The sequence below is a fragment of the Metabacillus kandeliae genome, from assembly GCF_021166585.1.
Classification (GTDB): domain Bacteria; phylum Bacillota; class Bacilli; order Bacillales; family Bacillaceae; genus Metabacillus_B; species Metabacillus_B kandeliae.
Genome location: NZ_JAJOZE010000005.1, coordinates 114,255 through 171,189, shown reverse-complemented (window position 1 = coordinate 171,189; position 56,935 = coordinate 114,255). Strand labels below are relative to the sequence as shown.

Here is a 56,935-nt window from a genome sequence, read left to right as displayed (position 1 = left end):
TTGCAGGTTTCCGATTTTTATTTGCAGGTTTTGGAATTTTATCTGCTGGTTACTCTTATTTCTTGCGGGTTTATTCTTAAATTTGCAGGTTTGGTTCTTTATCTGCAGCTTAGATAAATTGGGCAGCCACGGCCATTATGTTTAATTGCTCACCTTAAAGAGTAAAGAGATGCAGCATTAATCAATTTGTCGCTTCGGTTCTCCCCATATACTGACCTGTTTTGGGATCAAAATAAATCTCTGCTTCCTTACCCTCAATTAGACCATTTACTGCTAAAAAGATATTTTTTTGATCTCTTATTATTCTATAGTGATAACCATGTGAAAATGGATGCGTTTTAGGAGATGGCTGGAGTCCAAAATTTAATATTGCTAACTTAATTATCTTTGTACTATCTGTTTTAATCCATTCATCTTTAATTGTCAGTTCATCGGAGGCACCTGTTAACTTGTATTTTATAAGCCTTCCTTTCTCTATTACAAATACTAATTGGCTCCTTTTTTTAGTTAAGGAAAATACGCCTTGCCAGTTTGCTTTTTTCCCATCTTGACCACTGACCTGTCCATCATCCACACTGTTTAAAAACATCAGTTCAGGATTGCTATCAAACTCTATAGATTTTTCAAATCCAAGATGATAAGCTTCCTAAAAAGTGATTTCCTTCTCAGGCAATGAACTTTGGTACTTAATAGTATAAATTTTGTTAGTTACTGCCTCTCCTGCATTTCGGTAAGTTTTAGTACTTTTTAAACTCAAAAAAACAAGACTTATTAAAATACATATCAGAAATACGTAAAAATAAATTCTGTATTTTAACACCCACTTTTCCACTTTCCACTACCACATCCTATTTAAGGCATTTTATACATAATCTTATTGCGCCTTATTTAAATACTTAATTAGACATACTCCCTTTTACACCTTCCAAATCACAAAGTTTACTACGAGACAATAATATAGTTGTTTTATAGGAAGATTTTTTATTTAAGCATTCAATTACAGAAAAAAACCGGGTTTCCCCGGTTCCCTCAATCCAAATATTGAATTTTCGTCTCTATGTCAGCCCGTTCTTTTGCTTGTGGAATTTCTTCCGGATATCCGCAGGCAAAAATGCCGATGATGGAGGCATCGTCCTGTACGTTCAGTTTTTCCCGCACAGCGTCTGAAGTGCCAAGAGATGACCAGAATGTGCCAATGCCGTCCTCCCATGCAAGCAGCATGAAGTTCTGCATAAAGCAGGCTGTTGCAACCGCATTCTCTTCCTTGATAATCTCATTGGCCCCGTGGGAGTAAGTTACAGCGAATACGGCCGGCGCTCCCCCGAAATTCGTTTTATGATTAAGGGCTTCTCTTGTTTTTTCACCGATGAAGAGTATATTCCAAGGCTCTGTCATTCTGTGGTTCGGCGCCATTTTTGCCTGTTCAAAATAATGGATCAGCTGCTCTTTTGCTACTTCGTCTGATTTGAATTTTTTTATGATTCTTCGCTCTGTAATGGCTTGATTTAGTTTCATTGCTAACACTCCTTATGTGGTATAATTTGGATAATAAGTAGAGGAGGCTTCCTATGGGAAAAAAAATGGCCGTGATTTTCGTTACCCTGCTGATCCTTTCAGCCGCTGCCTATGCTGTTTCGTATTTTACAGGCACACGGTTTATTGATTATGCATTTCTTGTCGGCATAATGGGCAGTGCTTTAATTTGGTTTTTTTCATCAAAAGGCGGATTTTCTTCAAGCTTCACAGACATGGCTGTCCAGAGCAGCACCGGTTTTAAAATGGAAAAACAACAAGTTGAATTCACACCGAATTTTGCTTTCTTCACAGCTGTTGCTTTTACCATCGGAACGTTTGCGGCCGGCTTCTTTTAATCTGCCGGTCTTTTATTTTGACTAGCCGCAGACTGTTCAAGGTCACAATCAAGGTCGCCCCCATGTCTGCGAAAATAGCGATCCAAAGCGTCAGCCAGCTTGGAATGACAAGCAGGAGAGCAGCTGCCTTTATCCCAATCGAAAAAGCTACATTCTGCTTGATAATAGCGAGCGTCTTTCTGCTCAGCACAATCGCATACGGCAGCTTGCTCAAGTCGTCCCCCATCAATGCCACATCCGCTGTTTCAAGAGCGGTATCTGTTCCGGCCCCGCCCATGGCAATGCCGACAGATGCAGCGGCAAGTGCAGGGGCGTCATTCACACCATCGCCTGCCATCGCTGTTTTCGAAAATATATTCTTCAGCTTTTTCACCTCGGCCAGCTTATCCTCTGGAAGAAGTTCTGCTTTCACATCTGAAACTCCTGCTGCTGCTCCGATAGATTTTGCTGTTTCCACATTGTCGCCTGTCAGCATGACCGTTTTTTTGATGCCGAGCATGTGCAGCTGCTCGACCACGCTCCGACTGTTTTCCCTGATTTCATCAGCCGCCCCGATGATCGCAAGCACTTTTTCCTCTGTGCCAAAGACCATCACCGTGCTGCCTTCCCGCTGCAGCCTGCTGATCTCGTTCAGCGTGCTTCCTTCTAATTTTTGCGAAAGCGTATCTGAAAATAAAGCAGGGCTTCCGATGTAATAGAGCCTACCGTCAATGACTCCTTTTACCCCTCTCCCAGTGATGGAAGAGAAGTCCTGCAGATCGGCAGGCTGGCTTCCCTTTCCGGCTGCTTTCACAATAGCCTGGGCAAGCGGGTGATCTGACCTCGCTTCAAGTGCTGCCATATAGCCAAGAAGAAGAGCTTCCGGAAGGGCCTTATCCAAAAAGATCAGTTCTGTTACAGCAGGCGTGCCCTTTGTCAGTGTACCGGTTTTATCAAAGGCAATCGCCTCGAGTGCCCCCAGTTCCTCCAGGTAGATTCCGCCTTTTATAAGGATGCCGTTTCTAGCAGCATTCCCTATTGCTGTAACAATTGAAATCGGCGTTGAAATAACAAGCGCGCACGGACAGCCGACTACAAGCACAGACAGCCCCTGGTACAGCCAGTCATGAAAAGATCCAGCCCCGAAAAGCGGCGGAAGTATGGCTGTGAAGAACGCAATGACCATAATCGCCGGGGTATAGTACCTCGCAAATTTTTCAATAAACGCCTGTGACGGCGCTTTTTCAGCCTGCGCTTCTTCAACGAGATGAATGATTTTCGCAAGCGTCGTGTCCTCTGCCCTCTTTGTAACCTTGATCTCAAGCAGGCCTTCCCCGTTCAGCGTGCCTGCAAACACCTCACTGCCTTCTCCTTTTTCAGCCGGAATGGATTCTCCGGTAATCGCTGCCTGATTGACGGCCGAGAATCCTTTTTCAACATTTCCGTCCATGGCAATTTTCTGCCCTGGCTTTACAAGGAGGGTGTCCCCGATTTCAATGTCTTCCACCTTCACCGTAAATTCCCTGCCATGACGGCGGATAAGTGCCTCTTTCGGCGCTATGTCCATCAAGGAGGAAATTGATTTTCGGGCTTTATTCATCGAGTAGGACTCCAGTGCTTCGCTGATCGCAAACAGAATCACCACAACAGCGCCTTCGCTCCACTCGCCGATTAACGCAGCCCCGATAATCGCAATCGTCATGAGCGTTCTCATGTCAAAATCAAGCTTAATTAGGTTCTGCAATCCTGTTTTAAAAAGAGAATATCCCCCTATGATCATGGAAAGAACATAGGCAGCGATGGCAGGCAGGCTAGTGTCGCCTGCTGTATGACTGACAAGGAATCCGATCAGCAGGAAAAAAGCAGCCAGGCTGAGGCGGCCGTACTTTTTTAGGTAAGACTCTTTTTCTCTCGGAATCTCTTCTTTTTCAGGAAAGATTTTAATATTTTCAAAAGCACCGGCCTGCTCAATCTGCTGCACCGTTGCCTCCCCGTAAACGGTTATTTTTAAAGCACCGAAATTCACCTTGGCATCAGCCACTGAATCCAGCTGCTGCACATTCTTCTCAAACTTGTTCGCACAGTTTGCGCAGGTAAAACCGGAAACCCGGTACACGTTTTTCTCTGATGCCTCAGACACCTTCCTTCGCCTCCCCGCGGAAGGCAAGCTGAAGCAGCTGCTTGATTCCCTGGTCAGTTAAAGAATAATACACAAGCTTTCCTGCTTTCCGGAAATCGGCAATGCCGAGTGCCTTCAAGTGCCTCAAATGATGAGAGGCTGTTGCTGTTGACGACTCCGCTATTTCCGCTGCATCGCAAACACACAGTTCCTTCTCAACAGACAATGCATACGCTATTTTCAAACGGGTCGGATCAGCCAATGCTTTGAACACGGCTGACACGCTGTCCATATCCGCCCCTGAAAGCTTTTCTTTTACTCTATCAATGGTCTCCTCATGCTTGCAGGAAACCTCGCACACATCCCCTTGCTCCATGCCGCATCCCCCATACATTCAAATGATCGTTTGAGTATAAGTATATGCGGGGGCGGGGATTTGGTCAAAGGGGATTTAGATATAAAAAAGGAGGGCGGTGATGTCCGCCTTCCTTTTACAAGTGTGTATGACGTCCCTCTTCAGGACTCGATTTTATACCGATGATATTGCGCTGTTTGCTTGCCTGAACAGCAGTGAGAATCGCGATGATTAAGCCGCCCAGAGTGTCCGCGATTAAGTCGGTCATCGTATCAGTATTGCCCCCGAATTGCAGCTCAGTTTTCGCAAAGGTGTCCATGCTGAATTCGTATATTTCCCAAAGAACACCGCCAAAAGGCGGAAAAGACAAAATGAATAAAAACAGAAATTTGGCCGGCATCTCCACCCGGATTTTTTCAGGAACGAGATGCAAGTAAAGGGTCATGCCTGTATACGCGAGCAGGACGCCGCTTAATAAATGCAGAAATAAATCCCACCAGCCAAGGCTGTAAAACTTTAAAATGGACCCAAGATACTGTGAGGCAAACAAAAAGGCCAAATAGGAAAGGGTCAGCGGCAGCCTGACCTTCAGCTTGGAAAAATAGGCGATGATCAGCGGAATCAGTCCGCATAAAAAGCTGGCGAAACCGTATACCCCTTTTTGTGTATCCCCTTTTATGAAATAGATGATCGAAACAGCTGCCATGAACGCCAGAAAAATGACGCAGGCGATGGTTGTGTGCTTTCTGGCCATTACCTTCACTCCCCTTTTTAAAAGAAATTTTTGATTCTTGATGATAATGGGGCTATTCTTTTTTTATAAGGTTGTGATTTCGTTTAAATCCAGTCTTAATCATCAGCCAAACAGGCTGTGAGCACTCATTTATGCGCGGGTTTTTGACATTTATGCGCGGGAGCAGCTTTTTATGCTCGGCTTTTTGTTCTCATGTGCAGCTTTATCCGCTTATGCGCGGGATTACCGTGTTATGCGCCCCATCCATTTACCCTCGGATCCCCGTTCTATACACCCACACCGGGATCACCCGCTTATGCTCAGCGCATCCATGCTACCTGTTTTTTTCCTCTATCGCACAGAATCAAACATAGCCCACCTTCCCTCCTTCATATGTATAAGGGAAGGAGGTCATCCGCTTGAGACAAAAATTCCAGGAAGGGCCGTCATTTTTGCGCACGTATTTTCGCACGCTGTTTTATATCATTCTGCTTTTCTCTGCTTCGTTCTTTTCTGTCCTTCATTTTAAGGTGGATGTGAGCGGCATGACAAAAGCGCTTGAGGGCATCGGCAGCAGAGAGGTTTTTACATACTTTTTCAAATCTGAAAATGCTTATTACTTTCCGGAATTTAAAAGCGATGCGTTTTCAGGCGCCAGCCTTTCGAATCTGGCTATTCATCTGGCGACTAATATAAAGCCGACAGATTCAAGATCCTTTCTTGGAAGCGAGCTCCCTGGTTTCAGCCAGTATGATACAGAAATCGCTGTCGCCGGCGAAGGTACAACGCTAAGCAATATACCGAATGAGTCTGCTCCTCCTCTTGAAGCACTGCTGCATGAGAGGAAGGTGGCCGAGGACCAGCTGAAGAAGGACGAATCTGCCGCCGTTAAAGTTGATCCAAAAGCAGTTCCAAAGAATCCGAGTGTTTTCATTTATCATACTCACAGCTGGGAAGCCTTTGTGCCCTATTTGCAAAATGCCAGCCGCGCCACTGCGGCAAGCTCTGATAAGCGTGTAAATGTGATCGGGCTCGGCGAGCGGCTGACGAAAGGGATGCAGGCAAAAGGAATTGGGGTCAAGCATGATACAACCAATATGACTGAAAAGATGCGTAAGGAAAAACTGAATTGGAACAAAGCTTATACAGCTTCAGGAGAAATTGTAGATGCAGCGGCTGCCGGCCAAAAAAGCCTGCAGTATTATATAGACATTCATCGGGATGATGCAAAAGGAAAGGATACTACCAAAACCATTAAGGGCAAAAAATATGCCAAGCTCTATTTTGTGATTGGAAAAGAAAACCCTAAATACCAGGAAAACTTAAGCTTTGCCAAAGAGCTGTTCACTGCTTTGGAGAAAAAACATCCGGGAATTTGCCGGGGAATCTATCTGAAAACAAAGCAGAACGGCAATGGGGTTTACAACCAGGATGTTTCAAACAAAGCCATCCTTGTAGAGGTCGGCGGTGTCGACAACCACTTGGAGGAGCTGAACCGAACGGTCGATGTTTTTTCTGAGGTTTTCGCTGACTACTACTGGAAGCATCAAAATGCGAAGGAAGTGAACGGAAATGGGTAGGTTTTCTTCTTCTTTTAAATGGCTTCTTTTCACGTTCATTTCCATGATGCTCGGGTTTGTGCTGACAGGGTTTTCAGCAATGACGATCGGCTTTTTGATTACAGGGCTGATTTTTACGGCGGGATATTTGGTGAAAGAGGGGCTTGCGGGAGAGGAAGAGGAGTGAGCGGAAGCATGGGGAGCCATGCTCCTTTTTTAATTTGGTACAGCTAAAATCACTGATCTGCCTCTAAAAGGCTCCCTGCACCCAGCCACATGATATTCTGTTTCTTTGTCTGTTTTCTTCTCTTGTAATGAACTGCATTGCACGGTTTCTTTTACCCCGCCGCCGTATGCATCATTTGTATTGTCATAGCTTACAAGAAGGTCTTTTCCGTTGTATTCAAGGTCTGTATAAATAGGATCGCCTTCTATGGTATAGGCGGTGATGCGGATTTTGCTTTTTCGTTTAGTGGATAGGTTCTTCAGAAAATCTTGAAATTTATCCAGATTTTCAACTTTTCTAACCAGCAGAACAACGTCCCCTTTTTTGATAGCTTCGTCAGAACTGTACTTTGTGCTGCATGCCGCTAAGAGAAGCAGACTGCATAGGATAAGGATTGGTTTCATGGTATTCCCCCCTTTTCTTTCACAGACGGATTTTCCCAATAATTGGTTACAAAAAAAAGCTGATGCAGCATCAGCTTTTTTCTCTTACTTTCCTGTTTCTTCAAACTTTTTAATTCGCGCTTCAATTTCATCTCTGACTTTTTCAAATTGCACTTTCTTTTCTTCGTCTGTTCCTTCTGCTTTTGCAGGGTCTTCAAAGCCCCAGTGGTCCCGTTTGACTTTAGCAGGAGTTGTCGGGCATTTGTCGGCCGCATCGCCGCAGAGGGTGACAACTAGGTCAGCTTCATTCAGGATGCTCGGATCAATGATTTCTGATTTTTGGCCGGAAATGTCAACTCCAGCCTCTTTCATTACCTGGACAGCCATCGGATTTAAGCCATGCGCTTCAATGCCCGCACTGTAAACCCTCCAGCCTTCGCCTAGATATTTTTTACCGAAGCCTTCCGCTATCTGGCTCCTGCAGCTGTTTCCCGTGCAAAGAAAATAAAGACTCTTTTTCATTTTAGCCAACTCCTTTTCAGTGAAAAATATGAAGCCATAAATAAAGACCGCTAAGTGTAATCAAGAGGGTTGGAACTGTCAGCACAATGCCTGTTTTAAAATACGTTCCCCATGAAATTTTCACGCCTTTATTGGAAAGAACGTGAAGCCACAATAGTGTCGCAAGTGACCCGATCGGCGTAATTTTCGGACCCAGGTCTGAGCCGATTACGTTCGCATAAATCAATGCATCCTTAATAATGCCCGCTGCGTCCGTCCCTGAAATGGCCAAAGCGCCAATCATGACGGTCGGCAGGTTGTTCATAGCAGAGGACAGGACAGCTGCGACAAACCCTGTACCCATTGTGGCAGCCAAGAGGCCATTATCCGCAAACCGCTGAATGACTGATCCCAGAATGTCCGTCAGCCCCACATTTTTCAGGCCGTACACAACAACATACATGCCGATGGAAAAAAAGACGATCGACCAGGGAGCTCCCTTCAGCACTTCTTTTGTCCTGACAGCAGAGCTTCTTTTTGCCATGAAGAGGAAGAAAATCGCTATTATTCCGGCTATGAATGAGACTGGAACAGAATAAAGCTCCCCGATGACATAGCCGAGCAATAAGACGGCGAGCACAATCCAGGAAAGAGAGAACATCTTTCTATCCTTAATTGCTGCACTCGGTTCCTTCAGTATCTTTACATCATAGTTTTTCGGAATTCGTTTCCGGTAATACCCATATAAAACAAGAAGACTGGCACAAAGAGAAAAAAGATTCGGCACAATCATCACAGCCGCATATTTCAGAAAGCTGATGTTAAAATAATCTGCCGAGACAATGTTGACCAGATTGCTGATCACGAGCGGCAGCGAGGTAGTGTCTGCAATAAAACCGCAGGCCATAATAAATGGCAGAATCAGCTTCTCTTCCACTTTCATGCTTCTGACCATAGAAAGAACAATCGGTGTCAAAATCAATGCTCCTCCGTCATTTGTAAACAGCGCTGTAATGACAGCACCAAGAATTCCGGTGTACAGGAACATCCTGATTCCGCTTCCTTTCGCTGCCCGTGCCATATGAAGGGCTGACCATTCGAAAAAACCGATTTTGTCCAGGATTAATGAAATAATAATAATAGCAATCAACGTTAATGTGGCATTCCATACAATGCCCGTCACTTCAAGCACATTTTGAACGTTCACCGTTCCGGCAAGCAGCGAAAGAACAGCACCGCCGCAGGCAGGCCAGCCGATGGACAGATTTTTCGGCTGCCATATCACAAAAATTAATGTAAGAATAAAAATCAATGAGGCAAGAAAAACAGTCAGCATGTTGAACCCTCCGCTACTCGCATGTGATGCGGAGACCCTGCCGCTCAAGCTCCCGGATCCGCTCATCCTGATGAGGAATATAACATAGCAGGCTTTTGACAAGCGGGAATGCTGCGCTATCTTCGTTCATCGAATAAAAAATCCATTGGCCCTTCCGATTTTCTTTAATAAGGCCGGCATCCTTCAGCTTTCTGACATGCTGGCTGATCGCAGGCTGTGTGGCTTGAAAGACAGCCGTAAATTCACACACGCAGCATTCGTTTTTCTCCAGCATCTTCAGCATTGTAAGCCGTGTTTTATCGCCAAGCAGCTTTAGAATGGCGCTTGCTTGGTCTATTTGTATTTCTGGCATTTGGATCATCCTCTCGTTTTATACTATATAACATTTTGCTTATATAAGTAAATGCTTATATATAAAATAAATAAATCTCCGCCTATTGCAGGCGGAGATCGTCATCGGTTCATCGATTTAAAGCTTTATACCCCTGTTTCTGCCTATTTCAAAAAGCATTTGAAGAAAAAGGCTCTTCTAAAGCTGTTTATGTGCGGGGTCCCGTGGCCCTGGTTATGCCCAGGTTCCCCTCCCTATCGCAGACTTCACCACTCATGACAAATATTTCCGATGCACAGCCTTCCCGTCATACGTAAACAGCACGGCCTTCCCATCCAGCATAGATTCCATATGAACCGGGCGGCCCCATAGCTGGTGGATGTACGGCAGCACTTTTTCAAGGTATTTCATGTCGAGTTCAATGTCTTCGTACCAGTGCTTTAAGTACAATTCGTTGTTTTTCTCATAATCGCCGTCATTGACTGTTATATAGGGGAATCCGCCGTTAACGCGGCTGCTGACGAGCTGGTCGCGGACGCCTTCCCATTCTTTATCAACAATTTTATAGTCGCGGCCCTGCTTTTGGAAAAGGTACATGTCTTCCTTCATCACCAATTCCTTTGTAAGGTAATTGCGGATAAAAGAAATATCAGATTCAATTTCGCGCACTTCAAACATTTTTTCCCGGCCTGTTCCTGGTTTTACGCCAAGCTCTTTCATTTCATCTGTTGGGTCATCATATCGCTTTTCAATATCTTCAAAGATTTTCAGTCCGAGATAGTAAGGGTTAATGCTCGTTTTGGACGGCTGGACAACGCCTGCATTAAGCTTAGCGTATTCCACCGCTTCATTGGAATCAAGCGTAAGCTCTCTCATGATCCGCTGGTGCCAGTAGGAGGCCCAGCCTTCGTTCATGATTTTCGTTTCCATCTGCGGCCAGAAATACAGCATTTCCTCCCGCATCATCGTGAGAATATCGCGCTGCCATTCCTCAAGCTCCCGGCTGTACTGTTCGATGAAAAGAAGAATATCCTTCTCAGGCGCCGGCGGCAGTTTCTTTTTCTTCTTTTTGGCTGATTTTTCTTCCTTTTGAGCTCCGATGTTCCAGAGGTCATCATAAGGCGTCTGCTTCTTCGCCTTTTCTTCCTCTTCTTCATCCTCAAGACTCCACGCAAGCTTTGGCCGCACGAGAGACGGATCGATGTGCTCCTGAATGGAAAGCACAGCGTCTAAAAACGTCTCAACCTCATGCCTGCCGTACAGCACCTCGTAATGCTTCACCCGTTCTGCTGTCGCTGCCATGCTTTCCACCATATCCCGCTTTGTGTTTTGAAAACGGCAGTTGTTTTTAAAGAAATCACAGTGAGCCAAAACGTGGGCCACAATCAGCTTGTTCTGCACAAGGGCGTTTGAATCGAGCAAAAAGGCGTAGCATGGATCGGAATTGATCACAAGTTCATAGATTTTTGAAAGCCCAAGATCATACTGAAGCTTCATCTTATGAAACTGTTTTCCGAAGCTCCAGTGAGAAAAGCGGGTCGGCATACCGTACGCGCCGAATGTATAAATAATGTCTGCCGGACAGATTTCATATCGCATCGGGTAGTAATCAAGGCCGAAGCCGTCTGCGATTTCCGTAATTTCTTCAATCGCATACTGCAGCTCCTTGTAGTTTTTCTCGTTCAAGCATTCTCCCCCCTAAGACGGTCTTATATCAATGTATGAGGGATTTTCTGAAAACATGAAGGACTCGTGAATTAATTGAAGGACAAGATTGTCATTCAGAAAAAGTTGTCAGAATAATCTTTTTAGCCTATACTAGTACATAACAAACGACCGAAGGAGGTGGAGAAGAGATGAAACGTTCTGTGTTTGCACGCGCTGATGAGCTGACATTCCTTTATTTGTGCCGTGCAATTTTTCATGATGCAGCTAACAACGGGATCAGTCTGCCCAATTTTAAAAGCTGCATATGAAAACCAGAATGTTAAGAAGAGTCTCTTATCTGCCTAAATGAACTGTGCAAACAAGGGAGAGCTTTTTAGCTCTCCCTTTTTGCGTTTTTTAAAGGCTTGGTGAATTCCTGCCTTTTTTCTGCAGATGGGAAGAACCCCATTTGAAAGGAGATCATCCTTATGATCATCTGTTCTGTTCAAAAACTCTCCAAATCGTTTGGAGGCCATAAATTATTTGATAACCTGTCCTTTGAAATACATGAAAACGACCGCATCGGCTTTGTCGGCCGGAACGGCACCGGCAAAACCTCTCTCTTCAGGCTGATCGCGGGTCTTGAAGCGCCTGATGAAGGAGTGATATCTATCCAAAAAGGCGCCAGTCTCGGCTTTTTGCACCAAATCCCTGATGCTGCGGCAAGTGAAACAGCGGAAGACGTTTTAAAAAGAGCGCAGCAGGAGCTTCTGGCCATTCAGAAGGCCATGACTTCGCTTGAAAAGGAAATGGCTGAAGCAAAAGAGCATGAGCTCCATAAGCTGCTTCAAAAATACGGCGCCCTTCAGGAACAATTCGAGCGGCTTGGGGGCTACGAAATGGAAACAAAGCGCAAAAAGGTTGCTTCCGGCTTGAACATCACGCCGCTTCTGTCTCAGCCCTTCAGCACTCTGAGCGGGGGAGAAAAAACGAAGGTCGGCCTTGGCGTTATCCTGCTTCAGTCCCCTGATCTGCTGCTTCTTGATGAGCCGACAAACCATCTGGACATTCACGCCGTTGAGTGGCTTGAGCAATTTATTAAAGAATATAAAGGAACCGTTATTTCCATTTCGCATGACAGGCATTTTCTTGATGAAACAGCCTCCAAAATCCTTGATCTGGAGGACGGCGAAGTGACTGTTTATCACCACAACTATTCAGGATTTACAGCTGAAAAGCAGAACCGCCTGCTCCATGAATTTCAGGCCTACCAGGAACAGCAGAAAAAAATCAAGAAAATGAAGGAAGCGATCAAGCGGCTCAGAGAATGGGCAAATCAGGCCAATCCGCCGAGTGAAGGCCTTCATAAGCGGGCCCGCAATATGGAGCGGGCGCTGGAACGAATGGAAAAGCTAAAGCGGCCGGTTTTAGAGCATAAAAAAATGGCTCTTCAATTCGAAGGCACTGACAGAAGCGGAAAAAGAGCGGTCACCGTTGAAAAAGCGTCAAAGGCTTTTGGCGGAAAACAACTTTTTACAGAAGCCGATCTGGAGCTGCTTTACAAGGACAGGTTGGCCATTGTCGGAGAAAACGGCTCAGGGAAGTCAACGCTTATCAAAATGATGCTAGGAGAAATACAGCCTGACGAAGGTTCTGTGAAGCTTGGCAGCAGCGTTAAAGTCGGCTATCTCGCCCAGCAGGCACTCAGTAAAAAAGAAGAAAGCATGACGATCATCGATTTTTTCAGGGAGAATATCAGCATGACAGAGGAAGCAGCCCGGCACATCCTTGCCAAATTTATGTTTTACGGTCCGGCTGTGTTTAAGAAAATGGCAGGAACAAGCGGCGGTGAACGCATGCGGGTTCAGCTGGCAAGGCTCATGCAGCAGGACATTAATCTTCTGATCCTTGATGAACCGACAAACCACCTTGACATTGATTCCAGAGAAGTGCTGGAGGACGCCATCGAGCAGTTCAGCGGCACTGTTCTCGCTGTCTCGCATGACCGCTATTTTCTTGAAAAGCTGTTCAGCAAAACAGTCTGGATTTATAACGGCAGTGTTTTTCAGCTGCCGGGAAGCTACCTTTACGCACGGGGGAAAATGGAGCCGCTTTTTCAAAAACCGGCTGTTGAAAAGAAGGTTTTGGAAAGAAAAAAAACAGCCTCAGAGTTGGAAAATGAACTGGCACAGCTTGAGCAAAAACTGTTTGATCTCGAACAGCAGGCAGCCGATCAGCTGGAAATCGAGAGGCTTGAGAAGCAAAGGGAAGAACTGTACAACAGTCTTTTAGGATCCATGTAACAGCAGGAGCGGCTCGGGTGAGGGCCGCTCCTTTTGCGTGCAGGCATAATTTTGACATGGAAGGAAAACATATGACTGGCTAAGGAGGGACTGCAATGAGCGAAAAACAAATGGAGCAGATTCAGCAGCTTATGGGGCTGCAAAGAAAATACAATGAATTATGGGAATCTTACTGGCAGCAGCACTCAGGGCCTGACACATGGCAGTTCTGGGTAAACGTTTTGTTATTTGTCATACCGCTAATATTTCTGTTCCTATTCATTGATCGAAAACGAGCTTTGCTGCTTGGTTTTTACGGCTACAGCATCCATATCCTTTTTACATACTCAGATGCCTTTTCCACATCATTAGGACGGATTTTTTATCCGTACAAGCTCCTCCCTGTTTTGCCTGTGAGCTTTACACTCGATACTTCGTTTGTGCCAGTTGCGTTTATGATGATGTACCAGTGGACCCTGAATAAGAAAAAGAATTACTATCTCTATGCCGTGATTCTCAGTCTTTTTATGGCCTTTGTGTTTAAACCGCTAATGGCTGCAATTGGGCTGATCCAGCTAAAAAAAGCCACTGTATTCACGCTATTTGCTGCCTATCTGGCGGTATCCTTCGGCGCCAAATGGATTACCAATTTATTTCTGCTCGCGAAAAAAAGCGCCTCTCCTTATTGAGGGCGCTTAATCTATTTGCTTCAGCAGCGTTTCGATGCTCGAGATTCTCTCATGTAAATCCTGAATAGAGCGGGCATTGTCCCTCTCCATCCGAAGCCGTTCTTCTGCCCTTTTTTCATTCCTTTTAATAAGACGAAAGACAAAATAGCAAGCGAAAAACAGGAGTGCAGCCCATAAAATCAGCGGGGCAATTGACGTGAAAATGGTCATTTTAAAGATCCTTTCTCAACTTGTTTTTTCCGGCAAATGGGCAGCTGCCTCTGCGACCAGCTTTTCTGTCAATGAGATATGAAAGGGAATCAGCCCGTAATATTTCATTGCCTTCCCATCCTCCGACATCTCAAGACTCCCCTTCACCAGCCCTGCTTCTTCAAGCTTTTGCAAGTGAAGATAAAGGAGCGGTCTGCTGATGCCAAGGTTTCTGGCAAGCTGGCTGACATATTGCCTTTCATGAAGCAGTTCAGCAATGATTTTCATTCTGTAAGGATTGGAGAGTGCTTCTAAAATGGTAAGCAAGTCATTTATCTCTTTCATATGTAAGTATTTTATTACAGGTGCCATTTAGTTTCAACCTTATTTTTCCAATTTTAAAAGGCCAAGGTATACTGTCATTTTCACCTCATGATCTCAAGCAATCTTTCCCCTGCATCAAGACCGGATATGTAAGCACTTTCAAACCGAGTTTTTCCAGCTGAATCATCACTTCTCAGAAACGCATCGCCTGCAACCAGCAAGGGAACCTTTTTCTCAAGCTCCAGATAAGATTGGGGATAAGGCTTTTCCGCCTCAGCATACCGCCACCTTTTCAGCTGAACCTCTTCTATTAAATCAGCCGGAACAATTTCTTTAACTAAAAAGAGCATTTTCTTCAGCACTTCTTCAGCCTCCAGATTTTCATGCTGCTTTGCCCATTTCCCTGTTGTGTAGACGCTGACAATCGGCTCTTTTGAGATTCCTTTTCTGCTTTGATCTGCTATTCTTTCAATTCCTTCGGGCAAATCTGATTGCAGATGCCCTTCTTGATTGACAGACTGTGCTTCCTTTAAAGTGAGCATTGCCGTATAGCACGGATTGAAGACTATATTTTTCAGCTCTTCGGTGTCCTTGATGCCTCCAGCTTCAAGCAAAGCAGCAGCCTGAGGCGCAGGTGCCGTGATCAGAAGATATTCTGCAGTAAAGACCTCTCCATTCCTGCAGTCAATGCGGTACCCTTTTTCTGTTTCACTGACTTTAATCGCTTCTGTATCTGTTCTCACATCAAGGCCTTCAGCCAGGTATTTGGCGATACTGTTCATGCCATTAACTCCAATATAGCGGGGATGATGGTCCCCAAACCACTTTTTTATCAGGCCGCTTTTCAGCCAATCCTCTGCTGCACTTTGCAGTTCTTTTGTCCGCACGGTAAAAAACTGAGCCCCATGATCAGCCTTTCCGTTACCGATTCTTCTTGTCGCAAGCCTGCCGCCTGCACTCTTTCCTTTATCAAGCAAAATAACGTCTTTTCCCTGAAGCACCCTTGCTGCGGTTAAGCCGGCAAGCCCTGCGCCGATAATAACGGTTGTCATAATCATCCCTCCTCTTCTTCTCTACCCGGTATGAAAACGGAAGCTGCTTTTTGATGCTCTGTGGAAGGAAAAATTGGAATAATACCCCTTCGCACTGCTTCATATTCACCGAACCAGCCAATATATTCACCAATCTCAAGCACATATTCGCCAAACCGGAACTTATATTCGCCAAAACACCTTTTATTTTATCCAACTGCCGGTTTCAAAGAGCTACAGAGAATTTTTATCCAAACTGGGAATAGCATTAGGCAACATAGAGCCACAAAAACCCTTTTTACAAAGTGATAACTCCATTTCCAAACTCCTCCCCGATCCATATTCACCGAACCAGCCAACATATTCACCAATCTCAAACACATATTCACCAAACCGGCACTCATATTCACCAAAACCCGCTTCAATTTCACCAGCAGCAAGTTCCATTGTGCGACGAGCCCCATACAAAAAGCCGGCCCCCATGGACCGGCTTTAACCATTTATTATAATGGCTGCACATCACCAAGAGGCAGTGCCGGGCCGAAAAATTCATAGTGAATTTGCTCTTCTTTAGCGCCAAGAGCTTTTAAGTGATCAGACATGGCTCTCATGAATGGAGCCGGACCGCAAATGTAGAAGTCGCCTTCTACTGGATAAAGGATGGCCTTTAGTGCATTTTCGTCAATGCGGCCAAGGCGGATTCGCTTGTCTTCCTGTACAGGACCGCTGCTTAAAAAGGTAAAGGATCTGGCGCTTTCCATGGCTTCAACCGTTTGCTGAATTTCATCTTTAAATGCCTGTACTTCCGCACTCTCCGCTGCCTGGATAAAGGTTGTGTCACGGTTCGGCTGCTGTGATGCAATGGTTTTCAGCATGCTCATCAGCGGTGTAACACCTACTCCTCCGCCGATTAACGTAACAGGTGATGTTTTTTCAGAGTCCAGAACAAAGTCGCCAGCCGGTGCGGTGATCTCAACGATATCTCCTTCTTTTACAAAGTCGTGCAGGTAGTTGGAAACTTTTCCTTCAGGTGTGCTGGCTTCCCTTTTCACAGAGATGCGGTAATGGTTTTGTCCAGGCGCGTCTGACAGACTGTATTGGCGAATCATTGTGTATTCTTCACCTTCAGGCTTTACCCTGACGGAAATATATTGTCCTGGTTTAAATGTTGGCAATTCTTTTTCATCTGTCCGGACAAAATAGAAAGAGGTGACCATAGAGCTTTCTTTCTCTTTCCTTTTCACAGTAAATGATGCAAAATCCTTCCATCCGCCTTGCTGTGTTTCTGCTTCTTTGTACATTTCTTTTTCTATTCCAATAAAGACATTGGCGATTTCGCCGTAGGCTTCAGCCCATGCATTTAGTATTTCATCTGTTGCTGCGTCACCGAGCACGTCTTTGATTGCGGCTAACAAATTTTCACCGACGATCGGGTAATGTTCAGGCTTTACAGCAAGGCTGCGGTGCTTGGAGCCGATCTGTTTGACTGCCGGCAGAAGCACTTCAAGCTCATCAATATGTTTGGCAGCAGCTAATACCGTGTTGGCAAGAGCCGTTTGCTGACGTCCCTTTTTTTGGTTAGCATGGTTAAATACATTCAAAAGTTCCGGGTGGTTTTCAAAGAGCTTTTCATAAAATTTAGTTGTGATTTCTTTTCCATGAGCTTCAAGGGCAGGCACAGTGGATTTAACGATGTCAATTGTCTGTTGAGATAACATAAGAAAGCATCTCCCTAAAAGTAGTATTTATAATACATCTTTATGGTAATCCTATCCGGTCTCCGTTACAATGATTTCAGGTGATCGTTACTGAATTTGACACATTTGATACCGGAAACCCGGCTTTTAGCACCTCAACCCCCTTACCGAAAGAATCATTATGTTAAGATAGCCACTAAGAAGAAACGGATTGGAGTATGGAAAATATGCGTTTAACGAATTATACAGACTACTCATTAAGAGTCCTGATTTTTCTTGCTTCAAAGGAAAAAACTCAGCTTTCCAATATTAAAGAAGTGGCAGATGTTTATGGTATATCCAAAAATCATTTAATGAAGGTCACATATGAGCTCGGAAAAATGGGTGCTGTAGAAACAGTCAGGGGAAGAAACGGCGGCATCAGACTCGCCAAGGAGCCAGGTGACATTAATATCGGCCAGATTGTCAGGCATACAGAAGATGACTTTAATCTTGTCGAATGCTTTAATCCCGATATCAATCAGTGTGTGATCACACCTGCATGCGGTCTCCGCCACGCTCTTAATGAAGCGCTTCAAGCTTATTTAAAGGTTTTGGATCAATATACTCTTTCAGATCTAGTGACAAATAAAGCAACGCTTAACAGACTTTTTGCCAATGCATAAGAAAGCCGGCCTCCTAAATTCAGGGCCGGCTTTTTTTATATGGAAATAAGCAGGATTGAAAGAACCTCCTGAAGAAGAAGTGCAAAGAGAAAAAAAAAGGAGGCGAAGATAGTGAATCCGTTTGAATTGATCCAGCGCGAAATCCGCTACACGTATGATGAGGAAAGCTGGTTTGTCCCGCTGAAACAGGCCCTTGAAGGCGTTACGGCTGAACAGGCGCACTGGCGGCCTGAAGGGGCTTCCGGCAATACGATTTATGAAACGGCCAGCCATTTGCTCTACTACAAAGAAAGAACCGTGCGTCTTTTAAAAGGCAATGAGCCGCCAAAAGTGCTGGAAAGCAACGAAGCTTCCTTCACCTATTATCCAGGCGAAACGGAAGAAGAATGGCAGACCATTGTATCAAGCCTTGAAGAAATGAGCAGAGAGCTTGCCGCCATCGTACAGACCAAAACAGAAAAAGAGTATAACGAGCTATTTGCAGGCAAATATACGACTGGGCCAGCGATCTCTGACATTGCCCTTCATGACGCCTATCACGCCGGCCAGATTGTTTTTCTCAGAAAGCTCCAGGGTGAATGGCCCTCACAGCGCTAATACAACGCTTGCCTGCCATAGGGCAGGATTTTTTATTTGGTTATGTTAAAGAAGTATGCTGATTTTTCCACACCTGTTGATCTACGTTCCAGGCGGCCGACTCCTGCGGGAACAGCGGGACAGGTGAGACCCCGCATGCGCTAAAGCGCAGAGGAGGCTCACCGCCCGCCCCGCGGAAAGCGGACGCCTGCAACGGAAATCAACAGCCAAGTTTAACAGAACTTTTTATTCAAAGATCTCCCATAGAAACAATATATTTCAGCCTTACATACACCGCTTCCCCTGTTGCCGTGTCTTTGAAAATCACACCCTCATGATCTGTCTCAACAGCTTCCACCTGGTACAGGTTGTCACCGTCAGCAAGGCGCACAAGCTTTATTTTCCTTTTTTCCAGCATGGCTTCTTCAAGAAAGCGGGCAATAAGCGATGACTGCTTCTCCATGGCTTTGGATAAAAGATTTAAAAAAGACTGTTTTGCCTCTCCTGACACATTACTCTTCTCCTGATCCATCAGAATCCTTCTCCCCTTCCAGGTACTGCTTCAAATAAAAGAAACCCTTTGATTTCAGCCATTGGCTCCATTGTGAAGATCCCGGTTCCGGCTGCAATAAAAACGGCAGCATTTCTGCGTATTCTCCAGGATACAGCCTTTCAATTTCCTCTGCTTCCACAAGTAGATGATGCAAAAAAGAAGGGGGATATCCTTTGTTAAGCAAGGATAGAATGGCTGTCGGCAGCTCTTGATGCTGACTCGCGAGAAGCCGCTGCTGTTTCATGCTGTCTTTCTCCCTTTTCTCAGAATCCGGCGTTCTCAGCCATTCTGATTCTGTTCGATTAATAACAAAGCGGACTCCCCTTTGATAGAGACGGAAAGGGTATTCAAGATCATCAGCCTCATAGCTTTCAAAGCTTTCATCAAATGGCCCTGCCTCCCGAAACGTTCTCCTGCTGATTGAGAAATTCCCGCTTTGCACCGCAAGAAACGGCAGTTTAAAGCGATCCAAATGCTTTTCAAAATAAGAAAGATTTTCAGTGGCAGGGATGCCCCAGCCGCCTGAAACGAGTGCATCATCAGATTTATAATGTACTAGCAAACGGCTTTCTGCCAATCTTTTTCCTGCTTTTATTCTGCTGTCAAGAAAAATCAGTATGTCTCCCTTTGCGGCTTCTGCCCCTCTATTCATCGCAGCTCCCCGCCCGCTTTTTTCACCCATTGAAATAGTTTTTATCCGGTAGTTTTCCAAGTACTTCTGCCATTGGCTTACACTCTCTTCCCCGCTGCCGTCTACAAGGATGATTTCGTACTGATCCCTCCGGAGAGTTTGTTGAACCAGGCTGGAAAGGAGTTCCTTCAATTCAGTGCTGCTGCTTTGGAATGGGATAATAAAGCTTACTTTAAGACGTTTACCAGGTGCTTCATGCCTGACAGCTGTAAAAGAAGCGCCGTTTTTTTGCCAGAGCCTGCTTCTTTTCAGCAAAAAGTTTTGCTTTCGTTCTTCCCGGGCTTTTCTTTTTTTGTCCAGGGTGTTCTCTTTAGGCTTCGGTATCACAGCAGGCAGCTGGATGTTTACAGGCTGAATGTCCATAGCCTGCTTTGCCGGAACTCCCCACTCTGCAAGCAGTGCCTCATCATGCAAATCCTGCCTGTTTGACGCTGCGATGATCTCTTCTTCTGCTAAAATTCTTCCCCAAACCTTCAAGCTTTCCCAGCTTCCGGCAAATTTGCCATACTGGCTGCCTCCCCCAAGCCCTGATGGAAAAACCGTCCGCTTTCTGCTTTCTATCCCTTCTGCTGTTTTGCTGCCGTTCAAATACAGTTCTGGCTTCCGGTTCCTGTAGACACAAGCAAAATGCACTGGTTTTTCTTTTATTTCAGCAGGACAGCATAGGATAGACGTAAGCTGCCTATACGAATATTCAAAAGCCACTAATCCGTTTGTTCCGATAGAAAGGCAGATCCCCGCTTCGCTTTTTTCCGCGCCCAGCTGCGGGCCGATTAAAAAATTCTGCCCTGTAAAGTCCGCTTTCCCGAGAGAACCTGACTCAACAAGATGAATGGCTTTTTCAGGCAGGACAAATCCTTCATAAACAAACTCAGCAGCCCCGCCATCAAAAATAGCCATTTGTATGTATTTCCCTATAGTCATAGCTCCGCCCTCCTTTCCCTCATAAGGTATTCACAACCAATCACATCGGAAACCATTTTTTTCTTATCAAACCAAAAAACAGCCCTTCTATACTAGCAAGGGCTGCCGTTTCCAGAAATCGATTAGCGCGGGAAAATGTCCGGGCACTGCTCTGGGAAACCAGGGAATGTGCAAGGAATCGTACCGCACTCAATGTCATTTTCTCTTGGTGCGCAGAAGCGGGCCATAACTTCAAGATTCACAAAGTCCTGAACTTGAACTTCCTGGCAAAGGTCAACTTGAACAGTAATGCTGCCGTCAGCAGCAGGCACAATCGGGCCAACTACTTCAGAGCCTGTTGCAAGGATACTGCAGCTGACATTGTCAAGGCTCAAGCCATCAGAGAAGCAGACGCAGACAGTTTCCTGGAAGGAAATCGTGTCAGTTGTGAAGTCGCACAAAGTGCTGCCGGATGTGTTGTTAATATACTGGAAGCGAAGGACAACGTCTTTTCTCAGCACAACACGGCCGATGTTATTCCCTGATGAAGGGAACGGGGTCACACTGACAACTTGGCAATTTGTGCTCACAAAAGTGATGGAAACCGTTACATTGTCTCCTGCTGCAACAGAAGCGGCAATGCCTGCTCTGCATGCTTCAGGTACAGTAATGGACGGATAGAACTCGGCGTTTACGAGTACCCAGTCATACACCTTTTCAACAAAAATGCATTCTGGTCTGTAGCCATTCGTCTGAAGCGGCGCTACTTGATTATCCAATTGTTCATGCTCCTTTCATAATAAACAGCTAACAGCTTGTTAGCTAGAATCATTCTATGAAAAAATGCATTTTCTGAAATGGTGACAAGGACCATTTTTCTCAAAATAGGTACAAGCTAGTATATTGGCACCTGGAGCCAATTTTTCATAGTAATACAGTATCAACCCATCGGAGGGGAAACTGTGAGCATTGATATTTATTTTGAAGGAGCGAAAAAAGGACAGGTCAGAGAAGACGAACTGCCTGATTATTACCGGTACTTCAAAGAAGCCGGCTATTCTCCGGAATTGGATTTGGAAGGCAGAAGGCTGACGGTGAAGCGGAAACGGGCGCCTGCTCAAGCATTGCTTGAACTTAATGAAGACAGTGTGCTGCCTGCAGCAAAAGCGCTTCAGGCAAGTGCCAGGCAGTACGGACTTCAGCTTGAAATCAAAGGGGAGGATTATCCTGAAACGTTAATCATCCCTTTTCAGATCGCAGCCGCTGAAACGAAAGGCAGCACCCTGACTATCCGGCATAACGGCTGCAGAGCAGGAAAAAGGCTTGCGGCAGAGCTCGCAGCACTGCCAGGTCTCGCAGCAAGTGTGGAGCAGCGCTACGATGTTTGGGAAATGTTCAGCGGAGAACCTTTTGTGGAAATTCTATTGGAAGCCGGAAAAGATCTTAATACAGGAAGAATCATGGAGCAGCTTGGTTTTTGCCTTTCCAGTGCGCTTAATTATAAAAACAGAAGTGAGACCCTGCCATGGGAGTGGCTGTTTGACAAACCGCAGCCGGCACCAGCCATGCCGGCAGCCATGCCGTCAATACAGCCTCAGCAATCGCAGACACCTGCCGCAAAAGGGGAGCTGTTTCTTGATTATCAATTTCTTTTCACCAGAGCGAGCGCTGACTCTCCGTTCTATTTAATAGGAAAAGCCATCGTTAAAAATACAGGCAATGTTCCCTTTCAATCCCCGCTTCTCTGTCTCAGGCTCTCTCCTGCCTCAAAGGCAAGGCTTCAGGGAAAAATCCTGACTCCTAAACAGGCTGCCAAGCTCGGAGCAAAGGAAAGATCGTCCATGCTGAACGGCTGGAAATACATTGAAGACAATCCTTTGGAAAAAGCAAAAGAAACAGGCGAATACTGGGTGCAGCCGCTCAATGCCATGCAGGTGCCGCCGGGAAGCCAGACATCTCTTGATTTCCAGCTGTATTTCACGCCGCTTGCCTCAGGCCAGGCGTTTACGTGCGATGCCTTTTTTGCAGCGAACGGCCAGAAAGTGAAAATTTCCTCAAACAACCGGATTGTGATCAGCGGATAAGAAAAAGCGGCCCTTCTTTTAAAGGACCGCTTTTTTCTTATTGATAGCTTTTCTTTAACCCTTTCTGTGCCGTCTTTCTTTGCCAGTAAATTGTAATCAGCAGGGTCGCTCCAAGCAGGAGGGCACCGAGCACAAAAGGATACAGGATATGAACATCATACAAAAGACCGGCGCATGTCGGGCCAAGAACGTTGCCGATGCTCATGTAGGCGTTGTTCAGTCCCATGGCAAAGCCCTGCTCTTTTCCGGCCATTTTTGAAATAAGTGTGTTCAAAACTGGCCTGAGAATCGAGCTTGCCAGGAAAATCAGAAGGGTAATCCCGAAAAACAGATTGTAGTCCTTCGCAAATAACGTCAGTAAAAACCCTGCTGCTGCAACCCCTAAAAAGAAGTTCAGGACAGCGCCTTCTCCAAACTTTGTGACAATCCGGTCGACGATAAACAGCTGGACAATGACGCTCACAATCCCAGTCGCTGTGATCATCCAGGCGATTTGCTGCGGCGATGCTCCGTATTGCTTGGCTACAAAAAGGCCAAGCACTGATTCATAAGCCAGGAGTCCGAAACTCATCACTAGTGTAATCACTAAAGGAATAAAATACGGAGTGCTGCCTGACATGGCAATTTTTTTCAGCATCGATTCAGCTTTCGGCGCATGTTTTGCCGCTTCAATGTCTTCTGCTGATTGGCTTTCTTTTAACACGGCGATTGAGAAGATAACAGATACAAGCGATACGAGAGCCGATACAAGGAAGGGCATTTTAAGTCCATAATCCGCTAAAAATCCGCCGATTCCAGGACCAATTACGATTCCGAGAGACATCGCAGCCGATATCATGCTGTTTCCTCTCGCCCGCTGTTCTATTGTGGTAATGTCAGCGATATAAGCAAATATCGCCGGTATTAAAAAGGCTGCTCCAATACCGCCGACAACCCTTGAGGCGTACAAGAGCCAGATGGAATCGGTCCCATAAAAGATAAACATGGAAAGCGTCAGGCCTGATAAACCGTATACGATCATTTTTTTTCTACCATAAACATCAGCCCATCTGCCGGCAACTGGCGAAAAGACCAGCTGTGCTCCTGCAAAGATGGCGATCATTAAACCGGCTGCTATTCCTCCCTGGTGAATGGAGGCCAGGTAAGCCGGCAGAATTGGGATGATAATCCCGAAGCTCCCGATAGCAATGAACATATTGACCATGAGGATAAGCATTTGCTTCCGCTGGTTAGGCGACATTTTCTTCCCTGCTTTCTCATTATTCCGCAATAAAATGCTGCTTCTCCAAAGCAAGCAGCTGCAAAATGAACGCTCTTATTTTACGTTCATCTTAACTTATCCATTCCTTTTAGACAACAAGTTTTACCTTTTATGATGAAAATACTTCCCCTTAATTGATAAAAACATTCCTCATTACCCATATGAATGTGCTCTTTATTTATAATTATTATAAAAAGATATTGACTATTAATATGTGCCGTTTATAATTGTCTGTAATCCAAGCAAAAAAGGGAGGAATACAAATGACTGATACTTACCGCAATCATCTCACTACGAATCAAGGCACACCGGTTGGAGATAATCAAAACTCCAGAACTGCCGGCAGAAGAGGTCCAACCCTTTTAGAAGATTATCATTTACTCGAAAAGCTTGCTCATTTTGACCGCGAGCGTATTCCTGAGCGTGTGGTGCACGCGAGAGGCGCAGGTGCTTATGGGGTATTCAAGGTAGAAACAAGCATGGCTCCTTTCACGAAAGCAGCTTTTTTGCAGGATGAAGGAAAAGAAACACCTGTTTTTGTCCGCTTTTCAACCGTTATTCATCCAAAAGGCTCGCCTGAGACCTTGCGCGATCCGCGCGGTTTTGCCGTGAAATTTTATACAGAAGAAGGAAACTACGATCTTGTCGGAAACAACCTGCCCGTTTTTTTCATCCGCGATGCCATGAAATTTCCTGATATGGTTCACGCTTTTAAACCGGCGCCTGATACCAATATCCAGCAGGCAGACAGGTTCTGGGATTTTTGCTCCCTTTCCCCCGAATCTACTCATATGCTGACATGGCTTTTCTCTGATTACGGCATCCCTGCGAGCTACCGCGAAATGGAAGGATCAAGCGTTCATGCCTTCAAATGGATCAGCGCACAGGGACAGGCTGTTTACGTGAAGTACCACTGGAAGCCGCATGCAGGTGTCCGGAATCTTTCAATGGAAGAAGCAGCAGAGATTCAAAAAGAAGACTTTAACCATGCAACAGCTGATTTATTTCAGGCGATACAAGAAGGAAACTTCCCTAAATGGGATTTGCATGTCCAAATCATGCCGGTTGAAGAGTATGACAGGCTTGACTTTGATCCATGCGATCCGACCAAAAACTGGCCTGAGGATGATTACCCGCTGCAAAAAGTCGGGACGATGACACTGAACAAAAACCCGGAAAACTTTTTTGCTGAAACCGAGCAGGCGGCATTTTCACCAAGCGCGCTCGTTCCGGGCATCGAGCCTTCTGAAGACAAGCTGCTGCAGGGACGGCTGTTTTCCTATCCAGATACGCAGCGCCACCGTCTTGGCGGAAACTATCTGCAAATTCCTGTAAACTGTCCGTTTGCAAAGGTCAACAACTACCAGCAGGACGGCTTCATGCAAATGAACAAACCGCACTCTCCCATTAACTATCAGCCAAACCGCCATGAAGGCACACCGCAGGAGGCACCGGAATACAGAGACAGCACACAGCCCCTCCAGGAGGGATATATCAGCCGCGAAAAAATCGAAAAACCAAACGATTTTAAGCAGGCAGGCGAACGCTATAGAGCCTTTTCTAAAGAAGAGCAGGACAGCTTAATCCGGAATTTAGCAGCCGATCTAGCGAAAGTCAATCAGAGAACTAGTCTGCTTGCCATCTGCAACTTTTACAGAGCAGATGCCGATTATGGACAGCGTGTTGCTGATGCGCTTGGGGTGGATATCAGCGCTTATACCGCTCACTTGAGCAGAATGTAACTTGTCATGACCAGGCGATATGCCTGGTCATTTTATTTGCAGCTTTTAAGAAGCGTTTGAAAATGCCGCTGTGCTTTGACGTCTTCAATAAGGCGCTTTACCCGGCGCCTGCTTTTTAAATACCTTCGCACTTTTCTATTGTTAAAGATCAGCTTTCGATTGGCTGAGATTCGAAAAAGAGAGTTAAACCATGCTTCTTTGCGCAGCATCGTGATGTGCCGGTCAATTTTTTTGTCTCTTCGCGAAGTGGAAGAGAAAACGAATAAATCCGAAAAAAACTCCACAACACCTTCGAAAAAATCATCCACAGCTATTCCCCTTTTCCAGCAGAAAATCCGTCAAAAAGCCGGCCGCCATAAGGGGCCAATACTTCGTCAGCCAAACAGATCACAGGCTCTTTTTTTCCTTCAGAATAAAAAGACTCAAACGCTGCCGCATACTTCACTGCAAATGTCTCATCAAAGTTTTTCAGCGCCCGCATAATCCATTTGCCTTTGCCGATCCACTGCTGATTCATACGCAAATGAAATTCATGGAGCTGAAACCCAAGAATGCCGGCAATAAAAAGCGTTTCTGCTCTGTCTTCCGAGCCAATAAAATCATCCAGTGTATCTGAGATATAGTACCGTTTCGCGCGGATTCCTTCTTCCGTCCACTTTTCAGGGCCCTTTTCAAGAATATCCTCTGCTTCCTGTTTTATCGGAAGAACAACACCCATATCAGCTATGATGATCCCTTCTGACACCATTCTTGGAAGGGAAGGCACACCGCCCTTGCAGTCGCTATCGAAAAAGTCCCGATAAGAGGTTAAATTATGGGCAAACACCTCGATCGGCCAGCCGAACTCAACGATGGATTCTCTGTAGGCGCTTTTCAGCCCCTCATCAAAAATGACAATATCCAAATCAGATGTGCTGCTGCCCTCTGCCCTGATGACACTCCCGGCCAGAATGGCTCCGCTGCAGGATGGAAAATGAAGATCTACGAATTTTACTGCGGCTTCAAGAGGTTCCAGTTTTTTATGCTTTTTCACGTTTCTCATCCCTTCGAGTTAACTCTCTTCTGCACTTCCTCTGACTTTTGTTCTGACAGGAACGGACTTTTCAACAAATACCTCTGCAAAAAGCACACTCGGTCTTGCCATGGCTTCCCCTTGATGAATCTCAAAGCGCTTCCAGCCGTCACTTTCGCCTGCAGCAAGATAAGAACCAAGCGCCCCTGCTGCGACTCCTGTCGCAGGATCCTCTGGATAGCCGGCTTTTAGCGGGAATTGCCGTGCATGATAAATTCCGCTGCTTTCTGCGAATGGGTAAAACCCAGTTGTGCTGTATTTCTCGCACACTTTCCATAGAGCTTCAAAATTCGGGTTCAGCCTATGCAGCGTTTCTTCGCTTTTTAAAGGAACGATTAGTTTAGGCCTTGAAACAGAGACGGATTGAATGGGGCGATCGGCAAGATCATCCGATGTGATCTGCAATGCTTCACAAACCTCTTCCCTGCCAGGAGCCTCCTTATGAAAAACCGGCTGAAACTGCTCTACCGAAACACTGATTTCCGTTGCTGTTCTTTCCCATTGGATGCGGATGCTGCCAAGCTTCGTTTCAGCCGTCACAGGTGATTTTTTGATCTCGCCTCTGTTCACAAGAACGGTAACGGCTCCGATTGTTGCATGAACGCACATTTCCATTTCATGCAGCGGAACAAAATATTCCAGCTTCAGATCACACTGTCTGCTCTCTGAAATGAACACTGTCTCATGCCCAAATGCTTTTGCCATTTGCTGCTTCTCTTCCTGTGAAAGCCCTCCCGCTTCCAGCACAACAGGACAAGGATTGCCGCCGCCGGGTCTAAGGGAAAATACATTTGTATGAATGGTCTTTGCCATCTGCCGACTCCTTCTTATTAATAATGGCTTCATTCTATCATGAAAAAGAAGACGTTCGGGGAGATTGTGAAAAATTGCGATGAAAGGACTGGTAGAGGGGGAAAAGGATTTGACGCGGCAAAATTTAATTTTGTGTATGTATAACTGAATTTTACATTCACTGCCAGGATCAAGAAGGCGAATCAACAGCCGGCTTTTTCATTCACTGTCCATTTGGGCTGTTTACTGTCCAAAGTGGGCAGTTTACTGGCGGATTTACTGCTTTAACTGTCCAACTTAGCTTGTTAACTGTCCAAACTTATATAGCGGCTGCAAAACTCATTTTTGCTCCATCAAAACTGATTTTCACTACCCTCTCAAAGATCAACAAAGCGAACCAACAGCCGGCTTTTTCATTCGCTGTCCAAAATGGGCATTCTACTGTCCAAAGTGAGCAGTTTACTGGCGGAGTTGCTGCTTTAACTGTCCATTTTAGTTTATTTACTGTCCAAACTTATTTCGCGGTGGCAAAACCCAGTTTTGCTCCATCAAAACTGAATTTTGCCCCCACTCCCCTATGTACAATCACTGCCAGCCAATTTCCCCAGCCATCAAAAAACCAAGCACCCCACAAGGCGCCTGGCCATTACCCAAAATACCGATGATACACGCTTTTAGCTTCCGCTGTTTTTTTCGTGCCATGAACAAGCACTCTTCCGTCCTTGAAAGCGACAAGTCTGAGTTCTCCCGCCTGGAAGGACAGCAGAAAAGGATTGTGAAACAGGCCTTCTACCTTTCCTTGCAGCTGTTCTGCTTTTTCTCCTACGTTCAGCAGATTGTGTTCCGGCGGTCTGATTTGAACGGTGTCTCTGCCGCAAAGCACGGCGGTCCGGCTTGTGTTTTCAGCCTGCAGATATGGATACACCCGCTCGGTTCCGCACGTTGGACAGCTGTCCTTTTTCATTTTGGACACTTTGATGCTAGTGTACTGCCCTTCCCAAATGTCAAAGGAGAGAAGCTCTTTTTTCAGCTTATCCTTTTGATCAGTGAGAATTTTTAATGCATCGGCTGTTTGGTGCGCTGTGACCATGCTCACAGCTGGTGAGATAATTCCCGCCGTATCACACGTTGCCCCGCCAAGCGGCATTTTTTTCATCAGACAGGTGAGACATGGCGTCTCGCCGGGAAGAATGGTGTATGTAATGCCATAGCTTGATACACAGGCGCCGTATATCCACGGAATTCCATGCTTGACGGCAAGATCATTGATCATGTATCTTGTTTCAAAATTGTCGGTGCCGTCCATAATTAGGTTGGTGTCTTTTAAGTGCGGCTCTAAAAACAAAGGGTCAGCGTCGGCTATATAGCCTATAATCGATACATCTGAGTTGATTTTTTCCAACCGGCGCTTCGCTGCTTCCGCTTTTGGAAGCTGTTCCCCTGCATCCTGCTCTGTATAAAGCTGCTGGCGCTGCAGGTTGCTTTCGTCAACGTAATCCCGATCTATGATGACGAGCGATCCGATACCTGCCCGTACAAGCGCTTCTGCTGTTCCGCTTCCAAGGGCGCCTGCGCCGATGAGCACGACTTTCTTCTGCCTGATTTTTTTCTGTCCTTCTTCTCCAATGGGAGAAAATAAGATCTGTCTTGAATAACGGTTATTTTCCAATACTCATTCCTTCTTTCGGACTGCTTGCAGAGGCGTATGCTATTTTCGGGATGATGCCAGCTTCGTATCCGAGTCTTCCCGCATGAATGGCAAGCTTCATCGCTTCTGCCATTTTTACAGGATCGCCTGCATTTGACACAGCTGTGTTCAGCAGAACGCCGTCTGCCCCCATTTCCATGGCAGAGGCTGCATCTGACGGGCTGCCGATTCCTGCGTCCACAATAACCGGAACTTTTGCCTGTTCAATAATGAATTTCAAGTTGACCGGATTAAGAATTCCCATGCCGGAACCAATCGGTGATGCACCAGGCATGACCGCGTGAACGCCCATTTCCTGCAGGCGCCTTGCGAGAATCACGTCATCTGAAATGTAAGGCAGGACGATAAAGCCTTCTTCTAAAAGAACTTCGCATGCTTTCATTGTCTCAAACGGGTCAGGCAAAAGTGTTTTCTCATCTCCGATCACTTCTACCTTTATCATAGTACAAAGACCTGATGCTTTGGCAAGTCTAGCGATCCGGACAGCTTCATCTGCCGTTTTGGCGCCTGCTGTATTTGGCAGAAGCGAATATTGGGACAGATCCAGCTTTTCCAGCAGGTTTGACTGACTCTTGTCAAATATGTCCATTCTTCTCACGGCAAAGGTTAAAATCTCTGTTTCCGACACATGGATCGCTTTTTTCTGCACATCTGCATCACTGTATTTTCCTGTACCCAAAAGCAGTCTTGATTGAAACGAGTAAGGTCCGATTTTCAGCATGTTATCCGCCTCCTACAAAAGTTACGATCTCTAAAACATCTTCATCCTTCAAAACGGCGTTTTCGTGGTCTTCCTTTTGCAAAATGCCGCCGTTCTGCTCAACAATAATCGTTTTTTCAGACAGGCCAAGATACCGGACAGCATCCGCTACTGTTGTCAGTTCATCAGGCATGTCCCTCTTGGTTCCGTTAATGCAAAGACGCATGATCATCCTCCTTTGCCAAGCGCTTTTCCGCAAGATCAGCGATATACTTTCCGGCAGCAGGACTCAGTAAAATGCCGTTTCTAAAGTGGCCAGCCGACACAAACAGCCCTTTGATCTCTTTATGCTGCTCCATATAGGGTGATCCCTGCTGCGCTTCAGGTCTTAGCCCTGCCCACGCAGCTTCAAAGCTTGCAGATGCTATGTCAGGCAAAATGCTTTTCGCTTTTTCCAAAAGCCAGTAAATACTCTGTGCACTCACCTGCTTTGACCAGTCATCCGACTTCATTGTAGCTCCGACCAGAATACGCCCTTCTCTTTTCGGCACAATATAAAAGCCATGCTGAAAAACAGGTGCTTTCAAAAGCGGAGCAGAAGTTTTCAGCGAGATCATTTCTCCTTTTACTGGAAAGGTTTTATAGTCCTTAAAATTTGTTAAAAGCGGCGTGCTCCAGGCCCCTGCAGTGACAATTACCGCTTTGCTGTAAAAATTGCCCTTGCTTGTTTGCACGCCCTCCGTTTTTCCGGCGGCAGATAAAATTTTTTCAGCTGCCGTATATTCAAAAAGTTCAGCACCGTGGTGAATGGCAGCATGAAGATAAGCCTTAGTTAACTCAGGGGCATGAACATGCCCGTCTTTACGATAGTAAACAGCACCAGAGAGCTCATGGGAAAAGTGCCTCTCCCGCTGAATCAATTCACTGGCTGAAAGCTCTATAGCTTCTTCTCCGGCCTCCTTCTGCCAGAGAGCAGTCTCTCTTAAGCGCTCCATTTTTTTCGGGGTTTCCGCAATTTTATATATGCCCTTTTCTTCGTAGCCAATATCAATCCCTGAAGCTTCCATCAGTTCAGCCGACTGCTTTGGAAAGAGCGCCCTGCTTTCCCTTGCCATGTCAAAAAGCGGGTCATATTTTTCCCATTCAGCCTGAACACCAAGGAGGCCTGCTGCAGCGCTTGACGCTTCTTTCCCGGCCTCTCCTTTATCCAGCAGCGCAACAGAATAGCCTCTTTTCGCCAGTTCATAAGCGGCAGAACAGCCGATCACGCCTGCCCCAATGATGATGATGTCTGCTTTATTCATCTCATTCCTCCCAGCATTTTTCTGTATTCTGTTGCTGCTTTTACCGGTGTTTCACTATTCCAAATACCTGATATAACAGCAATTCCAGATGCTCCCGCTTTTATAACTTCCTTTACATGCAAAGGTGTAATTCCACCAATTGCAATAACCGGTACAGCAGAATGAAGCACTATTTCAGCTAATCCTAAAACGCCGCGCGGCTCCAGCCCCTTTTTACTGTTTGATTGAAAAATATGACCGTATAAAAGGGAGTCAGCTCCATCATTAATAGCAGCTGCCGCTTCTTCAGGAGAATGAACCGAACACCCTGCATGCAGCGAAGGCATCACTTGCTTAACTCTCGATATCGGCAAACTGCCTCCTCCAAGCTGCACTCTTTGAATTCCGGCTGCAAGTGCAGCATCACACCTGTCATTGATCACAAGCTTTTCTGCTGGAAAGCCCTGCTCTAAAAGGAACTCGAGTCCATCAAAAAGCTCCTTTGCCGATTTTTCCTTTTCACGAATATGAAAATAATCAATATAGGGCTCAATCTTTTTCAACATCTCTCCTGCTTCAGCGAACATCAATTTCCCATTTGAAACCACATGAAATTCCGGCTTCATCCTTTCCCCCCAAGCAAAAAAGCCCATTTCGCAAAGGAGCGAAATGGGCTTTTGGATGCACAGAAATCATATGTACAGCAAACTCAATCGCTTCCCTACGCTAGTCCAAACTAGATCAGGTTATAAGGGTTTAAAAACGGGTGTTTTAATCTCAGCCGGCCAACCGGCTCCCCTAGCAAAAATGGATATTTTTTCATTAGTATAACACGCTTAATTGATTATTCAAGAGCTTTTCTTTTAAAGCATACCCCGCATTTCCTTCCAGCAGGCATTAACACCATGCCCAAGTTTTGCAACGGAACCTTTTGAAAAAAAGGCGCAAACTAAGAAGGCTCCAGGGGGAGGAATGAACATGGAGACAGCCGATTACGACAAGGCTTTATACTACACGCACCGCTCGCAATGGGATAACCTCCTGATACTGATGGTGCGCACACACGACGACCTGCTTTCAAAACGCATCGAACAATTTCTTCATGCGTACAACTTCGACCACGACCATATGCAAATCGAACAATCCCTCTATTCCCTGCTTCGATACCTTGACCATGCTATTGAAACCTCACATGAAAAGGAAATCGAACCAGTTTACACATAGATCAGAAAAGCGGAGGCCGCTCGTTCAGCCCCGACAAGCATAAGACGATCAGCCGGGGAAAGGCGGTTTTTCCTTTCCCTGGATGAGCGGCTTATGACCTCGAGGGGCTAGCGGCCGCAGCTGGACAACGAAAAGCGGAGGCCGCTCGTTCAGCCCCGACAAGCGTTAACAAGCCCACACCCTTTAACCTAAACAACCCCGCAAAAAATATTCAAAACAAAAAGCCCTGCATCACATGCAGGGCTTTTTCCGTTCAGCCTTTTCTCAATTCATTTGTCATTTTTGTATAAGCCTGAAGCTCGTTCATCAGCTCTTTCACTAGGGCTGCCGGCTCTTCGAACAGATCATCGTTTTCCGCGTCAAAGCAGTGCGGATCAAGGACTAGCTGTTTCGGGATGGCGTTTGCGTACAGAGCCCGCATCACAACACGGAGCTGGTTCAATGTATTTATGCCGCCTTTTCCGCCGCCTGCAACGGTTAATAAGGCAACCGATTTTTGAGCAAAATAATCACTATTTAAGAAATCCAGTGCATTTTTCAGAGCACCTGTCATGCCGCCGTGATATTCAGGCGAGATCAGTACGATGCCGTCTGCATCCTTCACTTTTTCCTGAAGCGTTTTAACGCTTTCCAATTCATACTGGCTTGGCTCGCCGGCAAAAACGGGAAGCTCCAATTCGCTCAGATCAGCAAGCTCTGCGCCGTATTTGTCAGCAATATGCTTTGCTGCAATCCTGGTTCGTCCTGTTTTGCGGGGACCCCCGCTTAGTACTGTCAATTTCATGGTTGTTTCCTCCTATGTAAAACATCATTATGTAATAGCCTGATTAAATTTTGCCCTATTCAAAGGATGCCGTCAAATTCCTTGTTTCTTGCCTGTCTTCATAAATATGTCCTATATCACAAAGTTTTATATTTGACCTAAAAAGTTGCCTTAAGTAAAATCAAGATATTGGGATAAGGAAACATTTATTTACTGAATGAATAAATAATCATAAAAATAGATCAAACACATAGAGGAGACAATCATCATGAAAAAGTCAGAACGCCCGTCTGCTGGCTGGAAAAGAGAAGCCGATGCTCCAAGCCTCCGCGAAGTGCATAAAAGCATGGCCGTCCCGAAAACCGGGTCGTCTTTCCGAAAGCTTCTGGCATTCATGGGGCCAGGGTATCTTGTTGCTGTCGGCTATATGGATCCGGGAAACTGGGCAACCTCCCTTGCAGGCGGTTCCGCTTATAATTACGCACTCTTATACGTTATTTTAATTTCAAATATAATGGCGATCCTGCTCCAGGGGCTGGCAGCAAAGCTCGGCATTGCAACAGGCAGAGATCTTGCTCAGGCTTGCAGAGACGCCTTCAGCAAGCCTGTCGGAATCTTACTATGGATAATGTGCGAGCTTGCGATAGCCGCCTGTGACCTGGCTGAAGTGATCGGGGCAGCCATTGCGCTCAATCTTTTGTTCAACATTCCGCTTGTGTGGGGCGTTTGCATCACTGCTCTTGATATTCTGCTGATTTTGCTTTTGCAGAGCAAAGGTTTCCGCTATATCGAAGTATTCGTCATTGTGCTGATTACAACGATTGCTTTATGCTTTGCCGCAGAGCTCATCCTGTCAACACCTGATCTCAAAGAGATTGCAGGAGGGTTCATTCCTGACAGGCAAATCATTGAGAATCCGCAAATGCTCTTTATTGCATTAGGTATTTTAGGGGCAACGGTTATGCCTCATAATCTGTATTTGCATTCATCCATTGTTCAGACAAGAAATTTTGAAAATACGCCGGCAGGAAAAAAAGAAGCGATCCGGTTTTCCTTTATCGATTCCACCGTCGCTTTAATGCTGGCGCTGTTCGTGAATGCAGGAATCCTGATTTTGGCAGCTTCCGCTTTTTATCAGCATGGACATACAGAAGTGGCGGAAATTCAGGACGCCTTTAAGCTGCTCGGTCCTGTGCTCGGCACTGGTGCGGCAAGCATCCTTTTCGGGGTTGCCCTCCTTGCTTCAGGACAGAACTCCACGTTAACGGGCACACTTGCCGGCCAGATCGTCATGGAAGGTTTTTTGAATATCCGTTTAAGTCCTTGGCTGAGGCGTCTGATCACCAGGATGATTGCCATCATTCCAGCCGTTATTGTAACCCTTCTGTACGGTGAAAAAGGAACAAATGACCTGCTCATTCTCAGCCAGGTTATTCTCTCTATGCAGCTGTCGTTTGCCGTCATCCCGCTCGTCATGTTTACAAGCGACAAGCGGAAAATGGGGCAGTTCGTGAACTCCCTGCCGCTTAAAATCGCTGCATGGGCGGTGGCTGCTGTCATTGCCATACTGAATGCCTATTTATTGTTTTCAACATTTTTTAAATAAACAAAAAGGACTTCCGCTGTTTTATAAACGGAAGTCCTTTTCTTATTTATGCCGTCCCTCTTCCAAATCAACCTCTTGGAGCGGGATCCATTTTGTCTTTTTCACAAGCTTATACCCAAACCATAGGATCAAAAAGGCTGGAATGCTGATGTAGGAAACAATAATGTCCTGCCAATTGATCTGTTCGGCAAAAAAGGCTTTGTAGTTTTGGCCGAAAATAATGAACAGGCATAGCCCTGCTGCGAGCAGCGGTCCTAGCGGAAACAGCTTGGCCCTGTAAACAAGCCCTGCCGGATCGTTCCCCTGTGCCACATACGCCTTTCTAAAGCGATAATGGGCAATGGCGATTCCGAACCAGGCAATAAAGCCTGTCAGCCCCGAAATATTTAAAAGCCACATAAAGACTTTTCCTTCGCCAAACAGCGAGCTGAGAAAAGCGCAAAAACCAATGGCAATGGTAAGAAGCAAAGCAAAGATCGGGACACCGTTTTTGCTGACTTTCGTTAAAAATTTTGGTGCCTTTTTCTCTTTTGCCATGACCCAAAGCATTCTTGTCGCCGCATACAAGCCTGAATTTCCGGCAGACAGCACAGAAGTCAGAATAACCGCATTCATGACAGAGGCTGCAAAGGCAATGCCTGCTCTTTGGAACACAAGCGTAAACGGACTCATCGCAATTTTCCCAACATCTTCATTTAAAAGCCTGTTGTCTGTAAAAGGAATAATCATCCCGATGATAAAGATGGTAAGCAAGTAAAACAGAAGAATTCTCCAAAAAACCTGCCTGATGGCTTTTGGAACATTTTTCTCAGGCTTATCGCTTTCCCCTGCCACAATTCCGACAATCTCTGTTCCCTGAAAAGAGAACCCTGCCACCATAAAAATGCCGATAATCGCAAGCAGTCCGCCATGAAAAGGCGCATCTTTTGTTGTAAACGTGCTGAAGCCGGCAGTATGCCCGCTCATAATACCAAAGATCATTAAAAAGCCGACAATGATAAAGGCAATGATGGCTACAACTTTAATCATCGCAAACCAGTATTCAGCCTCTCCATATTGCTTGACTGACAGCAGATTCAACCCAAGTATAATGGCCAAAAACAAAGCATTCCATATAAAGGAAGGGACATCAGGCAGCCAGTACTTCATAACAATGGCTGCTGCCGAAGTTTCGACCGCAAGTGTCACAGCCCAGCTGAACCAGTAGTTCCAGCCGAGGGCAAACCCAAGTGCGGGATCGGCAAACCGTGAGGCATAGGTGCTGAATGAACCAGTAACAGGCATGTAGGTCGCCATTTCCCCTAGACTTGTCATTAAAAGATAAACCATAAATCCTATAATGGCGTAAGCGAGCAATGCACCGCCTGGACCCGCATTTGCGATAGAGGCACCGCTCGCCACAAACAGGCCGGTTCCGATCGATCCTCCGATTGAGATCATTGAAATCTGCCTTGCGCCAAGCCCTCTTTTCAGCTCGCCTGATTTATTTTGCTGTTTGCTTTTTTTCACTATTGCTCCGTTCTTCGATATCGCAGCATCTTTCATGTGTATTTTCTCCCTTTTCTTTTGAGTTTTTGCTTATTTGGGTAAAAAATACACGATCATCCATCTTTCAGCGGAAACATCTCTCTACCTCCTGTAACGCTTGCGAGGTTAGCTGCCGGATTCGGGCTTAGAGAGAAGCCCTATTCTTCAAAAGAAATTCACCCCTGACAAGATCTCCTGCCTCTGGTTCCCCCACTCAGCAAGCTGATTCAGCGTTTTACTATCTTCGTATAGTAATACTACCCACTTCACTTCCCTGCTGAAACCTTACTGATTTTTCCGTTCAAGCCTGTCAGCTGTAACGAGAACATCCAGATGCCTCGTCTTTCTTAGAAGAGCCGAAACAACAGAGCCTTTTAGCCATTCCGCAAGCTGAGATTTAGAGGACTGCCCGATGATCACTTGTGTGGCTTTTTTTCTATTCAGCACTTCTGCAATCTTTGCTGCCGTTTTCCGTCTTGCCGTCATGTCTTCTTCCATAAAAATCCCGCCAAGCCGCTCCGTCAGCTTCCTCGCTTTCTCGAGGTTCTTTTTCTCTTCTTCCGTCAGCACGTTTTTCCCGTGAACGTAAAGAACATACCATTCCGCCTTAAGCCTGTAGGCAATCCGAAAACCGCGCCGGATGATCCGCTCCCTCTCTTGATTCAAATTGATGCAGACAAAAATAATTTCCTGCTTCCGCCACGGGCCTCTTAGAGCATTTTTGCGTTCCATCGATTCAAGCCGCTCATCCACGTCATCAGCTACTTCCCTAAGAGCCAGCTCCCTTAGTGCAATCAGGTTGCCAGTTTTAAAAAAGTTGTTCAGCGCCTGATTCACCTTTTCAGCAGCATAGACATTCCCTTCCCGCATTCTTTCCCGAAGCGCCTTTGGAGAAATATCAATCAATTCAATTTCATTGGAGAGGCGAAGAACTCTGTCCGGCACCGTTTCTCTGACTCTTACTCCTGAGATCTGCTCCACACTGTCATTCAGGCTCTCCAGATGCTGAATATTCATCGTGCTGATAACAGAAATTCCTGCATTCAGAATTTCCTCCACATCCTGGTAGCGCTTCTGATTTTCGCTTCCGGGCACGTTTGTATGCGCCAGCTCATCTATAAGCACCACTTCGGGATTCCGTTTGATTATGGCCTCTTTATCCATTTCTTCCAGCACAACATTTTTGTAAAAGATTTTCTTTCTCGGAATAATTTCAAGCATGCCCACCTGTTCAAGCGTTTCTGCTCTTCCATGTGTTTCAAGCAGGCCGATAACAAGATCAATGCCCTCTTTTTTAAATTCATTGGCCTCGCGCAGCATCGTGTATGTTTTTCCTACTCCCGGGGCTGCTCCGATATAAACTTTGAGCGTCCCTTTTTTCAGCCGGCTGATTTCTTCTTCCATTTCTTTATCTGTCAGACGGTGATAGGGATTCACCTGCTGCTCCTTCTGCTTTGCCGGAAGCAGCCGCTCGCCTTCAACCTCCGCCGTGTCCGCCACGATAAAGATATCCACATTTTTTGTTTTCTTCAAAATCTGGTGCACAACAGATCCTTGCAGCCATTCCTCTGTGCGGGTTTTCTTCGAATGCCCGATGACGATTCTCGTGACGTTTTTATCCTGCGAATAAGAAACAATTTCTTCAGATGCATTGCCTTTTGTCATCGGCAGCTCTTCAAAATGGGCCGCAAGCTTCTCGCACAGCTTTTTAATGCTGCGCTTAAAAGCCGCTTCCTCCTTTGTCAGGCTTCTTGAATGGGATCTGAAGCAGACAATGAATAAATCCCCTCCAAGCCGCTGGGCAATCTGGTGTCCCCTCCGAATCAGGATCGAGCCGTTCCAGTGATATTGGACCGGAACTAGAATCCGTTCCGATGCCCCCGAAGCCCCGACAAGTCCATGCTTTATCCTGTAATCATCGAGATCCTCATTCACTTCCCCGGCTAAAAAGCGCAGAGACAGCTCACGCAGAACAGACAGATTATCTCTGTTAAAGAGACGGTCTTTGGGCTTATTCTCAAGTACGCTATCAGGAATACAGCCCTCCTGCAGCCTTTTCAGAATAGATTCAGGCGTCACATCCAGGAGCTTCACTTCATCTGCTTTGGCAAGGATGTGTTCAGGCAGGCAATGATCCATTTTCACTTTTACCCCTGTCAGCTTTTCCGCAATCTGCCTGGCTCCCCCAAGCTCGTAAATGTTGACCGTCGTAATTACGCTGATCTTGTGCTCAATCAGCTCGAGCACATCACCGAGCCGGTTTGGATTCTTTGCGCCGGGCCGGTTTCGCTGGGCTAGATTATCCACAAGCACGACCTCAGGATTGCGGGCGAGAATCGCTTCCATGTTCAAATCGATCCTTTTTTCCTCGCCTTTTGTCCAGCGGATCGGCTCAATGATCTCCAGGGTGCCGATCTTCTCCTCTGTTTTCGGGCGGCTCGAGGCACTGATGATGCCTATGACCGTATCAATTCCTTTTTTCTTCAGGCTGTTTCCTTCCAGCAGCATATGATACGTCTTTCCGGATCCGCTGACAGCGCCAAGGATGATTTTCAGCCGCCCCCGCTGCAGCTGATGAATAGAATGCAGCAGCTCTTCAGGGGATTTCCTCCGAAACTGATCGGTCATGAGCAGCCCTCCTTTCTTATAGTAAAAAAGGGGGTTGCTGCCACGCCCCCTATTTTTCATTCTATTTTAGACTGTCTAAATCCATATTCAGCTCCAAAACATTGACCCTTGGATCACCAAATAGTCCAAGCTGCCTGCCTGCTGTATGCTTGTTAATCAGTTTATTCAGCGTGTTTTCATCAAGATGGCGCAGCTTTGCAATTCTTGGGACCTGAATTTCTGCGGCAAGCGGTGAAATATGAGGATCAAGCCCTGAACCGGAATTCGTTAAAAGGTCCGCAGGAATATCCTCTTTTTTCACTTCAGGATTCGCTTTTAAAAAAGCAGCAATATCCTTCTTCGTCCTGTCGATCATTTCCTTGTTGGACGGAGCATAGTTCTTTGAACCGGAAGATGCAGCGTCATTTCCAATAGAAGAAATCCGTCCTGAGAAGTACTCAGGCTTTGTAAAAGTTTGGCCAATCAATCTAGATCCGACTGGCCTTCCATCTTTGCCGTATAGAATGCTTCCATCTGCTTTAGCCGGCATGATCACCTGGGCGAGGCCTGTCATAAGAAGCGGATAGGCCACACCGCATATCAGTAGCAGGACTATAGTAATTCGTAAATTTTTCAGCATGTTCGTCACCTTTTTATTAGACTTTTTATACTAAATTAGCCATTTCCAAAATTAGGTCGATGATTTTAATTCCGGCAAAAGGAGCAAGAATGCCTCCTAATCCATAAATAAACAAGTTTCTGCTTAACAGCTTCGTTGCACTCATCGGCACGTATTTAACGCCTTTCATCGCAAGCGGAATTAAGAGCGGAATGATAACCGCATTAAAAATCAGGGCGGAAAGAATAGCGCTTTGCGGTGTGGCAAGCTGCATTACATTCAAGGCCTTCATACTCGGAATCGCCACCATGAACATGGCCGGAATGATGGCAAAATATTTCGCAATATCATTTGCGATACTGAATGTTGTCAGGGCGCCGCGTGTCATCAAGAGCTGCTTTCCGATGGCCACCACTTCAATAATCTTCGTCGGATCGGAATCGAGATCCACCATGTTGGCCGCTTCCTTTGCAGCGATCGTTCCGCTGTTCATCGCAAGCCCCACATCTGCCTGGGCGAGGGCAGGCGCATCGTTTGTTCCGTCACCGGTCATCGCAACCAGTTTTCCTTCCGCCTGCTCCCTTTTAATCACGGCTATTTTATCCTCAGGTTTTGCTTCGGCAATGAAGTCATCCACTCCTGCTTCTCTGGCAATCGTTGCCGCTGTCAGCGGATTATCACCTGTACACATGACAGTTCGAATCCCCATCCTGCGAAGCTCGTCAAAGCGCTCTTTCATCCCCGTCTTGACGGTATCTTTCAGGTAAATAATGCCGAGAATCCGGTTTTCTGACACGACCGCAAGCGGCGTGCCTCCTTCAGAAGCCACCGCGTTTGACTTTTCTTCTAAGTCAGCCGGAATGTCTCCGCCTTTATCCATTACATAGTTTCTTATTGCATCGACTGCCCCTTTTCGAACAATACGGCCAGTGAAAAAATCCGTTCCGCTCATTCTGGTCTCGGCTTTGAATTCAATGCCTTCAGACCCCTCTGTCAAAAACTCAGAAGTCTTGACTCCTTTTTTCCGGGCAAGCTCGACAACGGATCTGCCTTCAGGTGTTTCATCATGAAGGGAAGTGTGAAGCGCGATGGTATTCAGTTCCTCCTCAGAAACTCCTTTTACGGGCACAAATTCAGCCGCCATCCTGTTTCCGTGTGTAATCGTTCCGGTTTTATCGAGAATAATGGTGTTGATATCTCCTGCAGCTTCAACCGCTTTACCGGACATCGCAATGACGTTGAATTGTGTCACGCGGTCCATTCCAGCAATCCCGATGGCAGATAGCAGGCCTCCGATGGTTGTCGGAATCAGACAAACAAGGAGAGCAATCAAAGTAGCCACGGGAATCGCTGCACCTACATAACCAGATATCGGCACAATAGTCGTACAGACGATCAGAAAAATAAGCGTCAAGCTGACAAGCAGTGTATTCAAGGCAATTTCATTGGGCGTCTTCTGGCGTTTAGCCCCTTCAACTAAGCTGATCATCCGGTCCAAAAAGGACTCGCCGGGATCTGACGTAATTCGGACTTTAATGGTGTCGCTTGTTACCTTCGTGCCGCCTGTAACAGAACAGAAGTCTCCCCCCGCTTCCTTAATGACAGGGGCGGATTCCCCGGTTATGGCCGATTCATCGACAGAAGCGACCCCTTCAATAATTTCACCGTCACTTGGGATCAGTTCGTTCGCATGGACGATGACGATATCATCCTTTCTTAACTCGGTTGAGCTGATCAGCTTTATATTGCCGTCATTTTGCAGCAGCCTGGCCTGTGTATCCTGCTTTGTTTTTTTCAAGCTGTCCGCCTGGGCTTTGCCGCGCCCTTCGGCGAGTGCTTCGGCAAAGTTAGCAAATAAAATTGTAATGAGCAGGATCCCACTCACCGTTCCGTTGTACCCTGCATGATCAGCTGCTCCGAAAAGATTGGGGAACACAGTCAGAATCAAGGTGATGATAAAGCCAACTTCGACCACAAACATAACCGGATTTTTTGCCATTGTGACTGGATTCAGCTTTTTAAACGAGTCAATGGCCGCTTGTTTCACAATATCCTTTGAAAGATTTCCTTTGCGCTTGCTATTCATGGTTCTGCTCCTTCTTCTCCAAATGATTATCGGATGCTCAAATATTCTGCGACCGGCCCTAGAGCAGCAACCGGGAAGAATGTGAGCGCTCCTACTACCAGCACCGCAAAGATCAGAATGACCATAAACGTGCTGTTATCTGTTCTAAACGTTCCGAGCGTTTCAGGCACCGGTTTTTTCGCAAGCAGCGAGCCTGCTGCAGCAAGCATTGCAATCATGGACAAATACCGGCCAAGAAGCATAACGATGCCCGTTGAGATATTCCAGAAAGGCGTATTGTCTCCAAGCCCTTCAAAACCGGAACCGTTATTGGCCGCAGATGACGTAAATTCATACACGATTTGCGAAATGCCATGGAAACCCGGATTGGAAATCGCAGAAGATCCCATATTTGTTGCCAGAGCAATCGCAGAAGGAACAAGGATGATCAGCGGATGAATCAGAATCGTTAACGCAATCAGCTTCATTTCTTTTCCTTCGATTTTTCTGCCTAAAAATTCAGGCGTCCTTCCGACCATTAATCCTGCAAGGAAAACAGCCAGGATCGCATACATTAAAATGTTGATCGTTCCGACACCATCGCCGCCAAAGACGCAGTTCAGCATCATTTCAGCGAGCGGAACGAGACCGCCAAGAGGTGTCAGCGTATCATGCATATTGTTGACTGTTCCGGTTGTTGCTGCTGTTGTCACGGCTGTAAACAAAGCGCTCTGTGCAATGCCGAACCGGACCTCTTTTCCTTCCATGCTGCCGCCGGCCTGTGATAATCCGGCTTTCGCCAGTGCCGGGTTGCCCGCACTTTCTGAAAAATAAGCAGTGGAAAGGAAAATCAGGAACATAATCCCCATTGCACCGAAAAGGATCCAGCCAAGCTTTCTGTTTCTCGCCATGATACCAAAGGCAATTGGGAGAGAAGCAGGGATCAAAAACATCGAGATAATTTCAAGAACGTTCGTAAAAGGCGTTGGGTTTTCAAACGGATGGGCTGAGTTTGCTCCGAAGTGCCCGCCCCCGTTTGTTCCTATATGCTTGATTGATTCAAGTGCTGCAACCGGGCCGCGCGCAATATGCTGGGCAGCTCCTTCAATTGTCTTAGCGCTGACCGTGCCGCTCATCGTCTGCGGAACGCCCTGTCCGACCATAATCAATCCGACCAGGATGGACAGCGGAATCAAGATTCTGGTGTGAGCTCTCACCAGGTCCACATAAAAGTTTCCAAGGCTCTTCTGCCCTGTCACCCCTCTGAAAAACGCCATACAAATCGCAAGCCCTGTAGCCGGTGTTGTAAACATGAGAAAAATAATGACAGTCATTTGCGAAAAATAGGATAATCCTGTTTCCCCGCTGTAATGCTGCAGGTTCGTATTCGTTAAAAAGCTTGCAGCTGTATTAAACGCAAGCAGCGGATCCATACCGGCAATGCCGCTTGGATTGCCCGGCAGCACTCCTTGAAACCGTAAAATTAAATACGCAATCACAAACATCACGATGTTGCTAAGCAACAGGGCTTTCAAATACGTTTTCCACGTCATGGCCTCTGCCGTTATACCGGAAATCTTGTAAATGCCTTTTTCAAATCCCCCAAAAACCCGGTCAAGCTTCGTTTTCTCCAGCGAGAAAACACTCGCAATATATTTTCCCATCGGAATGGCCAAGAGAAGGACAATGAGCAGCACCAGGCCTATTTGTATAAAATCCATTTGACTTTCCTCCATACGTTCATTTAAAGCACTTTAATATTTTTCAGGGTGGATCAAAGCGTCCACAAGGTAGATGGCAAGACCAAGCACAATAATGGCTAAAAAGACCATCCTCATCACTCCTACTCTTCGATAACTTTTTCACAAAACTTGATAAATCCGTAAAATGCCGCAAAGCAAACTGCTGCAATGCCTATGGCTGCCAGATCCATGCTCACTCCTCCTTCTCCTCATGCCGGCGGCATTTCTGCCTCCAAACAGCCCGGGCACCCGAACCATTTGGCTTCCGAAATAAAAAATAGACCAATGCTTGCCTGATCCCCAAACATCCTCAAGCACGGAAACTGGATTAATAGCAAATCCAAATAACCCATGCAAGAAAATGTGATTCATGGAGAAAAAGCACTCATTGGTCTACGTAACGTCCAGCAAGCCGAAATCCGGCTCCCTCTACGTTCTGTCTCCCGCTGTCATTCTTTTTCAAAATGTTTTAAGAAAATAAAAGACCACTCTTTAAAATGCCTTTTTTCTGCAAAACTGCATAAAAAAAACACCTTTCAGGCGGTCTTTGACCTCCTTCGCTTTAGCCGACGAAGTTAGCTGACGGGTAGGATGGCGAAAGAGCTCCTCATCCCTTCTGCTGTAAAAAAGCAGAATTAACCCCAAAAAATTGGTTCCTCCGTTCCCTTGTTCACCAAGGGATTAAGCCGGTATGCAATTGTTTACGAGACTTATTCTACTTCGCAGCATGGCTTCTGTAAATAGACTCTTTTCTCTAAATACGGAGGATTTTAAGCCATATCAGGTGGAAAATGGGCGTTTCAGCAGTCTAGTATAAGATTTTCTTGCTTTTTCTTTAAATTTCTATGAATATCTTCCAGTGTGTTTAACTTACCAATAAAATATTTATCTATATTTTTTGCCTCTTGACAAGAAAAAATTACCGAATTAAGATAGGTTGGAATTTACCGAATACAGCCGTATCAGACGGAACGGCGAAAAATAGACACTAAAAAAGACTATGAAGCTGGGGGAAACTGCCGTGCCTGCAACACCTAAAAAGAAGCTGGAAGCTGAAATAAGCGAAGCACTCATCAAATTTCAAAGAGAACTCATCGGGCGGGGCCCGCAGGAAGCCAGAACCTATATCGTCGGCGACATGGTTATCACCCGCTTTAAAGGCGTCCTTACCGTTGAAGAAAAACACCTTGTGGGCAATGACAACGGCCGCAAGCTCGTCAAACGGATGCGGCAGCTCCTGCGGGAAATGTACAGCAAGCAATTCGAAGAAATCGTCGAAGGCCTAACTAGCTGCCGTGTCTTGTCCAGTCACAGTGACATCAGCACGAAAACCGGCGAGCGGATTGAAGTGTTTATTATGGATGGGGATCTGGAGAAAGGGCTGTGCGTGAAGCAAGGGTAGTGGCTGGAGGGAGTAGAATTATCTCAAATAGGGTCAGGTCCCAATAGCAAAACCCTCAAAAACCCATATAAACACCAAAAAAAGCTGACCCAAAATAGGTCAGCTTTCTTCAAATTATTTCGCAGCCTTTTGAATAATATCCTCAACAAGCCCCATGACACCTTCTGAAAGGTGCTTCAAGCGAAGCTCGCTGTCTTCAAGGGATGTTCCTTTAACAGCAAAGTAGAATTTGACTTTTGGTTCAGTGCCGGATGGACGGAGGCAGAACCAGGAGCCATCTTCCAAATAGTATTTCAGAACGTTGGATTTTGGCAGCTCAATGGTTTCGTTATTGCCAAGAGCAATCAAATGGCGTTCAGATGATTTGTAGTCTTCAGCAATGGTTACCTGCTTGCCTGCCACTTCTTTCGGCGGGTTGGCGCGGAAGGCTGACAGGATTTCCTGGATCTGCTCTGCTCCTTCTTTGCCTTTCAGCGTCAAGGATTTCAGTCCTTCACGGAAAAAGCCGTAATCAGCAAAAATGTTGAGCAGGCCTTCGTAAAGGGTCATGCCTTTTTTCTTGTAGTAAGAGCATACTTCAACAGCAAGCAATGCTGCCTGAACAGCATCCTTGTCACGGGCAAAGTCGCCGATCAGGTAGCCGTAGCTTTCCTCATACCCAAATTGGAACGTGTACTCGCCTGTTTGCTCGTATTCTTTAATTTTTTCACCGATAAACTTGAAGCCTGTTAAGGTGTCAAGTGCTGCCACATCAAATGATTCAGCGATTTCACGGCCGAGTTCGGACGTTACAATCGTTTTCATAATGATGCTGTTTTCCGGCAGAATGCCTTTTTCTTTTTTCACAGAAAGAAGATAGTGCATCAGCAGGGCACCTGTCTGATTTCCTGTTAATACTGTATATTCACCGGCATCGTTTTTCACCGCAACACCAAGTCTGTCAGCATCAGGATCTGTTGCAATCAGAATGTCGGCATCGATTTTTTCTCCTTCTTTGATCGCAAGCTCAAATGCAGCGTGCTCTTCAGGGTTAGGAGATTTAACGGTTGAAAAGTTCGGATCAGGAAGCTCCTGTTCTTTGACAACTGTTACATTTTCGTAACCAAAAGCACTTAATCCGCGGCGTACCGGCTTGTTTGCTGTACCATGAAGCGGTGTAAAAACAATTTTCACATCACTGTTCGGGATCACTTCTTCATTCATGGAGATGGTAAGAAGCTTTTCTGTGTAAGCATCGTCAATTTCTTCTCCGATGATTTTGATGAGGCCTGCTTCTTTCAAGCTCGCTTCATCCTTTACTTCGATGGAGAGCTCGTCTTCAATTTCGTTCACTTTGGCAATGACTTCATCTGCCTGGGCAGGAGGAAGCTGGCCGCCGTCGTCACCGTACACTTTGTAACCGTTATACTCCGGCGGATTGTGGCTTGCTGTAACAACGATTCCGGAGAATGCGTTCAAATGGCGTACCGCAAAGGACAACACTGGTGTCGGGCGCAATTCGTCAAATACGTATGTTTGAATGCCGTGCGATGCAAGGGTTTTAGCTGATTCCATTGCAAATTCAGGAGATTTATGGCGGGAATCATAAGCGATCGCTACACCGCGTTTTTTTGCTTCTTCTCCGAAGGATTCTATGTATCTTGCAAGGCCTTCTGATGCCTTCCGCACGGTGTAAATGTTCATCCGGTTTGTGCCGGGGCCGATTTCCCCGCGCATGCCGCCTGTACCAAATTCGAGGTTCTTGTAGAAAGAGTCCTCCAGGAATTTCTCATCATGCATATGTTCAGTAAGCAGGCCAAGCAATTCGGAATCAATGTCTTTTTTATTTGTCCAGCGTTCGTAGCTCTCTTTCCAGCTCATCCTTTACCTCCCGATTATATAAAAATGTAAATGTTGCACCATTCTTTCTTCTTCTTCATATATACCCAATTTTCCTGCAAAATGAATGGGAACGTGTATTATTTTAGCATAAAAAACCCTGAGCATTATCCAGGAAAATTCTGAATGGGTCTGCAGTCGTGAGTTTTCACTCAAAACAGGACGTATTTCCTTTGAAAATTGGTCATGCACTGCTCTTTCAAAGCCGGCTTTGCTGTAAAATTTGTTTTTGCTTTTTGAAAACAGCGTTTTGCACCGGGATGAATGTGATCAAATTTCGTTACTGTCCGTTTTTCCAAGTTTACTGGCGGAGTACAGCACTTTACTGTCGGAAATGGCACTCTTACTGGCGAAAACAAGGTGTTTACTGTCCAAACGAGGCACTTTACTGTCCAAAGTATTTTTGCCGATTAAAAACTCACTTTCCCGCTCTCAAAATTCATTTTTCCCGCATCATTTAAAAAGCTGCTCCCTTCCAGGAAGCAGCCCTCTCTCATCAATGATGCTCTTCTTCTTTTTTCTCAATCGGCACTTGCGCGTCGTGGATCAAGGTGTTTAACTCATTCGTATAGCTTTCTTTCTGCTCAGCTGTCCAGCCAAGTCTGTCTGCCATGAAGTTGATTACAGGTTCTTTATATTTAATCGCCCAATTGATATCAAAGTAGACTGAGCCTGTTCTTCTGACGAAAAAGTCGGCAGGGGTTGCGGTCATTTCTGCAGTAATCGCGTATTCGGCTTCTGCTGCGACATAGTCCGGCATGCCGTACTGGTCAGCGTATTTTCTTGCTTCCGGCAGGATTTCATATACTTTATCGATGTTGGAGCCGTACCTTCTGGACATGATGGATGCCTGGTTCTCCGTCAGGCCAAGGTTGATGCCTTCTCTTGTTTTTGTTTCGTGAAAGGCTTTGAAACCAAGGGATCCGCCGACATGTCCGCCGGAGACAGGCATGTGCTTTGTTTTGCAGACGCCGAAGGTTTTGCCTGTTTCTTCCTTCAGTCTTCTGGCTACAAGGTTTACGATTTGCTCGCCCATCTTGCGGTAGCCTGTAAGCTTCCCTCCTGCAATGGTGATGAGTCCAGACTGGCTTGTCCAGATTTCATCTTTACGCGAAATTTCTGAAGGATCTTTGCCTTCTTCATAAATCAGCGGTCTGACGCCTGCCCAGCTGGATTCTACTTGATCCTTCGTAATATTCAGTTCAGGGAACATAAAGTTAATGGATTTGATTACATAATCTCTGTCATCCACCGTCATTCTTGGATGTTTTGGATCTTCCTTGTAGACCGTGTCTGTTGTGCCGACATATGTTTTGCCTTCACGCGGAATCGCAAAGACCATCCGTTTGTCAGGTGTGTCAAAATAGACAGCCTGCTTCAGCGGGAAGTCAGCCTGGTCGAAAACAAGGTGAATGCCCTTCGTCATTTGCAGGTGCTTGCCAGTTTTGCTGTGGTCTTTTTCCCGCAGGGTATCAACCCATGGACCTGCTGCGTTGACAATTTTATCGGCAAAAATTTCATACGTTTTATCTGTCAGCATGTCCCTCAGTGTGACCCCGATTACTTTGCCTTTTTCATAAAGGAAGCCTTCAACTTTAGCATAGTTTGCCGGAAGAGCGCCAAATCGGACGGCTTCCTTCATGACTTCGATTGTCAGGCGGGCATCATCTGTACGGTATTCGACGTAATATCCGCCGCCTTTTAAGCCTTTATGCTTGATAAGAGGTTCTTTGTTCAGCGTTTCTTTTACGTTCAGCATTTTCCTGCGCTCTCCGCGTTTAACGGCAGCCAGCGTATCATAAACTCTCAGTCCGATGCTTGTTGAAAATTTCCCGAAGGTGCCGCCTTTATGCATAGGCAGAAGCATCCATTCAGGAGTAGTGACATGCGGTCCGTTTTCATACACGATCGCACGCTCTTTGCCGACTTCAGCCACCATTTTTACTTCAAATTGTTTTAAATAGCGGAGCCCGCCATGAACAAGCTTTGTTGAACGGCTTGATGTGCCTGCCGCGAAGTCCTGCATTTCCGCTAATGCCACTCTCATCCCGCGGGATGCGGCATCGAGCGCGATGCCGGCACCTGTTATGCCGCCGCCGATAACAAACAAATCATATTTCTCTTTTGTCATTTCTTTGAAAAATTCATCTCGCTGCAAACTGGAAAAATGTTGGACCATTCGTCTTCCGCCTCCTATAAATGACCGGATGAAAAAACAAAAAGAGACCGCAACAACCTAAAGCAAAATATTCACTTTGCTCTAGTGCTGCGGTCTCTCCTACTCTCCAACCGTCCTATTATTAACTTGACCTTAGTATAGCATATCTATGCATTATTTAAAAGCTTGAGCTGCTTTGACTGCTTTCTTCCAGCCGCCATACAGTTCTTCCCGGTTCTTTTCTTCCATAACCGGCTCAAACTTCTTATCTGAGTTCCACAGTTCTGCAATTTCTTCTTTGTCCTTCCAATAACCGACCGCAAGTCCTGCCAGGTAGGCCGCACCAAGAGCTGTTGTTTCATTGACAGCTGCCCGTTCTACGGGAACGTCGAGAAGGTCGCTTTGGAACTGCATCAGGAAGTCATTCTTTACAGCACCGCCGTCAACGCGGAGCAGTTTAACAGGAATGCCGGAATCAGCTTCCATCGCATCCAGCACATCCTTTGTCTGGTAGGCAAGAGATTCTAATGTGGCTCTGATGAAATGCTCTTTCTCTGTTCCTCTTGTCAGTCCGAAGACAGCTCCTCTGACTTTGCTGTCCCAATAAGGAGTGCCTAGACCTACAAAGGCAGGTACGACATATACGCCATCTGTAGACTCTACTCTTTTCGCATAATCCTCGCTGTCTTTGGAGTTTTTCAGCATTCGCATGCCGTCTCGGAGCCACTGAATGGCAGAGCCTGCAACGAAAATACTGCCTTCAAGCGCATATTCGACCTTGCCGTCTGCACCCCAGGCGATGGTCGTCAAAAGACCGTGCTCTGATTTCATCGCTTTTTCGCCTGTATTCATCAGCATGAAACAGCCTGTCCCATACGTATTTTTCGCCATGCCTTCCTTATAGCATGCCTGTCCGAAAAGGGCGGCCTGCTGATCTCCTGCCGCGCCTGCGATCGGAACTTCCAAATTAAAGAAATGATAGCCGGCTGTAGTGGCATAAATTTCAGAGCTCTGCTTTACTTCCGGAAGCATGGATTTCGGCACATTCAGGATTTCAAGAAGCTCTTCATCCCATTTCAGTTCATGGATGTTGTACATCAGCGTTCTGGATGCATTCGTATAATCTGTCACATGGGCCTTGCCTCCTGAAAGCTTCCAAATAAGCCAGGAATCAATTGTTCCAAACAAAAGATCTCCCGCTTCTGCTTTCTCCCGCGCACCTTCTACATTGTCAAGGATCCATTTTACTTTCGTTCCTGAAAAATAAGCGTCAATCAAAAGCCCTGTTTTTTCTCTGATTGTATCGCCGTATCCTTTTTCCTGAAGCTCATCACAGATGCCGTCAGTCTGTCTGGATTGCCATACAATCGCATTGTAGATCGGCCTTGAAGTATTTTTATCCCACACTACTGTTGTTTCCCTTTGGTTCGTAATTCCAATCCCGGCAATTTGCTCCGGCGCAATGCCTGACTCTGAAAGACAGCCTGCAATAACAGCCAGAATGCTGCCCCAGATTTCGTTTGCATTATGCTCTACCCAGCCTGGCTTTGGAAAATACTGCTTAAATTCTTTTTGTGATGAATGAACAATTTCACCTTTTTTATTGAAAAGAATGGCTCTGCTGCTAGTTGTACCTTGATCAAGTGATAGAATGTACTTTTCCATAAATCATACCTCCAGCAAATTTTTTAGCATTACGCATTTTTTTTATAAACGGGTGATTTCATTCTGGATGCAGCATTTTTCCTGTCTGCAGCAAAGACTGCCACAAGAATTACTATGAGCAAAACGCTTACAATCCAGAAAGAAGGCCCGATTGTTCCTTTAAATGCCGCCTGGTAGAAGACAGCTGCAAAAGCGCCTCCCGCAAGCGGTCCAGCTACAGGAATCCAGGCATAGCTCCAGTTGGATGTTCCCTTTCCGGCAATGGGCAAAACAAAGTGTGCAATCCTTGGACCAAGGTCACGAGCAGGATTGATCGCATAGCCAGTTGTACCGCCGAGAGAAAGTCCGATTGCGACAACTAGGAAGCCGACAATCAAGGGATTTAACCCGTCTGTAAACTTATTCCCTCCAAAAGAGAGAATTCCTGTTATTAAAATAAACGTTCCGATTACTTCACTGAGGAAGTTGGCAAAAACATTCGGAATCGCAGGTCCTGTGGAGAAAACGCCAAGCTTTACAGCCGGATCTTCTGTAGCTCTCCAGTGAGGCAGGTAGTGCAGATACACAATAACGGCTCCGAGAAAGGCACCGATCATTTGCGCAATCAGATAAAGCGGCACATCAGCCCACGGGAAATCGCCTGTAAGCGCAAGCGCCAATGTCACAGCAGGGTTGAAATGCCCGCCGCTGATCTGGCCTGTTGCATAGACAGCCATTGCTACACCAAGGCCCCATCCAAATGTAATGACAATCCATCCAGAGCCTTCCGCAAAAGATTTTTTCAAATTTACCCCGGCGCAAACACCGCCGCCAAGGACGATCAGCACCATTGTTCCAATAACCTCTGCCCAAAATGCAGACATACAGCATCCCTCCATGCTCTTTAATTTGTTTGCGGGGAGAACATTTTCCATTGATTTAAAGAAAAAAATCCACAATAAGCCTTATAAAATAAACTTTTAAGGCATTACTGTGGATCTCCAATTCTCCGTCACAAATATTAACTTACTTGTATGGTAACGCTATCTGAAAACGTTGTCAAACAATTTATCTAATTATTTGGAATATTTTTCCTCGTAAAAGGACCAAAGTTTCGTGCACGATGAGGTGACTGCCACAGCACCGGCAGAAAGAGCTTTTTCTGCATGCTCCTGTGTTTTGACAAACCCTCCTGCCAAAAGAGGGATCCTCGTATGGCTGCTGACCTCTTCTATTAATTCCGGAACAAGGCCCGGCAGCACTTCAATATAATCGGGCTCTGTTCTGATAATCAAATCAAGGCTTTTTTTCATCGCGTTTGTATCAAGCAGAAATAAACGCTGTACAGCCGTAATTCCCCGCTGCTTCGCTTTATTGACTACAGCGGATCTCGTTGAAATAATTCCTGCCGGCTTTATTTCCTGGCAAATAAATTCAGCTGCATAGTCATCATTTTTCAGCCCGTGAATCAAATCAATATGAATCAGCATCTTCTTTTTCGCCGCATCAGCTGCTTTCATAATGCCTTTCAGCTGTCCTAAATGAGTGTCCAGCAAAACTCCATAAACAAAAGGGCTTTCCAGGAACCGCTCAAACTGCTTCATGTTCCGGACAGCAGGCAGCACTTTCTGATCGTTAAACATGGCCGGCACTCTCCTTATCACTATAGAAAACCCGGCGGGAAGCCGGGCTGGTTTTACTTTCTGGTTTCATGATACTGGATGGAATACAAATCCTTCCTTCTGTCGCGAAGCTGCCGGACTGTACCGGACTGACGCTGGCGTCGCAGGATCTCAAGATCTACGTCACCGATCACTACCATCTCAATGTTCGGGTTGCACTCCCCGACAATGCCGTCTCTCGCATATTCAAAATCTGACGGCGCAAAAATGGCTGACTGCGCATATTGAATATCCATGTTTTCCGTTTGCGGCAGGTTGCCGACTGTTCCGGAAATGACGGTATACACCTGATTCTCAACAGCCCTTGCCTGCGCGCAATAGCGGACGCGCAAGTAGCCCTGCCTGTCCTCTGTGCAGAAAGGCGTGAAAATGATTTTTGCTCCTTTATCCGTCGCAATCCGGGCAAGCTCAGGAAACTCAATATCGTAGCAGATCTGGATCGCAATTTTGCCGCAGTCTGTATCAAATACTTCTACATCATCACCAGGGCTGATGCCCCACCATTTCCGCTCATTCGGCGTAATATGGATCTTATACTGCTTCTCGATCGTTCCGTCTCTTCTGAAGAGATAAGCGATATTGTAAATATTCCCGTCTTCCTCTTCCACAACATGAGAGCCGCCAATAATGTTGATGTTGTATTTCACAGCAAGATCTGTGAACAGATTGATGTACTCCTCCGTAAATTCCGTCAGCCTTCTGATGGAAAGACTTGGCGTTTTTTCGTTGGCAAAAGACATCAGCTGTGTTGTAAACAATTCCGGGTACACAGCGAAATCTGCGCCGGCATCTGCTGCCACATCTGTGTAATACTCCACTTGTGTCGCAAACTCCTCAAACGAACTGATCAGCTTCATCTGATACTGCACAACGCAAATCCGGACTGGGAAGGACGTCTTAAAGTAGCGCTTTGAGCTTGGGTGATAATCCACATTGTTCCACTCAAGCAGTGTCGCATACTTATTGGAAGCAAGATCATCTTCAAGGTAATTCGGATTGATCCGCATCAGAGTGAATTCATTCATCAGTTGAAAAGACAGCACAGGATCATAAATTTTATGGTGAATAACCTCTTCCACATACTCCCGCGGTGAAAATTCACCCGCATACTTGTGGTAATTCGGGATTCGCCCTCCGATGATAATGCTCTTCAAATTCAGCATCCTGGCAAGCTCTTTCCGCGCCTCATACAAGCGGTATCCGATCTTCATTCTTCTGTAATCAGGATCAACCATCACTTCAATTCCGTACATATTATAGCCGTCCGGATTGTGGTTGGTTATATAGCCATTGTCCGTAATATCATCCCAGGAATGCCTGTCATCATATTCATCAAAATTCACAAGCAGGCTGGAACACGTGCCAATGATTTTCCCCTCGTACTCCGCGCAAAACTGCCCTTCCGGGAAATGCTCCAGATGGCTCTCCAAATGCTCCGGCTTCCAGGGCTCCATCCCAGGAAAACAGCGCTCCTGCAGCGAAATAATATCTTTAATATCCTTATATTGTATCGTGCGGATAATCATTTTTTTCTCAAACTTCTTTAAGTCTAATTCCTCAGACATGAGTGCCACTCCTTTAAGATGATTCAATGGATGACTTTACCCGAAACAGCCGAAAAATTAACCCTTCTGCTGACTCACTGCCTCAAGCAGCGCTTCCAGCTCCATTTCTGCCATCGATTCAAGGCGATGATCGAAATCCTTAAACTCCAGCTCCTTCGTCACACTGTTCGGCACAATAACGCACTTCATTCCGGCTGCCTTTGCTGCCATCGAACCATTTACAGAATCCTCAAATGCCAGGCATTCCTCCGGTTTAACGCCAAGACAAGCCGCTGCCTCAAGATAAAGCGCCGGATCCGGCTTCACCTTTTCCACATCATCAGCTGTTTTGATGCACTCGAAATGTTCAAAGAGGCCAATATGCTTCAAATGGCGCGATACCCAGTCATACCGGCTGCTTGAAGCAAGCCCGATTTTCAGTCCAAGTTCCTTTGCCGCTGCAAGATACCCCTCTACACCAGGCAGCGCTTTTTCCTTGGCAATGCTCTCCTCGAATCGGCTCATCCAATTTTTCCGCAGCTCATCCCTGTCAAGCTTCTGCTCTATCTGCTCCTCCAAATATGTAAACGGATCAAATCCTGAATGGGTTCCAATTCCCTTTCCCCAAACCGAAAGCGGCAGATCTGACTCATGCTCCTTGAAAATTTCCTGGAGCGCCTCGTACTCCCTGCTTTCTGTATCCATAATCAATCCGTCAAAATCAAACACAACCGCTTTAATCAACCTCATCATCTCCTTCTTTCCTTACATTACACCTTCTATTATGAAGCAAAATTTATCGAAAAGAAAAGCACTTGCCTAAAAAAGAGCAAGTGCTTTTCAGCCGTTAAGAAGTGTGGTTTTGCTCTGAAATGTTTGAAAGGGCATGTCCTGCCGACTCATCGGACGCCTTGCTTGTAGAAAGGTCCCCAAGAGCCACCATGCCGACAAGGTTGTTGTTATCCACTACAGGAAGACGGCGAATCTGCTTATCGCTCATCAGCTGGGCTGCTTCCTCCATACTCATGGAAGAATTTCCGGAAACAATATCACGTGACATAACCTGTGAAACAGGTGTCTGGTCCCCTTTGCCCTTTGCCGTAGAACGAAGCGTAATATCGCGGTCTGTAATGATTCCCTGAAGCGCACCATTGTCCACAACCGGAATGGCACCGATATTGTGCTGGCTCATCAAAGAAGCTGCTTCCTCAATCGATTGGTTAGAAGAAACAGAAATGACGTTTTTTGACATCACATTTTGTAATGTATTCAATCTCAACATCCCCTTTCAGCCATTAGTATGAACCAACCCCGGCAGAATAACAGAGGAAAAAATACGCAGTTAGTTATGAAATGATGAACTCCATTCGTTGAATTCTTTCATTACTTTCTATACTATAAAAAAAGAGGTGAACTCATGAACGGATTCGAACGAAGACGCCAAACCAAAATGGAACAAATCCGCAAAACCGCCCAAATGCTTTTTGCCAAATATGGCGTCCAAAAAGTCAACATCCAGGAAATTGCTAAACAGGCAAAAGTCTCCCAAGTCACCATTTACAACTACTTTGGCAGCAAAGAAGCCCTGCTTTTGGATGTGCTGAAGCATTTATTCGAAGAACAGATGACGCTTTACAATGACCTGCTTGAAAAGGACATTCCTTTTCACGAAAAAATTGAATGGCTCATTCAGCATAAAATGGAATTGTCTGAAGCCTTTAATGATGACTTCTACACCTACCTTATCAGCGACCAAGGAGACATTAAACAGCTGATCATCGATTTTGAAGCTAACCATACCGGACCTTTTTTCAGCAAGTTTATAGAACAGGGAAAGAAAGCCGGCATGATCCAAGAGGAGCTTTCTTTTGAAACCGTCATGTTCTATTTAAATATGTACACGAATGAAGTTCATAAGCACCCAGAGTTTTTTATTCAGCCGGGAAAACGAAATCAGATAACAAGGGAGTTATTGAAGCTGTTTTTTTATGGGGTTGCAGGACGGAAGCGGTAAAAATCAAACCTACCTCTGGACCTGACCCTCACTCCTTTAAAGTAAAAAAGGCCAGGTACACTGCTCTCCAAGCCCTTTAATTGCACAGCATTTGGCAAGCAGGGACACAGCTTTTATCCTGTAGCAGAGTGAGGGACAGGTACCTATATAGGCGCACCTGTCCTCTTGTACGCTAAAGGACAGGAGGACACAAGGTGCACCAAATTAAAGGCTATAGATCAACAGCTAATACAATAGGGGACATATCTTTAATACAGTAAATTACTGAGGGACAGGTTACCGATTATTGAAGCACCTGGCCCCCAGTAGTTTAAAGCAAAAAAGACAGCGATGCCGCTGTCTTTTTGAATTATTTGATATTTGCCTTTTTATTAGCATTTAACCAGGCGATCTTTTCAACATACCTTTGGTAGCTGATTTCCTTCGGATGAGGAAAATGAGACAACAGCTGCTCCTTAAAAATATGAGGATTCTTTTGTTTGAAGATCAGGGAGCGGTAGCTGCTCCATTTGTAATCTTGTGCATAATGAACAATTTTAGCCTCTACCGGATTTAAATGAATATACGCACTCACATCTAGATATTGTCGATTGTCTTTGATCGGCAGCGATTTAAACCTGCCTTCAAACAAATGACCTGTGTATTGATATTTGTGGTTAAAATAAATAGCATATTTTGAGTGAAGCATTTGAAAAATATCACCGAGAGGAGATTCGTTAGTTTCCAGCAGCAGATGAATGTGGTTGCTCATAAGGCAATAAGCGTGGAGATTGAAGGGGAATCTTTCGCGTGTCATTTCAAGGAGATCTAAATATTTTTGCCAATCTGCAGGGTGCAGAAAAAGCGGTGCTTTCCTATTTCCTCTTGCTATAATGTGATAAATTAAGCCAGGCTCTGAAGATCTTGGTTTCCGAGACATTCAATGGCCCCTTTCCTTATTATTTTTACATGAGTTATTTCTCCATAGAGCGACCGATTTCCTCCTTTACCTCCAAATTCTCCCGAAAAAAACCTTTAGTAAATTGATTAGTTAATACGTTAATTCATCACTTCATTGAGGGACAGGCACTAAAAAAATAGGGGCCCTGTCCTTCTTCTCTTTAAAGTAGTGGGGGACAGAGACATTATTCTGAAGCCTTGCTATAAAAGGATCTATTAAAAGGGGGGACATATCTTTA

Annotated in this window: 57 protein-coding genes and 3 riboswitches; of the genes, 14 read left to right on the top strand and 43 right to left on the bottom strand. The window is 45.8% G+C overall.

The window, feature by feature from the left end; translation table 11 throughout:
- Positions 1-181: 181 nt before the first annotated feature.
- Complete coding sequence (locus tag LRR81_RS13465) at positions 182-589, bottom strand: hypothetical protein (RefSeq protein ID WP_231789890.1); 408 nt, start codon at positions 587-589, stop codon at positions 182-184.
- Positions 590-1,029: 440 nt separating this feature from the next.
- Entirely contained in the window at positions 1,030-1,515 is a 486-nt protein-coding gene (locus LRR81_RS13460) for a nitroreductase family protein (protein ID WP_231789889.1), read from the bottom strand.
- A 53-nt stretch (positions 1,516-1,568) separates the two neighbouring features.
- Here LRR81_RS13460 and LRR81_RS13455 point away from each other — a divergent pair, with 53 nt between their 5' ends.
- On the top strand, positions 1,569-1,871 hold the full coding sequence (locus tag LRR81_RS13455; RefSeq protein WP_231789888.1) for a hypothetical protein: 303 nt from the start codon (positions 1,569-1,571) through the stop codon (positions 1,869-1,871).
- Here the strand turns inward: LRR81_RS13455 and LRR81_RS13450 are convergent.
- The 3 genes from LRR81_RS13450 to LRR81_RS13440 form a co-directional block, all read right to left on the bottom strand.
- Positions 1,837-3,990 (bottom strand): heavy metal translocating P-type ATPase, encoded by a 2,154-nt coding sequence (locus tag LRR81_RS13450; RefSeq protein ID WP_231789887.1) that lies wholly within the window; start codon positions 3,988-3,990, stop codon positions 1,837-1,839. The genes LRR81_RS13455 and LRR81_RS13450 overlap by 35 nt on opposite strands.
- The gene (locus LRR81_RS13445; protein ID WP_231789886.1) at positions 3,983-4,345 is read right to left on the bottom strand and encodes an ArsR/SmtB family transcription factor; all 363 of its coding nucleotides are present in this window, start codon (positions 4,343-4,345) and stop codon (positions 3,983-3,985) included. Before LRR81_RS13445 ends, LRR81_RS13450 begins: the two co-directional genes overlap by 8 nt.
- A gap of 115 nt (positions 4,346-4,460) precedes the next feature.
- Positions 4,461-5,078 carry a hypothetical protein gene (locus LRR81_RS13440; RefSeq protein WP_231789885.1) on the bottom strand — a complete coding sequence of 206 codons (618 nt, stop codon included), beginning with the start codon at positions 5,076-5,078 and terminating at the stop codon, positions 4,461-4,463.
- A 398-nt stretch (positions 5,079-5,476) separates the two neighbouring features.
- Here LRR81_RS13440 and spoIIP point away from each other — a divergent pair, with 398 nt between their 5' ends.
- Positions 5,477-6,637, top strand: coding sequence for a stage II sporulation protein P (gene spoIIP / locus LRR81_RS13435; protein WP_231789884.1), 1,161 nt, complete (start codon positions 5,477-5,479; stop codon positions 6,635-6,637).
- Positions 6,630-6,803 carry a hypothetical protein gene (locus LRR81_RS13430; protein ID WP_231789883.1) on the top strand — a complete coding sequence of 58 codons (174 nt, stop codon included), beginning with the start codon at positions 6,630-6,632 and terminating at the stop codon, positions 6,801-6,803. The genes spoIIP and LRR81_RS13430 overlap by 8 nt, the downstream gene beginning before the upstream one ends.
- Positions 6,804-6,832: 29 nt before the next feature.
- Here the strand turns inward: LRR81_RS13430 and LRR81_RS13425 are convergent, their stop codons facing one another.
- From LRR81_RS13425 to LRR81_RS13405, 5 genes are all read right to left on the bottom strand, one after another.
- On the bottom strand, positions 6,833-7,246 hold the full coding sequence (locus tag LRR81_RS13425) for a DUF4362 domain-containing protein (RefSeq protein ID WP_231789882.1): 414 nt from the start codon (positions 7,244-7,246) through the stop codon (positions 6,833-6,835).
- A gap of 84 nt (positions 7,247-7,330) precedes the next feature.
- A complete protein-coding gene (gene arsC / locus LRR81_RS13420) occupies positions 7,331-7,747 on the bottom strand; it encodes an arsenate reductase (thioredoxin) (protein ID WP_231789881.1) in 417 nt (138 codons plus the stop codon).
- Between the two features lie 16 nt (positions 7,748-7,763).
- A complete protein-coding gene (locus LRR81_RS13415) occupies positions 7,764-9,062 on the bottom strand; it encodes an arsenic transporter (protein ID WP_231789880.1) in 1,299 nt (432 codons plus the stop codon).
- A 13-nt stretch (positions 9,063-9,075) separates the two neighbouring features.
- Positions 9,076-9,414 (bottom strand): ArsR/SmtB family transcription factor, encoded by a 339-nt coding sequence (locus LRR81_RS13410; RefSeq protein ID WP_231789879.1) that lies wholly within the window; start codon positions 9,412-9,414, stop codon positions 9,076-9,078.
- Positions 9,415-9,666: 252 nt separating this feature from the next.
- Positions 9,667-11,079 (bottom strand): SpoVR family protein, encoded by a 1,413-nt coding sequence (locus LRR81_RS13405; RefSeq protein WP_231789878.1) that lies wholly within the window; start codon positions 11,077-11,079, stop codon positions 9,667-9,669.
- A 170-nt stretch (positions 11,080-11,249) separates the two neighbouring features.
- Between LRR81_RS13405 and LRR81_RS21355 the strand changes: the two genes are divergently transcribed.
- The 3 genes from LRR81_RS21355 (at position 11,250) to LRR81_RS13395 (ending at position 14,011) form a co-directional block, all read left to right on the top strand.
- Positions 11,250-11,369: an RAxF-45 family protein gene (locus LRR81_RS21355; protein ID WP_331716341.1), complete on the top strand. Its 120-nt coding sequence runs from the start codon at positions 11,250-11,252 to the stop codon at positions 11,367-11,369.
- Between the two features lie 159 nt (positions 11,370-11,528).
- The gene (gene abc-f / locus LRR81_RS13400; protein WP_231789877.1) at positions 11,529-13,343 is read left to right on the top strand and encodes a ribosomal protection-like ABC-F family protein; all 1,815 of its coding nucleotides are present in this window, start codon (positions 11,529-11,531) and stop codon (positions 13,341-13,343) included.
- 95 nt (positions 13,344-13,438) lie between these two features.
- Positions 13,439-14,011, top strand: coding sequence for a CBO0543 family protein (locus LRR81_RS13395; protein WP_231789876.1), 573 nt, complete (start codon positions 13,439-13,441; stop codon positions 14,009-14,011).
- Between the two features lie 6 nt (positions 14,012-14,017).
- Here LRR81_RS13395 and LRR81_RS13390 read toward each other — a convergent pair whose 3' ends face one another.
- From LRR81_RS13390 to hmpA, 5 genes are all read right to left on the bottom strand, one after another.
- Positions 14,018-14,221, bottom strand: coding sequence for a hypothetical protein (locus tag LRR81_RS13390; RefSeq protein ID WP_231789875.1), 204 nt, complete (start codon positions 14,219-14,221; stop codon positions 14,018-14,020).
- A 15-nt stretch (positions 14,222-14,236) separates the two neighbouring features.
- A complete protein-coding gene (locus tag LRR81_RS13385) occupies positions 14,237-14,572 on the bottom strand; it encodes an ArsR/SmtB family transcription factor (RefSeq protein ID WP_231789874.1) in 336 nt (111 codons plus the stop codon).
- A 53-nt stretch (positions 14,573-14,625) separates the two neighbouring features.
- Positions 14,626-15,576 (bottom strand): NAD(P)/FAD-dependent oxidoreductase, encoded by a 951-nt coding sequence (locus tag LRR81_RS13380; RefSeq protein WP_231789873.1) that lies wholly within the window; start codon positions 15,574-15,576, stop codon positions 14,626-14,628.
- Between the two features lie 213 nt (positions 15,577-15,789).
- Positions 15,790-16,002: a hypothetical protein gene (locus LRR81_RS13375; protein WP_231789872.1), complete on the bottom strand. Its 213-nt coding sequence runs from the start codon at positions 16,000-16,002 to the stop codon at positions 15,790-15,792.
- Between the two features lie 56 nt (positions 16,003-16,058).
- The gene (gene hmpA, locus LRR81_RS13370) at positions 16,059-17,273 is read right to left on the bottom strand and encodes an NO-inducible flavohemoprotein (protein ID WP_231789871.1); all 1,215 of its coding nucleotides are present in this window, start codon (positions 17,271-17,273) and stop codon (positions 16,059-16,061) included.
- 206 nt (positions 17,274-17,479) lie between these two features.
- Between hmpA and LRR81_RS13365 the strand changes: the two genes are divergently transcribed.
- Entirely contained in the window at positions 17,480-17,917 is a 438-nt protein-coding gene (locus LRR81_RS13365) for an Rrf2 family transcriptional regulator (RefSeq protein WP_231789870.1), read from the top strand.
- Positions 17,918-18,028: 111 nt separating this feature from the next.
- A complete protein-coding gene (locus LRR81_RS13360) occupies positions 18,029-18,514 on the top strand; it encodes a DinB family protein (RefSeq protein ID WP_231789869.1) in 486 nt (161 codons plus the stop codon).
- Positions 18,515-18,743: 229 nt separating this feature from the next.
- On the opposite strand, the gene LRR81_RS13355 is transcribed toward LRR81_RS13360, so the two are convergent.
- The 3 genes from LRR81_RS13355 to LRR81_RS13345 form a co-directional block, all read right to left on the bottom strand.
- Positions 18,744-19,025, bottom strand: a complete 282-nt coding sequence (locus tag LRR81_RS13355; RefSeq protein ID WP_231789868.1) for a hypothetical protein — start codon at positions 19,023-19,025, stop codon at positions 18,744-18,746.
- Entirely contained in the window at positions 19,006-20,661 is a 1,656-nt protein-coding gene (locus LRR81_RS13350; RefSeq protein WP_231789867.1) for a glycosyltransferase family 2 protein, read from the bottom strand. The genes LRR81_RS13355 and LRR81_RS13350 overlap by 20 nt, the downstream gene beginning before the upstream one ends.
- 122 nt (positions 20,662-20,783) lie before the next feature.
- A complete protein-coding gene (locus tag LRR81_RS13345; protein ID WP_231789866.1) occupies positions 20,784-21,419 on the bottom strand; it encodes a BMQ_0737 family morphogenetic spore coat protein in 636 nt (211 codons plus the stop codon).
- Positions 21,420-21,602: 183 nt separating this feature from the next.
- Between LRR81_RS13345 and LRR81_RS13340 the strand changes: the two genes are divergently transcribed.
- Positions 21,603-22,724: a hypothetical protein gene (locus tag LRR81_RS13340; RefSeq protein WP_231789865.1), complete on the top strand. Its 1,122-nt coding sequence runs from the start codon at positions 21,603-21,605 to the stop codon at positions 22,722-22,724.
- Positions 22,725-22,761: 37 nt separating this feature from the next.
- On the opposite strand, the gene LRR81_RS13335 is transcribed toward LRR81_RS13340, so the two are convergent.
- Positions 22,762-23,964, bottom strand: coding sequence for an MFS transporter (locus LRR81_RS13335; protein WP_231789864.1), 1,203 nt, complete (start codon positions 23,962-23,964; stop codon positions 22,762-22,764).
- 284 nt (positions 23,965-24,248) lie between these two features.
- On the opposite strand from LRR81_RS13335, the gene LRR81_RS13330 reads away from it, so the two are divergent.
- A complete protein-coding gene (locus LRR81_RS13330; protein WP_231789863.1) occupies positions 24,249-25,727 on the top strand; it encodes a catalase in 1,479 nt (492 codons plus the stop codon).
- Positions 25,728-25,759: 32 nt separating this feature from the next.
- On the opposite strand, the gene LRR81_RS13325 is transcribed toward LRR81_RS13330, so the two are convergent.
- The 8 genes from LRR81_RS13325 to LRR81_RS13290 form a co-directional block, all read right to left on the bottom strand.
- Positions 25,760-26,035: a hypothetical protein gene (locus LRR81_RS13325; RefSeq protein ID WP_231789862.1), complete on the bottom strand. Its 276-nt coding sequence runs from the start codon at positions 26,033-26,035 to the stop codon at positions 25,760-25,762.
- Between the two features lie 2 nt (positions 26,036-26,037).
- Entirely contained in the window at positions 26,038-26,760 is a 723-nt protein-coding gene (locus LRR81_RS13320) for a nucleotidyltransferase domain-containing protein (protein ID WP_231789861.1), read from the bottom strand.
- An 18-nt stretch (positions 26,761-26,778) separates the two neighbouring features.
- Positions 26,779-27,612 (bottom strand): PhzF family phenazine biosynthesis protein, encoded by an 834-nt coding sequence (locus LRR81_RS13315; RefSeq protein ID WP_231789860.1) that lies wholly within the window; start codon positions 27,610-27,612, stop codon positions 26,779-26,781.
- A 625-nt stretch (positions 27,613-28,237) separates the two neighbouring features.
- Complete coding sequence (locus tag LRR81_RS13310; RefSeq protein ID WP_231789859.1) at positions 28,238-29,260, bottom strand: ThiF family adenylyltransferase; 1,023 nt, start codon at positions 29,258-29,260, stop codon at positions 28,238-28,240.
- Complete coding sequence (locus LRR81_RS13305) at positions 29,250-30,020, bottom strand: thiazole synthase (RefSeq protein ID WP_231789858.1); 771 nt, start codon at positions 30,018-30,020, stop codon at positions 29,250-29,252. The genes LRR81_RS13310 and LRR81_RS13305 overlap by 11 nt, the downstream gene beginning before the upstream one ends.
- A 1-nt stretch (position 30,021) precedes the next feature.
- A complete protein-coding gene (gene thiS, locus LRR81_RS13300) occupies positions 30,022-30,225 on the bottom strand; it encodes a sulfur carrier protein ThiS (RefSeq protein WP_231789857.1) in 204 nt (67 codons plus the stop codon).
- Positions 30,209-31,303, bottom strand: coding sequence for a glycine oxidase ThiO (thiO, locus tag LRR81_RS13295; RefSeq protein WP_231789856.1), 1,095 nt, complete (start codon positions 31,301-31,303; stop codon positions 30,209-30,211). The genes thiS and thiO overlap by 17 nt, the downstream gene beginning before the upstream one ends.
- Positions 31,300-31,908, bottom strand: coding sequence for a thiamine phosphate synthase (locus LRR81_RS13290; RefSeq protein WP_231789855.1), 609 nt, complete (start codon positions 31,906-31,908; stop codon positions 31,300-31,302). Before LRR81_RS13290 ends, thiO begins: the two co-directional genes overlap by 4 nt.
- Positions 31,909-31,983: 75 nt before the next feature.
- Positions 31,984-32,092: riboswitch (TPP riboswitch) on the bottom strand.
- Between the two features lie 168 nt (positions 32,093-32,260).
- On the opposite strand from LRR81_RS13290, the gene LRR81_RS13285 reads away from it, so the two are divergent.
- The gene (locus LRR81_RS13285; protein ID WP_231789854.1) at positions 32,261-32,506 is read left to right on the top strand and encodes a YhdB family protein; all 246 of its coding nucleotides are present in this window, start codon (positions 32,261-32,263) and stop codon (positions 32,504-32,506) included.
- Between the two features lie 253 nt (positions 32,507-32,759).
- Here LRR81_RS13285 and LRR81_RS13280 read toward each other — a convergent pair whose 3' ends face one another.
- On the bottom strand, positions 32,760-33,290 hold the full coding sequence (locus tag LRR81_RS13280) for an NADPH-dependent FMN reductase (RefSeq protein ID WP_231789853.1): 531 nt from the start codon (positions 33,288-33,290) through the stop codon (positions 32,760-32,762).
- Between the two features lie 247 nt (positions 33,291-33,537).
- Between LRR81_RS13280 and LRR81_RS13275 the strand changes: the two genes are divergently transcribed.
- Positions 33,538-34,875, top strand: coding sequence for an Nramp family divalent metal transporter (locus LRR81_RS13275; protein WP_231789852.1), 1,338 nt, complete (start codon positions 33,538-33,540; stop codon positions 34,873-34,875).
- A gap of 42 nt (positions 34,876-34,917) precedes the next feature.
- Here the strand turns inward: LRR81_RS13275 and LRR81_RS13270 are convergent, their stop codons facing one another.
- The 6 genes from LRR81_RS13270 to kdpF all read right to left on the bottom strand — a co-directional run bounded on the left by LRR81_RS13270 (position 34,918) and on the right by kdpF (position 43,525).
- On the bottom strand, positions 34,918-36,420 hold the full coding sequence (locus LRR81_RS13270) for an amino acid permease (RefSeq protein WP_269448650.1): 1,503 nt from the start codon (positions 36,418-36,420) through the stop codon (positions 34,918-34,920).
- An 82-nt stretch (positions 36,421-36,502) separates the two neighbouring features.
- A riboswitch (cyclic di-AMP (ydaO/yuaA leader) is annotated at positions 36,503-36,645 on the bottom strand.
- A 42-nt stretch (positions 36,646-36,687) separates the two neighbouring features.
- Positions 36,688-39,030 (bottom strand): universal stress protein, encoded by a 2,343-nt coding sequence (locus LRR81_RS21265; protein WP_269448648.1) that lies wholly within the window; start codon positions 39,028-39,030, stop codon positions 36,688-36,690.
- A gap of 61 nt (positions 39,031-39,091) precedes the next feature.
- Positions 39,092-39,649, bottom strand: coding sequence for a potassium-transporting ATPase subunit KdpC (gene kdpC, locus LRR81_RS13255; RefSeq protein ID WP_231789851.1), 558 nt, complete (start codon positions 39,647-39,649; stop codon positions 39,092-39,094).
- A 25-nt stretch (positions 39,650-39,674) separates the two neighbouring features.
- Positions 39,675-41,714: a potassium-transporting ATPase subunit KdpB gene (gene kdpB / locus LRR81_RS13250; RefSeq protein ID WP_231789850.1), complete on the bottom strand. Its 2,040-nt coding sequence runs from the start codon at positions 41,712-41,714 to the stop codon at positions 39,675-39,677.
- Positions 41,715-41,740: 26 nt separating this feature from the next.
- On the bottom strand, positions 41,741-43,414 hold the full coding sequence (gene kdpA, locus LRR81_RS13245; RefSeq protein ID WP_231789849.1) for a potassium-transporting ATPase subunit KdpA: 1,674 nt from the start codon (positions 43,412-43,414) through the stop codon (positions 41,741-41,743).
- 33 nt (positions 43,415-43,447) lie between these two features.
- On the bottom strand, positions 43,448-43,525 hold the full coding sequence (gene kdpF, locus LRR81_RS21430) for a K(+)-transporting ATPase subunit F (RefSeq protein ID WP_408631608.1): 78 nt from the start codon (positions 43,523-43,525) through the stop codon (positions 43,448-43,450).
- Between the two features lie 459 nt (positions 43,526-43,984).
- Positions 43,985-44,133: riboswitch (cyclic di-AMP (ydaO/yuaA leader) on the bottom strand.
- A gap of 323 nt (positions 44,134-44,456) precedes the next feature.
- Between kdpF and LRR81_RS13240 the strand changes: the two genes are divergently transcribed.
- Complete coding sequence (locus LRR81_RS13240; protein WP_231789848.1) at positions 44,457-44,837, top strand: DUF2294 domain-containing protein; 381 nt, start codon at positions 44,457-44,459, stop codon at positions 44,835-44,837.
- A 114-nt stretch (positions 44,838-44,951) separates the two neighbouring features.
- Here LRR81_RS13240 and LRR81_RS13235 read toward each other — a convergent pair whose 3' ends face one another.
- The 8 genes from LRR81_RS13235 to LRR81_RS13200 all read right to left on the bottom strand — a co-directional run bounded on the left by LRR81_RS13235 (position 44,952) and on the right by LRR81_RS13200 (position 55,025).
- The gene (locus tag LRR81_RS13235; protein WP_231789847.1) at positions 44,952-46,697 is read right to left on the bottom strand and encodes a phospho-sugar mutase; all 1,746 of its coding nucleotides are present in this window, start codon (positions 46,695-46,697) and stop codon (positions 44,952-44,954) included.
- A 514-nt stretch (positions 46,698-47,211) separates the two neighbouring features.
- Positions 47,212-48,894 carry a glycerol-3-phosphate dehydrogenase/oxidase gene (locus LRR81_RS13230; protein WP_231789846.1) on the bottom strand — a complete coding sequence of 561 codons (1,683 nt, stop codon included), beginning with the start codon at positions 48,892-48,894 and terminating at the stop codon, positions 47,212-47,214.
- Between the two features lie 153 nt (positions 48,895-49,047).
- Positions 49,048-50,538, bottom strand: coding sequence for a glycerol kinase GlpK (gene glpK / locus LRR81_RS13225; protein WP_231789845.1), 1,491 nt, complete (start codon positions 50,536-50,538; stop codon positions 49,048-49,050).
- Positions 50,539-50,567: 29 nt separating this feature from the next.
- Complete coding sequence (locus tag LRR81_RS13220; RefSeq protein WP_231789844.1) at positions 50,568-51,401, bottom strand: MIP/aquaporin family protein; 834 nt, start codon at positions 51,399-51,401, stop codon at positions 50,568-50,570.
- A 192-nt stretch (positions 51,402-51,593) separates the two neighbouring features.
- Positions 51,594-52,160 carry a glycerol-3-phosphate responsive antiterminator gene (locus LRR81_RS13215; protein ID WP_231789843.1) on the bottom strand — a complete coding sequence of 189 codons (567 nt, stop codon included), beginning with the start codon at positions 52,158-52,160 and terminating at the stop codon, positions 51,594-51,596.
- A gap of 53 nt (positions 52,161-52,213) precedes the next feature.
- Positions 52,214-53,764 carry a carbon-nitrogen hydrolase family protein gene (locus tag LRR81_RS13210; RefSeq protein ID WP_231789842.1) on the bottom strand — a complete coding sequence of 517 codons (1,551 nt, stop codon included), beginning with the start codon at positions 53,762-53,764 and terminating at the stop codon, positions 52,214-52,216.
- A gap of 57 nt (positions 53,765-53,821) precedes the next feature.
- Positions 53,822-54,487: an HAD family hydrolase gene (locus tag LRR81_RS13205; RefSeq protein ID WP_231789920.1), complete on the bottom strand. Its 666-nt coding sequence runs from the start codon at positions 54,485-54,487 to the stop codon at positions 53,822-53,824.
- 103 nt (positions 54,488-54,590) lie between these two features.
- A complete protein-coding gene (locus LRR81_RS13200; RefSeq protein ID WP_408631606.1) occupies positions 54,591-55,025 on the bottom strand; it encodes a CBS domain-containing protein in 435 nt (144 codons plus the stop codon).
- Positions 55,026-55,160: 135 nt separating this feature from the next.
- On the opposite strand from LRR81_RS13200, the gene LRR81_RS13195 reads away from it, so the two are divergent.
- A complete protein-coding gene (locus tag LRR81_RS13195) occupies positions 55,161-55,757 on the top strand; it encodes a TetR/AcrR family transcriptional regulator (RefSeq protein WP_231789840.1) in 597 nt (198 codons plus the stop codon).
- 349 nt (positions 55,758-56,106) lie between these two features.
- Here LRR81_RS13195 and LRR81_RS13190 read toward each other — a convergent pair whose 3' ends face one another.
- Entirely contained in the window at positions 56,107-56,676 is a 570-nt protein-coding gene (locus LRR81_RS13190; RefSeq protein ID WP_231789839.1) for a transposase, read from the bottom strand.
- Positions 56,677-56,935: the final 259 nt, after the last annotated feature.

Bases quoted from the DNA above. Each gene is read 5' to 3' on its own strand.
- LRR81_RS21265 (WP_269448648.1), bottom strand. From the start codon at position 39,030: ATGACCGATCAGTTTCGGAGGAAATCCCCTGAAGAGCTGCTGCATTCT.
- LRR81_RS13315 (WP_231789860.1), bottom strand. From the start codon at position 27,612: ATGGCAAAGACCATTCATACAAATGTATTTTCCCTTAGACCCGGCGGC.
- LRR81_RS13290 (WP_231789855.1), bottom strand. From the start codon at position 31,908: ATGAAGCCGGAATTTCATGTGGTTTCAAATGGGAAATTGATGTTCGCT.
- thiS (WP_231789857.1), bottom strand. From the start codon at position 30,225: ATGCGTCTTTGCATTAACGGAACCAAGAGGGACATGCCTGATGAACTG.
- LRR81_RS13355 (WP_231789868.1), bottom strand. From the start codon at position 19,025: ATGGATCAGGAGAAGAGTAATGTGTCAGGAGAGGCAAAACAGTCTTTT.
- kdpF (WP_408631608.1), bottom strand. From the start codon at position 43,525: ATGGTCTTTTTAGCCATTATTGTGCTTGGTCTTGCCATCTACCTTGTG.
- LRR81_RS13415 (WP_231789880.1), bottom strand. From the start codon at position 9,062: ATGCTGACTGTTTTTCTTGCCTCATTGATTTTTATTCTTACATTAATT.
- LRR81_RS13285 (WP_231789854.1), top strand. From the start codon at position 32,261: ATGGAGACAGCCGATTACGACAAGGCTTTATACTACACGCACCGCTCG.
- LRR81_RS13230 (WP_231789846.1), bottom strand. From the start codon at position 48,894: ATGGTCCAACATTTTTCCAGTTTGCAGCGAGATGAATTTTTCAAAGAA.
- LRR81_RS13330 (WP_231789863.1), top strand. From the start codon at position 24,249: ATGACTGATACTTACCGCAATCATCTCACTACGAATCAAGGCACACCG.
- LRR81_RS13335 (WP_231789864.1), bottom strand. From the start codon at position 23,964: ATGTCGCCTAACCAGCGGAAGCAAATGCTTATCCTCATGGTCAATATG.
- arsC (WP_231789881.1), bottom strand. From the start codon at position 7,747: ATGAAAAAGAGTCTTTATTTTCTTTGCACGGGAAACAGCTGCAGGAGC.
- LRR81_RS13210 (WP_231789842.1), bottom strand. From the start codon at position 53,764: ATGTCTGAGGAATTAGACTTAAAGAAGTTTGAGAAAAAAATGATTATC.
- LRR81_RS13460 (WP_231789889.1), bottom strand. From the start codon at position 1,515: ATGAAACTAAATCAAGCCATTACAGAGCGAAGAATCATAAAAAAATTC.
- LRR81_RS13275 (WP_231789852.1), top strand. From the start codon at position 33,538: ATGAAAAAGTCAGAACGCCCGTCTGCTGGCTGGAAAAGAGAAGCCGAT.
- LRR81_RS13425 (WP_231789882.1), bottom strand. From the start codon at position 7,246: ATGAAACCAATCCTTATCCTATGCAGTCTGCTTCTCTTAGCGGCATGC.
- LRR81_RS13390 (WP_231789875.1), bottom strand. From the start codon at position 14,221: ATGACCATTTTCACGTCAATTGCCCCGCTGATTTTATGGGCTGCACTC.
- LRR81_RS13195 (WP_231789840.1), top strand. From the start codon at position 55,161: ATGAACGGATTCGAACGAAGACGCCAAACCAAAATGGAACAAATCCGC.
- LRR81_RS13455 (WP_231789888.1), top strand. From the start codon at position 1,569: ATGGGAAAAAAAATGGCCGTGATTTTCGTTACCCTGCTGATCCTTTCA.
- LRR81_RS13465 (WP_231789890.1), bottom strand. From the start codon at position 589: ATGTTTTTAAACAGTGTGGATGATGGACAGGTCAGTGGTCAAGATGGG.
- LRR81_RS13270 (WP_269448650.1), bottom strand. From the start codon at position 36,420: ATGAAAGATGCTGCGATATCGAAGAACGGAGCAATAGTGAAAAAAAGC.
- LRR81_RS13430 (WP_231789883.1), top strand. From the start codon at position 6,630: ATGGGTAGGTTTTCTTCTTCTTTTAAATGGCTTCTTTTCACGTTCATT.
- LRR81_RS13220 (WP_231789844.1), bottom strand. From the start codon at position 51,401: ATGTCTGCATTTTGGGCAGAGGTTATTGGAACAATGGTGCTGATCGTC.
- kdpA (WP_231789849.1), bottom strand. From the start codon at position 43,414: ATGGATTTTATACAAATAGGCCTGGTGCTGCTCATTGTCCTTCTCTTG.
- LRR81_RS13445 (WP_231789886.1), bottom strand. From the start codon at position 4,345: ATGGAGCAAGGGGATGTGTGCGAGGTTTCCTGCAAGCATGAGGAGACC.
- LRR81_RS13200 (WP_408631606.1), bottom strand. From the start codon at position 55,025: ATGTTGAGATTGAATACATTACAAAATGTGATGTCAAAAAACGTCATT.
- kdpC (WP_231789851.1), bottom strand. From the start codon at position 39,649: ATGCTGAAAAATTTACGAATTACTATAGTCCTGCTACTGATATGCGGT.
- LRR81_RS13380 (WP_231789873.1), bottom strand. From the start codon at position 15,576: ATGACAACCGTTATTATCGGCGCAGGGCTTGCCGGCTTAACCGCAGCA.
- kdpB (WP_231789850.1), bottom strand. From the start codon at position 41,714: ATGAATAGCAAGCGCAAAGGAAATCTTTCAAAGGATATTGTGAAACAA.
- LRR81_RS13305 (WP_231789858.1), bottom strand. From the start codon at position 30,020: ATGCTGAAAATCGGACCTTACTCGTTTCAATCAAGACTGCTTTTGGGT.
- LRR81_RS13190 (WP_231789839.1), bottom strand. From the start codon at position 56,676: ATGTCTCGGAAACCAAGATCTTCAGAGCCTGGCTTAATTTATCACATT.
- LRR81_RS13385 (WP_231789874.1), bottom strand. From the start codon at position 14,572: ATGGCACCTGTAATAAAATACTTACATATGAAAGAGATAAATGACTTG.
- LRR81_RS13395 (WP_231789876.1), top strand. From the start codon at position 13,439: ATGAGCGAAAAACAAATGGAGCAGATTCAGCAGCTTATGGGGCTGCAA.
- thiO (WP_231789856.1), bottom strand. From the start codon at position 31,303: ATGAATAAAGCAGACATCATCATCATTGGGGCAGGCGTGATCGGCTGT.
- hmpA (WP_231789871.1), bottom strand. From the start codon at position 17,273: ATGTTATCTCAACAGACAATTGACATCGTTAAATCCACTGTGCCTGCC.
- abc-f (WP_231789877.1), top strand. From the start codon at position 11,529: ATGATCATCTGTTCTGTTCAAAAACTCTCCAAATCGTTTGGAGGCCAT.
- LRR81_RS13215 (WP_231789843.1), bottom strand. From the start codon at position 52,160: ATGTTTAACGATCAGAAAGTGCTGCCTGCTGTCCGGAACATGAAGCAG.
- LRR81_RS13440 (WP_231789885.1), bottom strand. From the start codon at position 5,078: ATGGCCAGAAAGCACACAACCATCGCCTGCGTCATTTTTCTGGCGTTC.
- LRR81_RS13235 (WP_231789847.1), bottom strand. From the start codon at position 46,697: ATGAGCTGGAAAGAGAGCTACGAACGCTGGACAAATAAAAAAGACATT.
- LRR81_RS21355 (WP_331716341.1), top strand. From the start codon at position 11,250: ATGAAACGTTCTGTGTTTGCACGCGCTGATGAGCTGACATTCCTTTAT.
- glpK (WP_231789845.1), bottom strand. From the start codon at position 50,538: ATGGAAAAGTACATTCTATCACTTGATCAAGGTACAACTAGCAGCAGA.
- LRR81_RS13410 (WP_231789879.1), bottom strand. From the start codon at position 9,414: ATGCCAGAAATACAAATAGACCAAGCAAGCGCCATTCTAAAGCTGCTT.
- LRR81_RS13375 (WP_231789872.1), bottom strand. From the start codon at position 16,002: ATGGAACTTGCTGCTGGTGAAATTGAAGCGGGTTTTGGTGAATATGAG.
- LRR81_RS13350 (WP_231789867.1), bottom strand. From the start codon at position 20,661: ATGACTATAGGGAAATACATACAAATGGCTATTTTTGATGGCGGGGCT.
- LRR81_RS13280 (WP_231789853.1), bottom strand. From the start codon at position 33,290: ATGAAATTGACAGTACTAAGCGGGGGTCCCCGCAAAACAGGACGAACC.
- LRR81_RS13365 (WP_231789870.1), top strand. From the start codon at position 17,480: ATGCGTTTAACGAATTATACAGACTACTCATTAAGAGTCCTGATTTTT.